Origin of the sequence: Limosilactobacillus antri DSM 16041 (genome assembly GCF_000160835.1) — a bacterium.
In the GTDB taxonomy this organism is placed as follows: domain Bacteria; phylum Bacillota; class Bacilli; order Lactobacillales; family Lactobacillaceae; genus Limosilactobacillus; species Limosilactobacillus antri.
On the sequence record NZ_GG700732.1, the window covers coordinates 678,734 to 735,856 of the forward strand.

The window sequence follows — 57,123 nt, forward strand, 5'->3', positions numbered from 1 at the left end:
TTCGCGTTTCATTAGTTTGTGTTAGTCGTGCTTATTTCACCGCCACAATCCAGTTTTGCTGGTCGTCGCTGCTTGACAGGGCTTCCGGCTGGTCAGCCAGCTGTTCGTTGACGGCGACGATCGTCCCCGCCACCGGGCTTTCCAAGTCGGTAACGGCCTTTTCGGCTTCCAGGGAGATGAACTTCCCCCCGACCGTCAATTCCGTTCCCACAGCGGGCAGGTCGATAAAGCTGACCTGGCCCAGGTCGTCACGGCCCTGGTCGTTTAAGCCGACCCGGATGGTTCCGTCAGCCTGCTGTTTCGTCCAAAAATACGTATTCTTCGTCGCCATTGCGCAATCCTCCGTTATCTAAATTCCTTATTGCTGCTAAACATGTAGGAATGGTGGTGGTAACGCATCGACATCACCATTCCAATCCCAATCAGGTTACCAATCAATGACGACCCCCCGGCGCTGATGAAGGGCAGCGGGATCCCGGTCAGCGGCAGCAAACCGATGTTCATCCCGATGTTTTCAAAAACGTGGAAGAGGATCATCATAATGACCCCGGTGGAGATGTAGGCGTAAAATTCATTTTTGGTATCAAAGGTCACCCGGATCATCAGGTAGATCAGCAGCAGGTAAATCAGGATCAGCAGGACCCCGCCGATAAAACCGAAGTTTTCCCCAATTACCGAGAAAATCATGTCTGATTCCCGAACCGGCACGTACACCTTGGAATTGTTAAAGCCCGTCCCGGTAATTCCCCCGGAGCCGACTGCCTTAATACTCTGCCACAGCTGGTAGCCCTGGTTGGTCGTATCCTGTTCCGGATGCAACCAGGTGTCGACCCGGTCAAACTGGTAGGCCTGAAAGCCAATGTGTTCCAGGATGGTCCGGCCAACCGTACTGGTAACCATCGCTAAGACCGCCCCGCCAATTGCGGAGATTCCAATAATGGCCGGCGCCAGGATCCGCCAGGTCACCCCGGAAACCAGGATCATCCCGGCAAAAATGGCACAGAACACCAGCGCGGTCCCAAAGTCATTTTGGAAGTGGAGGGAGATCAGGATTGGCAAGAGCCACAAAAACATGGTCCCAATCAACCGCCAGTCAGACTGGACGGTGTGGACCGGGTAGCGGTTGTTATGGGTTGTAATGACCCGCCCCATCATTAGAATATAGGCCGGTTTCATGATTTCCGATGGTTGGAAGGTAAACGGCCCGATGGCAAACCAGCTCTTGGCCCCCGTGTTCACGTAGTACGACCGGCTGTAAAATACCAGGATCGCAAACATCAGGAAAATACTGAACCAATAGACGATTGGTGCCAGCTTCCAGAGCTGTTCCGAGTCAAACTGCATAATGACCACCACTAGGATCGTCCCAATGACGTACCAAACCAGCTGGGTAATTACCTGCCGGGCGACACTCGTCGGTTGCTGGTCATGCACTGCCGCGACGTAAATCGACGCCAGACCGATCAAGGCGAGCATCAGCACACAGAAAATAATTCCCCAGTCAATCCGACTCTCCTCATCATTTTGCGAATGTTGCATTACCTAACTCCTTTATGCCAGATTTTTTCACAAGAACCCTTGCGACCACTAAGCTACCGCTGGTGGAGATGGTATTGCTGCAGGACCATTTCCAGGCCCTCTTCTTGTGAGCGGACGTTGAACTCACTCTGGTCGGCGGTCAGGATGGCCTTAAACCGTTCCTTGTCGGTAACCACCTCGCCAATCAACCGGCGGCCGATAAAAATCTGCTGCACCGGTTGCTGGTGCCGTTCAATGTCCTTAACGCTTACTTCAATCTTTTTATCTTTCTTTGCCACTTTTTCACCTTTTCATTCGTGCTGCCGCTGGAACGTGAAGTGCTCCGGGACGGGGTCATAGCCGCCCCGGCAAAACGGTTGGCACCGCAACAGACGGGCAATCCCCAATAACAGCCCCTTGAGGCCAAAGCGCTGCAAGGCCTCCAGCATATACTGCGAGCAGGTGGGATAGAACCGGCAAACCCGGTAGGGCCGCCGGGCCGACACACCCCGTTGGTACCAGCGAACCAGCTTACATAGCAAACGAACCATTCACACTACTTCTTCTTGCTATCCGTCTTTTGCATCCGTTCCAGCATCTCGCCGGCACCTTTGGCAACGTTATCCAGCGGATCCTGGGAAACGACTACCGGAACCTTGAGTCGGGAGCTGAAGAGCTGGTCAAGGCCGTTTAGCAGGGAAGTCCCACCGGTGAGGACAATCCCCCGGTCAATGATGTCACTCGCCAGCTCTGGCGGGATGGTTTCCAAAACGTTTACCGTTGCCGTCACGATCTGGTCAAGGGTGTCGTGGAGCGCCTCTTCCATTTCGTTTTGGTTAACGGTAATCTGCTTCGGCATTCCGCTAGCCACGTCCCGACCGCGAACGTCCATTTCCTTTGGCTCGTCCACCTGCAGGGCCGTCCCGATTTCCATCTTGATGTTTTCCGCGGTGTGTTCGCCGATTACCAGGCCGTGCTTGTCCTTAATGTAGGCAGCAATGTCACTGTTCATCTTGTCACCAGCCAGGCGAATGGATTGACTAGCAACGATGTCACCCAGAGAAAGGATCGCGATGTCGCTGGTCCCCCCACCCATATCGATTACCATGCTGCCGCGGGGCTTGAAGATGTCCAAGCCGGCGCCGATGGCCGCCACTTTGGGTTCGTATTCCAGGTAGACCTTGCCACCGCCAGATTGCTCGGCCGCCTGAATAATCGCCTTCCGTTCAATTTCGGTAATATTGGTTGGCGCACAGATCATGATGTTTGGCTTGGACATAAAGCCCTTGACGCTTAACTTGCCAATGAAGTAGGAAAGCATCTCCTGGGTCACGTCAAAGTCCGAAATCACCCCATTCTTCAGCGGACGGATTGCCCGAATGTTGCTTGGGGTCCGGCCGACCATCCGGTAAGCTTCCGAACCGACCGCCAGCACCTTGTTGGTCTGGGTATCGATTGCGACCACCGATGGTTCGTTCAAGACAATGCCCTTGCCCTGCACATAAATCAGAACGTTGGCCGTCCCCAAATCAATTCCAATATCTTTAGCCATTCAACTTATCTCCTTTGTGCTTTTACTTGATGTTACTTCCCGGCGGCATCCACCAGGTAATGAGATTGACAATATCGTTGGTATTATACCACAAATTTACTCCCGCTCACTGCCCTTGTTTTGCTGACGCGGCTGTTCCGGCTTGATCTTAAACTTCTCTTTAATATCAAGGCGGTCGATCTGCGCACCTAATTGGCGGAGCTTTTGGTAAAAGTCATGGTAGCCGCGGTCAAGGCAGGCGGGGTTGCGGACCTGGGTAATGCCCGTAGCCGCTAAGCCGGCGAGGACCAATGCCGCCCCGGCACGCAGGTCCGTGGCGGTCACCTCGGCCCCGCTAAAGTGGGTCGGTCCATCAAGGACGGCCACCGGACCGGCCACCTGGAAGTCGGCGTTCATCCGCCGCAGTTCTTCAAGATGGTTAAAGCGCTGCTCAAAGACGTGCTCCTCCATCGTGCTGGTGCCGTTAGCGAGCAGCTGGAGGACCGTCATCTGCGGCTGCAGATCGGTTGGGAAGCCGGGGTAGGGCATCGCCTTGACGTTGGCTGGGATCAGGACGGCAGTCCCTAAAACCCGGATGCCGTCGTCCTGCCTGATCACCGTTACCCCCATTTCCTCAAGTTTGGCAATCAGGGAGGCATTGTACTCGGCCACCGCGTTTTGAACGATAACGTCGCCGTTAGTCACCGCCGCGGCCAGCATCCAGGTCCCTGCTTCAATCCGGTCAGGGGCGACCGTGTATTCCGCGCCGTGGAGGTAGTAGACCCCCTGGATTCGGATGACCTTGCTCCCCGCACCGTGCACCCGGCCGCCCATCTTGTTGAGCAGGTTGGCGAGTTCCACGACTTCGGGCTCGCAGGCCGCGTTTTCAATGGTGGTGATTCCCTCGGCCATCGTCGCCGCCATCATCAGGTTTTCCGTTGCCCCGACGCTGGGAAAGTCCAGCGTAATCCGGGCACCCACCAGGTGGTCACACCGCGCTTCGATAAAACCGGCGTCCTGTTTAATGCTGGCCCCCAGTTTGCGCAGGCCCGCCAGGTGGAGGTCAATCGGCCGGGCACCGATCGAACAGCCCCCCGGCAGTGCAATCCGTACTTGTCCGGTCCGGGCCAGCAACGGACCCATCACCAGCAGCGACGCCCGCATCTGGTTGACGTATTCAAAGGGAGCTTCCGCAGACAGGGGGAAGCTGCCATTGATAACCAGCTGTCGCTGCTGTTCCCCATAGGCGGTTTTGAGGTTCAAAAAGCGGAGCAAGCGGTTCATCACCTGGACATCCGTTACCGGGGGAACGTTGTTCAGGGTCACAGTCCCTTGAACCGCTAAGATGGCCGCTGCCTGGAGGGGCAGCACCGCATTTTTCGAGCCCTCAACGGCAACCTTCCCCTGCAACGGCCGACCGCCCTTAATAATTATCTTTTCCATTCTTTCCTCCGTCCCCTCAGCGAACCAAGTAAGTCAAGTTGCCAATCGCCGTTAAAATCCCTAGAAAGAAGTTGGCACATAGGTAGCCAACCGCGGTTGACAATAGCACAATTGCTAACGGCAGCGTCCGTGGCGGCCGCTTAAAAAGGCGTTCGACGTGAAAACCTTGGATTGCCGTAAACGCCAGCCAGATAAAAACAAATTGCACAATAATTTCCAATAAAGCGTGGACACCCGTCATCTGCACTTGATCGCCCTCTTTTGTATAAACTAAGTTGTATGATAGCATACGGACGGTTAAAAAGGGCCGTTCCCGGCAAAGTTTAACTTTTTATTAAAAGTGCGATGACTCGCCCGGCTGCCTGCGTGGTGGCCGATCCACGCCGGTTATTGTTCAAAGGACACAAAAAAAGCGGTTGCCAAGCGTCAACTCAGCAGCTGCTTTTTTATCGGCGGGGACTGGGCCGCCCCCACCATGACTAATCAAGATAGCCAATTATTCTTTGCTGTACTTAGATGCGTTCAAACGGTTAATCGCCCGTTTAAGGTGAGCTTCCGCCCGCGCCAGGCCGTCATTATCATGATGGCTCTTCGCTTCCTTAATCGCCGCTTCTGACCGTTCCTTCGCATTTTGGGCTCGTTCGATATCAATTCGTTCGGGCATTTCCGCACTATCCGCGGCAATCAGCGCCTCGTGACCATCAAACTGGATGATCCCCCCGTTGACCGCTGCGACTTCGTCTTCGCCTTCATCATGCTTAATCCGAACAACACTGATTTCCAGAGAAGCAAGCAATGGCACGTGGTTCGCCATGATCCCCATTTGACCACCAGAAGTGTTCAGAATGATCATCGTCGCCTCATCGTTGTTGTAGACGGTGCCATCAGGAGTAATAATCGTGACCTTAAATTTACTATCAGCCATCCCTTATCCCTCCTTATTTCTTTGCGTTGTCTGTGTCAGCGTCTGCCTTTAATTTCTTTGCTTTTTCGACAGCATCATCGATCGTGCCGACCAGCCGGAATGCTTCTTCCGGCAGGTCATCGTACTTACCATCAAGAATGGCCTTGAAGCCCTTAACGGTATCCTTTAACGGCACGTACTTCCCTGGCGTCCCCGTGAACTGTTCAGCAACACTGAAACTCTGGGACAGGAAGTTTTGAATCCGCCGGGCCCGGGCAACGATCGTCTTTTCTTCATCGGACAATTCATCCATCCCCAGGATTGAGATGATGTCTTGCAGTTCGTGGTACCGCTGAAGAACGTGTTGAACTTGGGTAGCTACTTCGTAGTGTTCCTTACCAACGATTTCTGGAGTCAGCGCCGTTGAGGTTGATTCCAGCGGATCCACGGCGGGGTAAATCCCGATTTGGGTCAGCCGCCGTTCCAGGTTGGTCGTAGCGTCCAAGTGGGCGAAAGTCGTTGCAGGAGCTGGGTCGGTGTAGTCATCGGCAGGCACGTAAACGGCCTGAATTGACGTAATCGACCCCTTCTTGGTCGAAGTAATCCGTTCCTGCAACTGACCCATTTCAGTCGCCAGCGTTGGCTGGTAACCAACGGCAGAAGGAATCCGGCCCAGCAGGGCGGAAACTTCTGAACCGGCTTGGGTAAACCGGAAAATGTTATCGATGAACAAGAGCACGTCCTGGCCCTTGACGTCACGGAAGTATTCCGCAATTGTCAGCCCAGTCAGGGCAACCCGCATCCGGGCACCAGGCGGTTCGTTCATCTGACCGTAAACCATGGCAGTCTTTTCCAGAACCCCAGAGGCCTTCATTTCGTAGTACATATCGTTACCTTCACGGGTCCGTTCACCAACCCCAGTGAAGACAGAAATACCATTGTGACCTTGGGCAATATTGTGAATCAATTCCTGGATCAAAACGGTCTTACCAACACCGGCACCACCGAACAGACCAATCTTACCACCACGAACATACGGAGCCAGCAGGTCAATCACCTTGATCCCGGTTTCCAGAATTTCCGTGTTGTTGTTTAATTCGTCGTATTTTGGTGCGTCACGGTGGATTGGCATCCGCTTTGCATCAGGGCCAAATTCCGGTCCGTTGTCAACTGGTTCACCTAAGACGTTGAATACTCGTCCCAGAGTATCATCACCAACCGGTACGCTAATTGAAGCACCGGTGTTTTCGACTTCCATTCCCCGTTGCAGACCATCGGTTCCGTCCATGGCAATCGTCCGAACGACACCGTCACCCAATTCCAGAGCAACTTCGGTCGTTAAGGTCTTGTCATCACTTTCCTTGATCTTCAACGCGTCATTAATTTCAGGAAGCTTTTCGTCTAAGGGGAACTCAACATCGACAACTGGTCCGATAACTTGTACAACTTTACCAGAACTCATGTTGTTTCCTCCTACGTTAGAAATATTATTCTTGGGCAGTCATCCCACCGGTAATTTCAGTAATTTCGGTGGTGATGGCCGCTTGCCGTGCACGGTTATACTGCAATTCCAGCGTTGAGATAATGTCATCGGCATTATCCGTCGCGGAACGCATCGCATTTGCACTTGAGGAGTGCTCGGACGTCTTGGCATCCAGCAGTGCCCCATAAATCAAGCTCTCTGCATACTGGGCAACCAGCGCAGAAACAATTACCGTATCTGACGGCTCAAACTCATATTCAGCTGAGACGTGAGCAGAAGTAACGTCACTGTTATCCAGTGCGGCCTGCTTGTCTGGCATCTTGCCATCCACATCCAGCAGGGAGTCTTCGGTAATCGGCAAAACCTTGTGCGTAATGACCTTGGATGAAATCCGGTTGACGTAATGGCTGAATACCAGGTACATCTCGTCAAATACTTGGTCATTGTACATTTGCACTGCGGTCCGGACAATTGGCAGGGCCTTGCGGAAGGTCGGTACATCGGTCACCCCGGTGTACTGATAAACAATGTTCATCCCGCGCTTTTTGAAAAATTCCGTCCCGGTTTTACCAATCGTCAGAAAAACGGTGTTGTCCTTGTTCAGCTTGTGCTCATCCATCAGCGCCAGGGTTTGCTTGATAATGTTACTGTTGTAACTCCCAACCAGGCCCCGGTCTGAGGTAACCACAAAGATTCCAGTCTTCTTTACTGGACGCTTTTTAAATAGTGCAGCGTAAACATCGTCCTGCGAGGCGGCAGATGTGGCACTGTGAGATTTAACCAGATCAGCCAACATCTGCTTAACCTTTTCCGCGTAGACTTCGTAGGTTTGAGTATGGTGTTGAATTTGATTCAGTTTAGCAGTTGAAACCATCTGCATGGCAGAGGTAATCTGCCGGGTACTCCGTGTCGACTCAATTTTATGTTTAACTGCAGCAAGTGAAGCTGGCACTAAATCTCACCGTCCTTTCGACTAGTATTAATCAACATTACTTTGCCGCGGCCTTTTTCTGGTCGTCACTGGTCTGGAAAGACTTCGTGAAATCAGCCACTGCGTTCATCAGGGCATCGCCTTCAGGCAACTTCCCGGTCTTTTGAATACTGTCGTAAAGGTCTTGGTGATTGGCGTGCATGTAAGCAGCTAATTCGCTTTCGTAACGCTGAACGTCATCCAACGGCACCTTATCAATAAAGCCGCGGGAGAGGGCAAACAGGGTTACGACCTGCTGGCTAACCGTTTGCGGTTCGTGCAGGCCCTGCTTTAAGACTTCCATCGTCCGTTGACCACGGGCTAACTTAGCCTGGGTCGCTTCATCCAGGTCAGAACCGAACTGGGCAAAGGAGGCTAATTCGTTGTAGGACGCAATATCCAAACGCAGGGTCCCGGCAACCTTCTTCATCGCCTTAACTTGGGCGTCACCACCAACCCGGGAAACAGACGTCCCAGCATCAATGGCTGGCCGCTGACCGGCGTAGAATTCATCGGAATCCAAGAAGATCTGACCATCGGTGATGGAAATAACGTTCGTTGGAATGTAGGCGGAAACGTCCCCCGCTTGGGTCTGAATGATTGGCAGGGCGGTCATTGAACCACCACCGAGGTCATCAGACAAACGAGCAGCCCGTTCCAGCAGCCGTGAGTGGGTGTAGAAGATATCACCAGGGTAAGCTTCACGACCCGGTGGCCGCCGCAGAATCAGGGAAAGTTCACGGTAGGCATCGGCCTGCTTGGAAAGGTCATCGTAAATGATCAAAACATCCTTGCCGCCGAACATGAACTCTTCCCCCATCGCTGCCCCAGCATATGGCGCAATGTAAAGCATTGGCGCTGGGTTGGAGGCACTCGCGGACACCACGATCGTGTAGTCCAGGGCACCGTAGCGACGCAGGGTTTCTACGTTCGCCCGGACAGTTGATTCCTTTTGGCCGATGGCAACGTAAATACAAATTACGTCCTGGTCCTTTTGGTTAATGATCGTGTCAAGCGCGATCGCGGTCTTCCCAGTCTTCCGGTCACCAATGATCAACTCACGCTGACCCCGACCAATTGGAACCAAGGCGTCAATCACCTTAATCCCGGTTTGCAGAGGAACGCTAACACTCTTCCGCTCCATCACCCCTGGAGCCTTCCGTTCAATTGGACGCGTCTTGGTCGTCTTGATTTCACCCAGGCCATCGATTGGCCGGCCCAGGGGATCAACAACCCGTCCCAGTAATTCATCACCGACGGGTACTTCCATGATTCGACCCGTCCGTTTAACAGTGTCACCTTCACGAATGCCGCTGAAGTCACCTAAAATAACGATACCAACATCATTACTTTCGAGGTTTTGGGCCATCCCGTAAACACCGTTGCTAAATTCGAGCAACTCACCAGCCATGACGTTTTCCAAGCCATCAGCACGAGCAACACCATCACCAACGTAGGTTACCGTCCCAGTTTCTTCAACGGAAACCTGGTTTTGGTAGTTGGCAAGCTGTTTCTTGATGAGTGAACTGATTTCCTCAGTTTTAATGCTCATAAAGGTCTCACCTCTTTAACAAAAGATCTAAATTATCTAACTAGTAAACGACGAATTTGCTTAATCTTTGAGCTGAGACTACCGTCAAGCGTCTTATGATCCGCATGGACGATAACCCCACCTAAAATTGCAGGATCAACGTGCTCGTTTAAGACAACCTCGTTCGCGCCAAAGCGCTTCGCCAGGTTGTCCGCAAGCTGGTCCCGTTGTTGTTTATCGAGTTGGATCGCTGTAACAACGTCGGCATGCATCCGCTTATTGCGCTGGTCATACCGCCGCTCAAACTCATCAATAATTGCGACCAGACAATCAATGCGGCCGTAATCAAAAAGCATCTGAATCAGGTTTTGTACAGATTGGGAAGCACCCGTCTGCAAGGCACTGACCAGGGCTTTTTTGTCATCGAAGGCCATTTGAACGCCAGCTAGGGCGCTCTCCAGTCCCTCGTTGTCCTCAAAGACTTGGCGCAAAGCAATCAATTCTTGATAAGTCTGATCGATTTCGTTGTCTGCATCGACCAATTCAAACAGTGCCCGGGCATAGCGGCGGGCAACCGTCTTCTTATCAAGACTCATGTTCTACCAACCCTTCGATGTAGGAGTCGATCAATTCTTTTTGATCGTCTGCCTTTAATTCCTTTTGGATGAGTTTGGAAGCAATCTCAATAGATAAGTTTGCAACGTCATCCTTTGCACCGTTCAAGGCGTCGCGCCGTGCCTGTTCAGCATCTTGCTGCGCCTGTTGTTTGAGTGCTTGAGCATCGTTTTGTGCTGCCTCAACAATTTGTGCTCGTTGTGTTTCGGCTGACTTCTTGGCATTGTTGACAATGTCAGCAGCTTCTTGACGTGAATTTTGCAGTTCTGCTTGGCGCTTAGCGGCCATCTTTGCCGCACTCTCACGGGACCGGGCAGCATTGTCGATATCACTGGCAATCTTGTCGGCCCGCTTCTTCATCATGTCAGTAACTGGACCCCAAGCGAAGTGCTTGACCAGCAACATCAGGATAATGAAGGTGACAATGTAGAAAATCAGGTCACCAACGTATAAACTGTTTGATTCAGCTAACACATTGTTCACAAACATCTATTGACACCTCCTTGTCTAAATAAAAAATAAGTGATTGCAATAATTACTTGTTCATAACAAGGAAGCCGATAACGATCGCGATGATCGGCATGGCTTCAATCAAACCAACACCGATGAACATCGTTGCTTGTAGACGACTTTGTAATTCTGGTTGACGAGCGATACTGTCGACAGTGTGACCGATTAAGATACCATCACCAATACCACCACCGATAGCGGCACCCATAGCAGCGAGTCCTGCAGCAATTGCACCTAATGCCATTTTAAAATTCCTCCTTAGAGATTATTATTCGGAAACCTTCCGAGAAATATAAACCGTCGTTAATGTTACAAAGACATATGCCTGGATTGAACCAATGAATACCGAGAAGCCTTGCCATGCAAGCTCCAACAGCAATCCGGGGATAATTGTCAATGCACCATGTGAAAAGGCCATGTTGGCAATTAAACTCATTAATAGTTCACCGGCAAAAATGTTACCAAAGATACGGAGACCCAGCGTCAAGAAGTTAGCAAAGTCTTCAATGATGTTAACCGGCATCATCAGTAAGAATGGCTTTGTATAGCCCTTTAAATAGCCGCCTAAACCGTTGTGTGCCACCCCGGCAAAGTGGGCCAGGGCCATTACCATCAGTGAGAACGTTAACGTAACGACAGGGTCCGCCGTTGGACTTCTAAGCACTTCCGCACCGTTCCAATGGAACTGGAAGATCAGACCGAACTGGTTAGCGAAGAAGATGAAGACAAAGAGAACGAAAGCAAAGAAACTATAATGGCCCTGTTCTGATGCCGGCATCTGGCTCCGGACAATCCCGTTGGTAAAGTCGACCAGCCATTCAAACACGTTTTGTGCACCGGTCGGCTTCATCTTGATCTTTCGTGACATCCCGTAAAGAGTGAAGAACACGATTGCGTAGATAATCAGTCCAGAAACAATGTTCGTTGTATTGAACGTAAGTCCGAAAAGCTTAAAAGTTAAAGCATCACCGCCCATTCATATTCCACCTCTTTCCTTATAACAATAATTTGGCTGTAAATTGGAAAACGTCGCAAAGAAAACGAATTAGCCCAAGTTACGATAGTTAATATATCATTATTTGCCGTAAATTTCAAAAAACATTAGACAAATAGGACAAATCTGATTAACTGTTTGGCCGCGTCACGACGCGCTTTCAACGTAATTTCAACGCTTCTTGGGGTTGGTTTATCATTCATACTAATTGAATTTTAATCCAGCCCATTATCGGGACTTAACCCAACCGGGAAGGAAAAGGGAGCGAGATAGAACTCGGTTACGACCTCGTCATTCGACACGCAGCTAGTCTTTAGAGAGCACAAATAGAGGCCTAGAGTTCGGCTTTGCCGAGCTTTAGGCCTCATTTGTGTACCGCGCTATTCGATTTTCAACTTAGTAATAGTTCTTACGTCACAGCTCCTTGGTTTTCACCGCGGGGCCACCTTGCTGCGGCGCTTAGTCATGATCCACGCCGTCGTCGGTACCGTCAGCAGCACGCCGATAAAGGAAATCAGGATTTCAATCATCTCGGCCACAAAGATTTTATTATTCATAATCGTCCCGAGCGAGTAGTGCAGACCGGCGAACCAGATAAAAAGGGCTAAAAAACCGCCGAAAAAGCCGAAAAACAGAGTATTGAGGGTCGTCCCAATAATTTGCCGGCCGATCGCCATCCCGCTGCGCAGCAACTGCCGGTCGCTCGCCTCCGGGTGGGTTGTGAGGATTTCGGTCAGGCCGGCCGAAATTGCCATTGCCGCCTCGGCGATCGCCCCCAGAGTACTCAAGGTTGTCACCGTGATCAGCACCTTAAAGTAGCTGATGCCGATCAAAATCGACATCCCTTCCAAGTCATCACTGTCTTCGGTCCCGAAGCCCTGCACCATCGCCCAGTGTTCAACCAGGACAATTAGCAAGATCAAGACCGCGGTCACGATTAGCGAGGCGTAAAAAGCGGTCACCGTCGTTCGAAGGTCGTCCTCCCCCATAAAAATTGTCACCGCCAGGATAATGATTCCGGTCGTCACCGTCACGAAGAGCGGCGGCACGTGAAAGGCAATCAGGACAATGGCAAAGTAAAGGAAGCCAAAGTTTAACAGGAGGCTCAAAAATGCCGTCCACCCCTGTTTGCCACCCACTAGCACCATCAGCACTAACAGGACCAGCCCCAAAGCCGTAATCGTACTCATTTTAACGTTCGCCTCCCCAATAAGAGTGCCCCAAAGCCGCTGACCAGCGGGACAGCCAGTACAATCCCAATCCCGCTGACCAGGCTCTGCACCGTTCCCAGGCTCATGTTCATCGCAAAGGTGTAGCCCCAGGAATTTCCATTTTTAATGTAGAGCAGGCTCGAGGTAAAAGTGTCGGCCATAAAAATCAGGAAGAGTACGTTGACCAGCGGGCCCATGATCGACTTGCCGACGCTACGTCCCGATAAGAAGAGCGTGGTCCGAGAAACTGCCGGGTTGAGCTGCTTTAGTTCAAAGAGGGTCGCAATAATGTCGCTGGATTCGTCCATTACCGCCCCCAAGGAGCCCAGCAGAGTTTCCGCCAGAAAGAGCGGCCGGGGAATCTGGGTAACGTACTGCATGGATTCATAGTAAATCCCCCGCTCATGGGTCCAGTTAAAGACCAGCAGGCTGACCCCTAGGGCAGTAAAGGTCCCAATAATCGTCGCCGCCGCGGTAGCCAGCATTTTCTTCGTCGGCCCCAAAATCAGCAGGAGGCTGACGACCGTAAAAATAACCGCGAGGGACCCAAAGATCAGCATGACGTGTTCCCCGTTGTTTTTCAAATCGATTATGATTGCCAGGATAAAGAGGATGGTATTGACCAGGACGCTAAGCAGGGCCAGGGCTCCCGCACTGCCCATCATCATTAGCAAGAGCAGGCAGACCAGCCAAAACAGGAAGACGATCACGCCGTCACGTTTGTAGCCCGCCACGTTTGCACTCAGGCGGCCATGCCGGCTTTTGAGCTGGCTTAAAAAGAGCTGGTCGCCCCGGTGGTAGCGCAGGTCCATCGGCTGCGAGTCGCTGTAAGTGTTGCTTACCGTTAGCTGCTGCCCCCGTGCTGCCGTGTTGAGAAGCCGGACCGTTAGGCGCTGCTGGTGTTGATGGTCGACATTTTGAAACTGGTCACTGGTCCGGCGAACCGCGCCCGGCTGAACCCGCTCGACCCGGGCAATCGGCCGCTGGTAAAATTGCTGGTTATGGCTGGTAAAAAACAAGGCTGCCGCCCCCACTAGACTGAGGACCAGCAGCAGGACTAGCCGCCACCGCGACCAGTAGTGCTCTAACATCTTGGGCATCCCCTTCACTTCAAACTAATTGCCATTGTACCCTTTTCTGGATAATAAAAAAGCAGCCGCCCGCAAGTTTTACCTTTTCATAACGGTTGCTTTTTTCAAATTGAACGATCTACTTAGTCCCGAAGAGCCGGTCACCGGCGTCCCCTAATCCAGGAACAATGTAGCCATCAGCATTCAGGTGGTCGTCCAGCCCGGCGGCGTAAATGTCCACGTCAGGGTAGGCTTCGCGAACGGCCTTCACCCCTTCTGGCGCCGCGACCAGGCAGGCAAACTTCATGTTCTTCTCCTGGCAACCCCGCTTCTTCAGCGCTTCAATCGCCATCATGGCAGAACCACCGGTGGCCAGCATCGGGTCAACGATGAAGAGCTGCCGTTCGGTAATGTCGTTGGGCAGCTTGACAAAGTACTCGTGCGGCTTCAGCGTCTTTTCGTCCCGGTACATTCCGATAAAGCCAATCTTGGCTGCCGGAATCAGGTCCGTCATTCCGTCAACCATGCCGAGCCCGGCCCGGAGAATTGGAATAATGGCAACCTTCTTTCCGGCCAGTTCCTTCTTAGTGGTCTTGGCAATTGGCGTCTCCACCTCAACGTCCTTTAGCGGCATATCCCGCGCCACTTCGTACGCCATTAAGGTTGAAATTTCCTTCACCGTTTCCCGGAAGAATTTTGTTCCGACGTTCTTATCACGAATCATCGTCAACTTATGCTGGATCAGCGGGTGATCCATAACTTCAAATTTTCCCATGCCAAAAACACTCCTTTGAATTTCTCCACTATTTTACCAAAAAAAATGAGAAGTTGTTAGCTTCCCACAATATTTTTTCGTGCTTTGCTCATTATTTTACTTGCGCCGGATCAAAGTGAGCCCCACCGGCAGATTTATTAAGCCGGTTCATGTAGGCCCGGCCCAGGTTCTTTGCGGGAAAGGCCTCAGTGACAATCGCCTTGACGTTAGGCTGGTCATCAAAGCCCCGCAGGCCATCGAACAGACGGGCACTGGCGTCTGCTACTCCCGTCCCAAGTGAAAACTGGACCGCGTTCATCGGCAGGGTCAGCTGCTGGAGGATCTGCTCTTCGGCCATCACACCAACGTCGAAGGGCTGCTGAGCAATCCAGCGAACAACCGTTGACCAGTCGGTTCCGTCATCAACAATGTAGACCTGAGCACTCGGGGCGTAGTGCTTATACTTCATCCCCGGTGCCTTGGGCGTTTCGTTTTTGCCAACCTGGTGGTGGTTGAGGTCAATCGACCCGATTACCCCCTCGATGTCCTGCTTGGTGACGGCACCCGGCCGCAAAATTACCGGAGTTTCCGTCGACATATCCAGCACCGTCGATTCCACCCCGACCCGGGTCGGCCCGTCATCCAGGATCCCGGTAATCTTGCCGTTTAGGTCATGGTAAACGTGCTGGGCAGTCGTCGGGCTCGGTTTGCCAGAAGTATTAGCAGATGGGCCGACAATCGGCACACCCGCCTTGCCGATTAAATCAAGGGTTGGCTGGTTATCCGGAAAACGGAAGGCAACCGTCGACAGGCCGCCGGTCACCGTCTTGGAAAGGGCCCCCCGCTTGATTTTTAAAATAATCGTCAAGGAGCCCGGCCAGAACGCGGCCATTAGTTTGCGGGCCTTTTCCGGAATTTCCGCCGCGTACTGTTCAACCATTGCGACCGAATTGACGTGGACAATCAGCGGATTATCGCTTGGCCGCCCCTTCGCCAGGTAAACGTTCTTTACCGCCGGCTCATTCGTCGCGTCGGCGCCTAACCCGTAAACCGTCTCCGTGGGAAAGGCCACTAGCTCGCCCCGTCGGATTGCGGCCGCGGCTTCGTCAATTTGGTTTAGCCGATAAATCTTGGTATTCATTCTTGCTAATTTCCTCCTGTGCCAGAAAAATCCCATGCGTGTATCATCCTCATTTTGCCAGCCACGTCATGGCGGACCGCCATCCGGGCTTGTTGATCACACCGCTTTAACAGTGCCTGAATGCTTTGTTCCTGGTCATACCCCGTTTCGCCAAAGAGCTGACCGCTTGGTCTCAGGTGCCGGCCGGCCTGTTCAAAGAGGCGGTGGTAAAAGCCCAGACCGTGTTCATCAGCGAAGAGCGCAACCCGCGGTTCGTTCTCCAAGACTGCCTGATCCATCAGCGCCGTAGCGGCCGGATCAATGTAGGGCGGGTTGGTTACAATCACATCGTAGCGCTGGTCCGCCAGGTTGGCAAACAGGTCGCTCTCTACTAGCGGCAACGCCAGCTGGTGCCGCTGGGCATTTTCCCGGGCCACTGCCAGGGCGGCCGGAGAAATATCGCTCAGCGTTACCGACCAGCAGGGCCGTTCTAAGGCCAGCGTAATCCCAATTACCCCACTGCCGGTCCCCAAGTCCAGCACGCGCAGCTCACGGTCCGCTGGCAGAGCGGCGAGCACCCATTCAACCAGCTCGGCCGTCTCGGCCTCTGGTACCAAGACCGCAGGGGTCACCTTAAACTGGCGGCCGTAAAAGCTCGTTTGCCCAACAATGTACTGGGCGGGAACGTGGTTGAGCAGCTGGGCGACCGCCCGTTGAAACCAGGTAATTTCGTCTGCCGGCATCTGCTCCCGGTTATGGAGGAGTAAATGGGTTGTATCCCAGTCGTGGCGCTGTTCTAACAAAAACTGCGGCGCGCTGGGGTCGACATCGCTTGCTACAAGCTGTCCAGCCGCCCAGCGCTGGGCCGCAAAGTAGGTCCAGGCCTGGCGGCTACTCATTGCGCAGCTGCTCCAGCTTTTCGGTCTGGTCCGCCACAATTAGGGCCTCGATGATCTCATCAAGTTCTCCGGACATGATCTTGTCCAGCTTGTTTAAGGTCAGGCCAATCCGGTGGTCGGTGACCCGGTTTTGCGGGTAGTTGTAAGTCCGGATCCGTTCAGAACGGTCCCCCGTCCCGATGGCGTTCTTCCGCTTTTTATCGTAGGCGTTTTGTTCCTTTTGCTGGTAGTAATCATAGACCCGTGACTTCAGGATCCGCATCGCTTTGGCCCGGTTTTGCTGCTGGGACCGTTCGTCTTGCATTGCCACCACGATCCCGGTCGGCAGGTGGGTCATCCGAACCGCCGATGAGGTCTTGTTGACGTGCTGACCACCGGCACCACTAGACCGGTAGACGTCAACCCGGATGTCCTTGGGGTCGATGTCAACGTCGACGTCCTCGGCTTCTGGCATTACCCCCACGGTTGCGGTGGAAGTGTGGACCCGGCCCGCGGATTCAGTTACCGGTACCCGCTGAACCCGGTGGGCACCGTTTTCAAACTTGAGCTTGGAGTAGACGTTAGTTCCCGTAATCATCAGGGCAATTTCCTTGAAGCCACCGACTTCGGTTTCGCTCTTGTCGACCACTTCAACCTTCCAACCCTGCTTTTCCGCGTAGTGAAGGTACATATTATAGAGGTCGGCTGCGAAGAGGCTGGCTTCATCCCCACCGGCGGCGCCGCGGATTTCCATAATGATGTTCTTGTCGTCATTGGGGTCCTTGGGGATCAACAGGACTTCCAGTTCCTTTTCCAACTGTTCCTGACGCTCCTTGGACTCCGCCAGTTCATCCTTGGTCATCGCCGCCAGGTCGGGATCGTCGGTTTCCCGCAGCATTTCCTCGTCATCCTTGATGGTTTGGGTGACCTGCTTGTACTCGTTGTACTTTTCAACCGTTTCCCGCAAGCTCCCCTCTTCCTTCGATAGCTTCATAAAGCGCTGGGAATCCGCGATTACCTCCGGGTCGCTGATCAGTTCGTTCAATTCGTCGTACCGGTCAGCAACCGCCTGAAGTTTGTCGAAGATTTCTGAAATTTCCATTAATTAGTCCTCCTCTTTCTTTGCTAGTTGTGGGTGAAAGTAATGCTTGCGGCAGACCGGGTAGTACGACTCGTTGCCGCCAATCTGGACCTGCTCCCCCTCGTAAACCGGCTGGCCATCGTGAATCCGCAGGTTCATCGTCGCCTTGTGCGGACAGAACCAGCAGATGGTCTTCATTTCCTCAATCTTATCGGCGTAAATCAGCAGGTACTTGGCCCCCTCAAAGAGCTCGTTGCGGAAATCATTCTTGAGGCCAAACGCCATTACGGGAATGTCCAGCTCGTCGACAATCTTGATTAGCTGCAAAATATGTTCTTTTTTCAAGAACTGTGCTTCGTCGATCAGCACGCAGTAGACCTGGTGGTCGATATTCTTAACGTAATCATAAATATTCGTATCGTCCATCACCGGCTGGACCCGCCGTTTAAGGCCGATCCGGCTCGCGATTACCCCTTGCCCAGAGCGGTTATCAACCCCGCTGGTCATCAAAACGACCGGCTTGCCCTGTTCCTCATAGTTATGGGCAACCTTGAGGATGTCAATGGACTTCCCCGAATTCATTGCACCGTATTTAAAAAATAGCTGTGCCACGTCTGCTTGCTCCTTTTTTGCATAGTAATTTCATTATATCTGAAAGAGCGGGGCTTTTAAATACTTCCCCTATCCCGGGCCCCATTCTAACCTAATCACTTTTATTTTTCGAACAATAAGGTTAGAATAAATAATCATTATTTCCTTTGGGGGTAGGAAGGAGCTAATCTAATGTCTATTCGTAGTACGATTGCGGAACGGGTTGGCCGGTCCAGCTACTGGTTTTTGCACCACTTCCGCAACGGGGGCAGCTCGCTGCCCGGTCAACTGACCTTACTGATTGATCCCCATATTTTACGCAGCTTCAGCGAACGATACGACCTGGTGATCGTCACCGGGACAAACGGCAAAACACTCACCACGGCCCTGAGCACCCGGGTCTTGCGGACCAAGTATGAACAGGTGCTGACTAATTCGACCGGTTCCAACATGGAGCAGGGCATCGTGACCACCTTTATCACGGCGCCCCGGCCCCACCAAAAGGGGCTCGCCGTCTTAGAAGTGGACGAAGCCAACGTGATTAAGGTGACCCAGTTTATCAAGCCGGCCGCCTTTGTCTTCACCAACATCTTCCGCGACCAAATGGATCGTTACGGGGAAATCTATACCACTTACGATAAAATCCTGGCGGGCGTTCGTCGCGCTCCGCAAGCGACCGTGATTGCCAACGGCGATGAACAAATTTTCCACAGTCAGGATTTGCCGAACCCGGTTGTCTACTATGGCTTCGCCCATGAACACCGGGAGGCCTTTGACGCCCCGGCCAATACTGACGGGCTGCTCTGTCCAAAGTGCCAGCACATCCTCCGCTACCACCTGCGAACCTATGCCGGTCTGGGCGATTACTTCTGCCCCCACTGTGGTTTTCACCGGCCGAAGCTGACCTACGCAGTGACAAAGCTGGATGAGTTGACCCCCACCAAATCAACCTTTGAAATTGATGGGCACGAATACACCATCAACGTCGGCGGCCTTTACAACATTTATAACGCCCTGGCGGCCTATGCCGTCGGCCGCCAATTTGGCGTCAGTCCGGAACAGATCCGGACGGCCTTTGAAAGTGACGAGCGGGTCTTCGGCCGGCAAGAAGTGATCAACGTCGCCGGTAAGGAGGTCACCCTGATTTTGGTTAAAAATCCGGTCGGGCTTAATCAGGTCCTGAACATGATTGCTACCGACCAAGAGCCGTTTAGCCTCGGCTTCCTGCTCAACGCTAATTATGCGGATGGGATTGACACCAGTTGGATCTGGGACGGCAACTTTGAGCAGTTTGCCCAAGCAGACGTCCGCCAGTACCTCGTCGGCGGCGAACGCTACCGGGACATCCGGACCCGCCTGGAGATGGCCGGGGTGGATAAACTCTGGGAAGAACCGAACCTGGGCCAAGTAATCCAAAAGATCAAGGAACTGCCGACCAAGCGGGTCTACCTCCTGGCAACCTATACGGCGGTGCTCCAGCTACGCAAACTGTTAGCCGAGCAAAAGTACATCAAAGGAGGAATGGACTAATGGCAAAGTACCACTTGCGTCTCGCCCACCTTTACGGCAACTTGCTAAACACATACAGCGACGTGGGCAACATCATTGCTTTACGCTACTATGCCCAGCAGATGGATGCCGACATCGCCGTCGAGGTCATCAGTATCGACGATGATTTCGCCCCCGACCGCTTTGACATCGCCCTGTTCGGCGGCGGGCAGGACTATGAGCAGTTCGTAGTTGCCAAGGACCTTCCCCAAAAACGGGCGGCAATCAAGAAGTTCATCGATGATAACAAGCCCCTCCTGGCCATTTGCGGTGGCTACCAATTGCTGGGCCACTACTACATCGGTGCTAACGGCGAAAAGATCCAGGGCTTGGGCCTGCTGGACCACTATACCCTGAGCCAGGACCACCACCGCTTCATCGGCAACATTACCATTAAAAATGAGGAAAATGGCCAGGAATACCACGGCTTTGAAAACCACAACGGCCGAACCTTTCTTGGCAAGGGGGAACGACCGTTGGGGACCGTGGTATCCGGCAATGGCAATAACGGCGAGGACGGTACGGAAGGGGCAATTTACAAGGAAGTCTACTGTTCATACTTCCACGGACCGATTCTGACCCGGAACGGCGAGATCGCCAAGCACCTCCTGCTGACGGCCCTGCACAATAAGTATCCAGAAGCAGACTTGACAGCCGCTGAATCTTTGCAAATCAAACCTACATTTTAAACTATTAAACGGCTCCGAGAGCAATTCTCAGGGCCGTTTTTATTAGCCATTCATATGGTCCATGATCAACTGGTAAACCTTCTGCGCGTCTTCCGGGGTCTTACTGATTAGGATCAGCGTATCATTCCCCGCCAGCGTCCCAATCACCTCCGGCACGTCCAGCTCATCAAACATCCCCGCGAGGATTGTCGCATAGCTGGAGTTCAGTTCCGTCTTAACCACGTTGATAAATTGAACCGTTTCAATCGTCCGGACGTTATTACGAATACCTAGGTACAGGCGGTCGTAGTTATGTGCCGGGTCCTTTTGCAGCTGGACGTAGTAGGTATGACCATTGGCATCGCTGGATTTGACGATGTTGAGGGTGTGAATATCACGTGAAATCGTCGCCTGGGTGGTTTCAATCCCGGCATCGGTGAGCAGCTGCAGCAGCTCATCCTGGGTTTCAATTTTTCTTTCATTAACTAACTGGGCAATAAAGCGCCGGCGCTCTTTGCGGTCCATCTCGGCTCCCCCTCCTTGGCTCTAGCAAATTTTATTCACATTCGAGATAATTTATTAAATATCATAAACGCTTTGCAAATGCTTGTCAACGGCCAAGCTCTCCTTAAATAGCGGGCTAGCTGGTCCCTAGCCAGTAGTGAATAAAAATTAAGCCAATTGCATTTCTGCTAAGTAGGTGGCAAAGAGCTGGTCGCGCCGGTCCAGGTAGGCCTGATTGCGGGCGGTCGGGTGTACCCGATTGGTTAGAACAATCATTCCCTGGTCAGTCTGCCGGTCCAGAATCAGCCAAGTTCCCGTAAAGCCGGTGTGGCTAATCAGCAGGTGGTGATCAGCCGCGTGAGAATGAAGGAGTTTCCAGCCGAAGGAACGGCTGTGTGGCCCAGGAATCAGCGTTTGGTCACGGAAGAAGCTGGCCACCGTTTCGGGGGTCAACAGCCCGGCCAGGTTGCTTTCAATCAGGGCACGGCTGAATTGCTCCAGATCCGTCATGGTTGCGAACAGGCCGGCGCAGCCACAATGCTTACCTAAAATAAAGGCTTTCGGGTCATGGACGCTACCACGGATCAGTCCCCGGCCAGCCTGAATTTCGGTGGGAACACACCGGCTAGCCAGCGGCTGAAAGGTTGCCCCCGTCAGCTTCAGCGGACGGAGGACCCGTTCCGTAATCACCGTTTGGACCGCCTGGTGGCAAACCGCCTCAATAATCCAGCCAAGGTATAGAAAGTTAACGTCAGCGTAGCGAATCTGCCGGTTAAAAGAACTGTCTACCCGCTGCTGGCTGAGAAAGGCCTGCTTCAACTCCTGCGGCCCCAACTGGTCGCGGTGCGGGATATAGCCGCTGATCCCGGAAGTATGGGTCAGGAGGTGGCGAATGGTTGGCCGCTGGTCGCTAAACTGGGGCAAGTATTTTTGCACCGGGTCATCCAGGGCTAACTGGCCAGTTTGGACCAGCATCATAATGACCGGCACCGTCCCGACCACCTTAGTGAGGGAGGCCAAGTCATACTGCATGGCTGGCGTCAATACTTCTGGCATGGGCCGCGTTTGGGCGAACCCCCTGGTCTCACGAATTCTTTCTTGTCCCCGAAAAATTAGGTAGTTGATTCCTGGAACAATTCCGTCATCAGCCAGTGCGTTTAACTGGGCAACCGTTTTGGTAAAACGTTTCATCAATTATTCCCTTCTAAAAATAGGAAGCTGGGAGAAAACGGTTTTTTCTCGCTAGCCTTTTGCTAGTTCTTAACTATTACAAAGATAACGTGGAAAATAACCACAAGGCTAGTGTCTAACTACGAACGCTAGCCGGCCCGTACCGTGCCAACTATCGTCCTAGGTTAGCCATACGCCTTGTCGAGGAGGTTATTTCCCACTCTCTATCTTCTTTTTACTAAATATTATTACCAAGGAACTGACTGTTGTAAAGGTCAGCGTAGAAACCATTCTTCGCCATCAATTGATCGTGGTTCCCGGTTTCGATGATATGGCCGTGGCTGACGACCACAATCTGCTCAGCATTGCGAATGGTCGATAGGCGGTGGGCCACCACAAAGCTGGTCCGGTTCTTCTGCAAATCATTCATTGCCGTCTGGATCAGCGCTTCCGTCCGGGTGTCGACCGAACTGGTGGCCTCATCTAAAATCAAAATCTCCGGGTTGGCAAGGAAGGCCCGGGCAATCGTCAGGAGTTGCCGCTGGCCCTGCGAAATGTTGGATGCTGACTCGTTCAGTACGGTTTGGTAGCCATCCGGGAGTTCCCGGATAAAGCTGTCGGCATAGGCCATTTTGGCAGCCTGGTACACTTCTTCGTCACTGGCATCTTCACGCCCGTACTTGATGTTCTCAAAGATGGTACCAGTAAACAGCCAGGTATCTTGGAGGACCATCCCAATGTGCTTGCGCAGGTCGTCCCTGGTCATGGACCGGGTGTCCTGGCCATCGAGGTAGATATGGCCCCCTTGGACCTCGTAGAAGCGTTCCAACAGGTTGATGATCGTCGTCTTACCGGCACCGGTGGGACCGACGATCGCCACCATGTGGTTGGGCTGGGCCCGCAAGTTAAAGTCCTCAATCAGCGGCTCGTCGTTGTAGGAGAAACGGACGTCCCGAAACTCAATCTTGGGAACCGGCTCTTCGTTCAGTGGCTGGTTGGCAATCAGCTGGTTATCCATCTCCTCGGCATCGAGGACCGCAAAAATCCGTTCCGCCGACGCCACGGTCTGCTGGATGGTGCTGCTGAGGTTGGCAACCTGGGTAATCGGCTGGGAAAACTGGTTGGTGTACTGCAGGAAGGCCTGCACGTTCCCCAGTGTGACCTGCCCACGGATGACGGCCAGTGCCCCACCGACGGCCACTAACAGGTAGCCAAGGTTGCGGATGAAGTTCATCAGGGGAAAGATCAGGATGGAAAAGAACTGCGCCCGCCAAGCCGCCCGGTAGTAGTCATGGTTCTTCTGGGCAAACTGTACTTCTTCGTCTTGTTCCTTGTTAAAGGTCCGCACGATTGTGTGCCCGGCATAGGTTTCTTCAACCTGGCCATTGATCTTCCCTAGGGCTGCCTGCTGGCGGCTAAAGAGCCGCTGGGCGGTCGGGGCAACAAATGCAACGACCACCAGGCTCAGGGGAATCATTACCAGGGCCACAAGGGTCAGCTGCCAGCTGATTGACAGCATCAAAGCCAGGACCCCGACAAAGGTAATGCTGCTGGTCAGGATCTGGATCAGACTCTGCTGAAGGGTGCCGGCAATGTTGTCCATATCATTGACCATCCGGCTCATGATGTCACCGTTGCTATGGGTATCGTAGAATTTTACCGGTACCCGGCTGAGCTTTTGCTTGAGGTCCTGGCGCAAGGTGTAGACGACCCGCTGGGAAATCCGGGTCATGACCACCTGCTGGGCAAAGCTGAAGAGGCCGGAAAAGACATAGAGGAGGATTACGATGATCCCAATTTGCAAAATCCGGTGGAAGTCAATCGGCAAGCTGGTTAGGTGCTGGCCCGCCCGCATCTCGCGGTAGCCCTTCATGACCCCGTTGTAAATTACGGTCGTGGCCTCACCCAAAATCTTCGGTGCAATAATCGACAGGATGACGGACGTAATGGCAAGGATGATTGAAAAAATCACCCCCGCCCTCCACGGGCGCAGGTAGGCAATCAGGCGCCGGGTCGTTGGCCAGAAGTGCTTGGCCTTGCTAATCTTTTTGGGTCTGCGCTGCACGTTCTTCATCCCCTTTCTGAATTTGCGATTCAACGATCTGCTGATAGGTCTTGTTTTCCGCCCGCAATTCATCGTGGGTTCCCTGGCCGACGACCTCTCCTTCATCCAATACCAGGATCAGGTCAGCGTCGGCAACGGTCGAAACCCGCTGGGCGACGATTACCGTTACCGCTTGTTGAATCTGCGGGTCGTTGCGCAGGGCTAACCGGAGCTGGGCATCCGTCTTGAAGTCCAGGGCCGAGAAGGAGTCATCAAAGATGTAAATCGACGCCGGTTTAATCAGTGTCCGGGCGATGGCAAGCCGCTGGCGCTGCCCACCGGAAAAGTTGCTCCCGTCCTGCTCAACCGGTGCATCTAAGCCCCCCGCCGCTTTGACAAAGTCCGCGGCCTGGGCGATTTCCAAAGCGTGCCACATCTGGTCATCAGTGGCTTTTTCGTTGCCGAACTGCAAGTTGGAACGGATCGTGCCGGAGAAAAGGACCGCCTTTTGCTGGGTGATGGAGATGGCGGCGTGGAGGTCATGCTGGCTCAACCGTTTAATCGGCTGACCGTCAACCTTAATCTCGCCGCTTTCGATGTCAAACAGGCGGGGGATCAGGTTAACCAGGGTTGACTTCCCGGAACCAGTCCCACCAATAATCGCCAGGGTTTGGCCCGCTTTCACCCGGAAGTTGAGGTCGTGCAGGGCTAATTTTTCTGCTCCATCGTACCGGAAGTCAACGTGGTCAAAGCTCAGGCTCGCCGGCTGGCCAGCGGGAATCTGCACCTGCTGGTCGGCTGGAGCGTCGGCAACCGAAATCGGTTCTTCCAAAACGGCGTTGACCCGGGCGGCCGAGGCCGAGGCCCGGGGAACAAAGACGAAGATCATTGAGAGCATCATGAAGCTAATCATGATTTGGGTCGCGTAGGTCAGAAAGGCAATCAGGTTACCAACCTGCATGGTCATTCCCGCAATCAGGTGGCTACCGAGTAGGATGATGCCGACGTTGGTCAAACTGAGAATTAGGGTCATGACTGGGAAGAGGAAGGAGACCAGCGTGAAGGCCTTGATCCCGGTCTGGGTAGAGTCCTCGTTGGCTGCTTGAAAGCGGGCCTGCTCCCGGTGCTCTTCCCGGAAGGCCCGGATAACCCGGACGCCGGTCAAGCCCTCTCGAAAGACCAGGTTAATCCGGTCGGTCTTCTTTTGGATGCTCTTAAACAGCGGCACTGCTAGGTACATTACTACTAGCACGACAACTGCCAAGATCGGCAGGCTAATGAGGAAGACCCGGGTCAACCGTGGTTCTCGGACATAGGCCAGGACACAGGCCGCCACCAGCATGATTGGCGACTGGAGCATCATTCGGAGGACCTGGACCATGACGTTTTGGATTTGAACAATATCGTTAGTGGAACGAGTTATCAGTGAGGAATCACCAAATTGGTTAATTTCCTTACTGGAGAAGCGTAAAATTCGGTGGAAGATTTGCTGGCGAAGCTTCTCCCCCACCTGCATTGCCTGGGTAGCGGCAAAATAGACGTTTCCCGCCGCGGCTAATAGGCCGATTGCCGCCACTACCAGCATATAAATGCCGTCTTTCCAAATGTAAGCAAAGTTTCGCTGCATGATCCCTTTGTCCACCAGTTCGGAGGTTACCGTTGGCAGGTAGAGGTCGCAAGCGACTTGAATCAGGAGGAAGAGGACCGCTAAAGTGGTGGCCCAGCCAACGAGGTTCTTTTTGGCAATTTTAATCAAACTTTTGCACCCGCTTTCCGTTGCTTGGGTATTAGTTGGCCGTAGTGAGCGGCCAATTCATCATGAACTTTTTGCAGCACCTGCAAGAAGGTTGCCCGCTCCGCCGCCGAAACGTTTTGTAGCAGCTGTTGTTCAAATTTTTGCCGGGCCCGTAAGTTCTTTGCGTGCAGCTGGCGGCCCCGTGCGGTTAACTTTACGCGGACAATCCGGCGGTCCTGTTGGTCACGCCAACGTTCGACGAGCTGGTCCTTTTCGAGCCGTTCTAAGACTTCGCTAATCGAGCCGGGTTGCACGCGCGCCAGGTTGGCGAGTTCTCGTTGTGAGACGCCCTCGTTATTGGCAAGCAGGAATAGCAAGCGGCCCTGTCCGCGAAAGGTGGCCTGCTTGGCGAGCTGGGTTTGCGCGACCTGATGAATTTCACCAATTACACAGTAGAGCTGCTTGAAGAGTTGGTCATCAGTTATTTCCACGTCGATCCTCCTTATTAGTTCGGTACATAATCATTTGGTACTTAACGATTATGTAGTTTACTCTCCTTGGTGAAAAAAGCAAGAAGTTTAAAATAAAGTAACTAAAGTGTTACATAATTGTTGCAAAAGTATTACAATAGATGTGTAAAGAAATTATTAATTAACTATCAACTGACGTTCTAAACACTCAAATTTAGAGAATTGGGGGTTGTAATTATGATTACAATGAAGAAAAAAATCGTTAGCGGTTCTTTAGTTGCCTTGGTTGCGTTAGGGTTAGCTGGTTGTGCTAATAATAGTGCCGCCCCAAGTTCAAAGGTCAACCACCCCCAAACGGCTAAGGTTGCACAATCTTCAAGTAAGAAAGCCAGCTCCAGCGATGCCCAGGCTGCTAGCCAGAAGGCAGCCGTTTCAGCATCCAGCGTGAGCGCTAATACGCACACCAGTTATGCAGCCCAGCCCAACAGCAATGTCGACCAACAGGGTGCCGTAGTTAACCAATTCGTCAAGGCCAGCGGCGTAAATGGCCAGGGCATGCGCTACACGGTTAGCCAGCAGCCAAACAGCAAGGGCAATTACCAAGTGGAAGTCCGGGACAGCAACGGTGACCCGAACATTGCCCACCTGGACGGGATTTACCAATTCAATCCAGAAACTAATCAGGTTCAGACGATGAACCCGGTTAGCGGTCAGTACGAAAACAAGTAATTATTAATGGATGTACAAAGGGGCTGTGACATAAGTCCCTAATAATAAGCGGAGTTAGATGAAATTTTCGGATTTCATTTAACTCCGTTTTCCTTTAAAATATGTGTTAGTAAAAGAAAAAGACACCGACCAGCCCGTCGATGTCTTCAAAATACCCTCGAAAGGATATATAAAACAAAGGAAGAACCGCTCAGAATTTCAAATGAAATTCCGAACGGTTCTCTTAGTTTAAAGGACTTATGTCACAGCCCCTTTGCATACAATTCTTCTACCAACACCCGCACATTAAATAAACTGTACACCACCGTCAATCTGTACGGCCTGGCCAGTCATGTAATCCGACTTGGTAAATGTAATCCCACATGTCGGTGCCGACGATCCCTGGGCAGTAAGCATTAACGGTGATGTTGTACTTAGCCAATTCCTTAGCGGCGACTTGGGTTAACCCCCGGATAGCAAACTTAGTGGAAGAGTATGCTCCCAGTAATTCATAGCCGATGTGACCGGCAATACTTGAAGCGTTAATAATCTTCCGGATTTTATCACCGTCATCCTGCTTCTTAAATTGCGCGGCAGCAGCCTGCATTCCGAATAACACACTGTCCACGTTGGCCGCATAGATCTTGTGGAAATCTTCTGCCGATTCGTCAATCAAGTTACCAATTTAAGCAATCCCGGCATTGTTAATATAAGTGTCCAAGTGGCCGAAATTATCAACCGCCGTCTTAATCAGCATTTCGTGCGTTTCCTTCTTCGAAACATCACCTGCAGCGGCAACCACTTGATAGCCCTTATCAGCTAATTCCTTAGCAGTCTTTTCCACCTGTTCCTGGTGGAAATCGTTAATCACCATTGCGTAATCATCTTCGCCCAATTGTTCCGCAATATCTTTACCGATACCACGACAGCTACCAGTTAATAACAGCAACCTTTTGATTGTTAGCTATAACAAACACTCTCTTTCTCAATAGAGTATGTTCATAATTGCACAAATTCACGTAATTACAAGCAAACGGTTTATCCAGATACGAGAAGACTTCCCAGCCTCACTAAAAAAGACCACCCACCTCCGTGAGCAGCCTCGACAAAATTTAATTAATCCCCTTTTTCTTCTGCATGTAGTAATAAATTGGTACACCGATCAGCGTAATTACGATTCCGATAGCGGTGGTAACGAACTGCTGAATCAGGGTACTAATTAGTATAAAGGTCCCACCGACCAAAGCAATCAGGGGAATGATTGGATACAGCGGCACCTTGTACGGCCGGTGAAGGTCAGGACGGGTCTTCCGCATCTTCATCACGCCCACAAAGACCATGCAGTAGAAGAACCAAATAACAAAAATCAGCATGTTGGTAATGGCATCAAACTGGCCAGACAGCATCATCAGGCAGGCGATAACGTACTGAACAATGCCAGAAGCCCAAGGAACCCCTGCACGGTTCAGCTGTGCGAAGAACCTGCTAAAAGGCAACGAACCCTTCTTGCCCATCGCGTACGGCACCCGCATTCCAGTCATCGTATAACCGTTCATACCACCATATACGGATACTAAGATCCCGGCAGTGACGATCTTTCCGCCAATGCCACCAAAAATCTTATCAGCCGCTTCCATCGACACGTTTAAGTTCCCAGCAATCTGGTGAAGCGGAACAACAAAGTAGAAGACGGCATTGACCAGCAGGTAGGCAATAATGACAATCGTCAAACCAACCGCAATCGCCCGCGGTAGGTCCCTTTGCGGGTTCTTCATTTCACCAGCTAGTGTCCCCACGTGGATCCAGCCATCATATGCAAACATAGTGGCGAGCAAGGCGGTTCCCAGTGCACCCCAGAACTCGCGATGAGCCCCGGCCTGAATTGGGAACAGGCGGAAGTCCACGTTTCCTGGTTGCAGGAAACCAAAAATTACGATTACTCCCAGTGCCGCCAATTTAATAATCAGGGTAATCGAACTAACTACCCCACCGCACTTGGCACTGATAAAATTAAGCAGCGCAACTGACAGCGACGTAATCATCCCGACCGGAACGATCCACGAGTCCGTTAAATGAAAGAGACCTGTGAATTGTGTCCCAAAGGCAATCGCAAACGCTGCCACGTTGGCCGGCATATAGACAATTCCGTAGGCCCAGCCTGAAATGAATCCCCAGAATTTGCCAAACGGCTCTTCTATATACCGAACAATTCCACCGGTTTCTGGAAATATTGCCGCAACTTCCGCGGCCGTCAAACCGGCACATAAGTTAATAATTCCACCGAGCAGCCACGCAAATAGCGCCAAACTGATTGACATCGTCGCCGTCGTTACAGCGGAGGCTTTGAAGAACACCCCGGTCCCGATAATCGTTCCGGCAACCGTTGATAAAGCCGCCCCAAACCCAAGTGATTTTTTCATGTTACTCTCTGCCATTGTTACACCTCTTATGCACAAATAAATACCAAAATTACATTAAATTTAATTATACCATTTTCAATATTCAACATTTTTTATTCTAAAAGATAAATACTATCAGGGATAGTCATCAATAGGAACAACATTTCATCTACACATATTTAATATTGTTTCATTCAGTAGTAATTATAGCAAATCAAGAAGACAATTAAAAGTGGTGCTGATAAGTTCTATAATTTAATACTTGCGTCTTAATTAGTGTGGGCTATCACTCACTAACCATGCTATATGTTCACGGCTGTGGACTGGCCGATTTTCTTGAGTCTATCACAGTCTACTATGCTTAGATAAGCTAGCAGAATCAAGGTTGCAGAAAGTTATAAACACACTTTTCACACAGGTTTACAATCTGAAAAAGGAAGGCAGTATCTCAAGGCTCTCAATTTCATCATCGCGACTTTTAGTAGCATTTATATTTTCTCACATCTTTTAAGTTTCAGTAGGATATTTATTATTAACAAGTGCACTTGGTCAAGCGCCATATGCCCCTCAATGATTTCTACAATTTTGTACCTAGATAGCCACTTCGTATAGGCTAAATTGTCTAATTTATTAATTCACATCTTTTTCCTTACTCAATTTTGGCTTGAACAACTACACTTTAAGACAAAAGAGGCCTTTATATATAATTCTTATCACCCACATGGCAGGTGATTTTTACTTTCGTATACTCAACTAAATTTAAAAAGGCGCAAAAGAAAAAAGATTGATGTACAAAACAACGCACATCAATCTTTCAGATTACCGTTATATCAGTATTTTTATTGATATATAAATCACCCGCACGGGGATCGAACCCGTAACTCCGCCTTGAGAGGGCGACGTCTTAACCAATTTGACCAGCGGGCAATAACGTACAAAAAGTATTATACGTTATCCAACCATTTAATGTCAATTACTTTTCCAATTAATTCATGGCACTTATCAATCCTCGCTAATTTAGCGCCGAACTGCTTGCACAAATAATAAGCATTGCGCCTTAAAGCTATTCTTCACAACCGCAATCCGCCTTCTCTCGCACACCGCTCCCCACTCCTGACTGATCGATTATTCATAGGAAAGCTCTAACATATAAAGATGGCGCTGGGGCAAGTGGGCAGTCGTTACCCAGGCATCACGATAACTCCTAGCGCCGCCATCCGTCATCCGGAAATAGTAGTCCAGCAGGTCACCGTTTTTTGCCACAAAGTCGTTTGACAAGCGATTAACCATCAGCCGCATATCCGGAAAGTAAAACCCACTATCCGCTATTTTCAGTTCATCCGTAAAGAAAAGCAGGACGGTATTAGTATAGCGGGTTTGAACCTCTTCAATCAGCTCCGGATGGTTTTTGAGCTTGGTCAGAACATAATAAATTGAATCAGAATTACTTGCCATTTTCCTCTCCTCATATCAAATCAGCCTACAGCAGAGCGACAGAAGCCAGCTAATGCCACCACAGCTTCACCAGCGCCTGCGTGCCGTCATCCCCCAGGCCATCTCGCTCTACCAGCAGCTCATACAACCGCTTCGCCTCAGCAGTTGCCGGCAAGTGCAAGCTCTCCCGTTCCGCCTCGTCCAACGCAATTCTAAGGTCCTTCAGGAAGTGTTTAGCGAAGAAGCCCGGCGTATAATCGTCCCGTAAAATCCGCGGAGCATAGTTGCTAAGGCTCCAATTAGCTCCCGCGCCACTGCCCACCGTCTGGACAACTTCTTCCAAATCTAACCCAGCCCGTTTGGCATACACCAGCATTTCACTCATCCCGGTCATCGTTCCGGCAATCATAATCTGGTTAGCCATTTTAGCATGCTGGCCACTACCGGCCGGGCCAAAATAATGCTGTGAACTGCTAAACTGTTTCAATACTGGCATAATCTTGTCCACCACGGCTTGCCGGCCGCCCAGCATCACCGTTAGCGTCCCCTTCCGTGCACCCACGTCGCCGCCAGATACGGGAGCGTCAACCACCTGGGCTGCCGCCTGGGCCAGCTTTTTCGCCAGGCGCGGGCTGCTGGTCGTCATATCCACCAGGACCTGATCCGCAGTCGCCACCGACAGAATACCATCTGAGCCATAGTAGACCTGCTCCACGTCAGCGGGAAAACCGACCATCGTGAAAACAATCTCGTTGCCAACAGTGGCCGCCGCCGGACTGGCCGCCCACTTAGCGCCGTTGGCGATAACTGATGCGGCGTGTTCCCTTGTCCGGTTGTACACCGTTACATCATTGCCCTGCCGCAGGAGGTTGTTAATCACGCCGGTTCCCATGACCCCCGTTCCGATAAAACCGATTTTCACTATGATCATCCCTTCATGAAGATATTTACTAACATTTTACCAGTTTCCCAGTGGACCAGGCCAGCTAACCGTTGGTACGAAAAAAGTCCTATCAAACCATCGCTGATTTAATAGGACCAATCAAGATTGGGAATACTGGGTTCGAACCAGTGATCAAGGATTCAGAGTCCTTTGCCTTACCGCTTGGCCAATTCCCAATTACGTTGCCATGCAACGATATTTACTATACTAGCAAATCCACTTTTCGTCAACCATTTTTTCAAATTAATTTTCCTGTTTTTTGAACCGCGCCTCCTGCTTGGCAATCAAAGCGCGGGTTTGCGCGATAACTGCGGGGTGGTGACGGCCATTTTGCCAAAAATCAACGTCGGCCTTGATCTGTTCCTGACTCGACTGGGCATAATCATGCCGCAGAAAATTATAATTAGCCGCCGTACTCTGTTTTTCCCAAATTGCGGCCATAATGAACTGACTCCGGGTTCGTTGCAGCCCCTGAACCACCGCATCTCCCTCGTCGTGAGCGGCCACCGCCACCACTTCCGCCGTCGCAATTGGCGGTTGTACACTATCGTCCGGCAGGTATGGCGCCACCGGGACGTTGATCAGCGCTTTAAGCATCACTTCCTGCCAATTTTCCCGGGTTGCGTAGCGATGGGCCAGGCCGGGCTCGACATCGTTTGCCAATAAATACCGCCGTTCCTCGCCCCAGCTTAACTTCACCTGCACTGTAAATACGGTTGCCATCGTCGACCCCTCCTTAAAATTTCAGTGATATTATACCGCAGCCCGGGGCAGGATGCTCAGTCATTCGCAAATTTTATTACGGACCGGCGAAAGAATGGACTATTAGCGTTAATTCTCTTAAACTAATACTATCCAAAAAGGGGGATGAAAATTATCAAACGCCGCCACTTTCTACTGAGCTTATTTTACTGCGTACTTTTTATCTGGCTGATTGCGCTTTACCAAAGCAGTCCCGTCTTCCAGCAGGGAATCGATACGGGCATTCTGCGTACCCAGCAGCAAATTAGCCGGCTCCTCGGCCACCAGCTGGCCGCCAAACCCCATTCGGCCGTTCAAACCAAACAGGCGGATGAGGTAACTGACGGCCGGTGGCCAGAAAATAGCACCACCATCTACGTTGACCTCAACAACCCCACCCTGCGCACCGCCACCACCGAAGCAATCAACCAGTGGAACCAGACCGGCGCATTCACCTTTCGCCCGGTACAAAACAAGGCCGACGCCAACATCGTGGTAACCGCGGTCGACCAGCAGCAAAACGGTGCGGCCGGCCTGACCAATACCAAAACGGATTCGGCCACCGGCTACCTATTACACGCGGACGTCCAATTAAACGCCGGCTACCTGCTCAACGCTAACTACGGCTACTCTCCCCAACGAATCGTCAATACGGCCGAACACGAACTCGGCCACGCAATCGGGCTCCAACACACCAGCACTGCCTCTGTAATGCAGCCAGCTGGATCCTTCTACCCAATCCAGCCCGGCGACGTTGCAGCCGTTAAGCAGCTCTACCAAAAGCGGCCCCACCCCGCTGGCCAGCAAGCGTCCCCGCGTGGAAGCCAACAGCAATAGCTCCCGCCCAGCTGCAAGGCTAGCTCCACCTTTACTGGTGCCACCCCTCTTCCATTCTACGAGCCTGCCGTGTTCACGAGTATGTTAGAATAGCCAGTGGGTAAATTTATAGATAGTGAGTGAATACGCATGAACAATAAAAAAGCATTAGGAATTGCCATGGTGATTACCGCCTGCACCTTTTGGGGAATTTCGGGGCTGTTTGCCAAGGGGCTCTTTAACGCCAGCTCGTCGATCACTTCCCTCTGGGTGACCCAGAGCCGGATGACTGCCGCCGGAATCCTTTTGGTCCTCTTCAGCCTGGTCAAGGGCGACCATCCCTTCCGGATTTTTAAAAGCCCCCACGATACCTGGGTAATCTTTTCTTACGGGATTTTTGGCCTGGTGCCGGTCCAATTCGCCTACTTCATGGTCGTCCAGTACGGGAACGCCTCCATCGCGACCATCTTGCAGTTTGTCGGTCCCTTCTTCATCATTGCCTACCAAGCAGCGTTTCGTCACATTCCGCCGCGGCGAATTGAAATCATTTGCGCAATCATTGCCTTCATCGGGGTCTTCACGATTGCCACCCACGGGCGGTTCAACAAGCTGGCCGTTACCCCAGCCATCTTGATTTGGGGCCTGATTTCAGCAATCGGGGTCGCCACTAACACCCTGATCCCGCAGAAAATGCTCCGCGAAGGACGGGTCCCATCCCTGGTGATTACCGCTTGGGGACTGCTCTTCTCCGGGATCGTCCTGCTGGCCCTCCATCCGGCGCAGCCGCACGTTCCGAACATACCGGTTGTGTGGTTCTGCTGGCTTGGGGTCCTGGTTATCGGTACCCTGATTCCCTTCCAGCTCGCCAACAATGCCCTGAAATACATCGATGCGACAACCTTCAGCCTGATGGACGCCTTTGAACCGCTCTCCGCGACGATTGGGTCCGTCCTGATCTTCCACCTTAACATGACCGGCGCTGACATCATTGGCTCAATCTTGGTTATCGTCGCCGTCCTGGCATTAAATATCCGGATTCCCAATCATGTCCCGGGAAATAAAAATTAAGCATACGGGTTGCCAATGATCATGCAACCCCTTTAACAAGTAAAAAGCGAACAGCGCAATACACAATGAGCTCCAGCTCGGCAAAACCGGGCTGGAGCTCTATTTGTGCTTTCTAAAGACTAGCTGCGCGTCGACGGGGGTGTGAAAACGAAGTTATAAATGACTTCTGTCCCTTTCGCCCTCGTTTTAGTTCCGAATATTCCAAAGATATCACGTGGCCCCAAATGGGCTAAACGCTACCCCACTTCTGCATTTCCTCAATCACCGGCCGGAGCTGGCGGCCCCGCGGTGTCAGTGAGTAACTGGTCCGTACCGGGACGGTGGCCGTAACCTCCTTTGCAACAATTCCCGCCTTGACCAGGTCGTTTAGCTGCAGGGCCAGCATTCGCCGGGAGCAGCCGGGTAGCCGTTTTTCCAGTTCGTTAAACCGGCACTGTCCGTGTTCTAGCAGGGTCATAATGATGGGCCCTTTCCACTTGCCCGCAATTTGCTGCAGGGTCTGATCGATCGGGCAGTTCTCGATTGCCTTCGCCATTTGCAAGCCCCCCTCTAGGTTTAATTTTAGCATAAGTGTCTTAGTGAAAAATAATTCACGTCTTGCTGATTATTGATTTTAGTTTACTATTAGTAAGTAATAATTAACAGGAGGAAGTTCAGTCATGAAATCAAACTTTAACCAACTCGCTGCTCAGCGGCGGTCCATCTACGCCCTCGGAAAGAATGTCACCGCGACACCCGAGGAAATCTATCAACTGGTAACAACGGCAGTTCGTAATTCGCCAAGCGCCTTCAACAGCCAACCAGTCCGGGCCGTGGTCTTATTTAACCAGGCCAGCAACCAGGTTTGGGAAATCGTTGCGGAAGCATTGGCAAAAGTCGTCACTGACCCAGCCGCCTTTGAACAAACAAAGCAAAAAATCGCCAGCTTCCGGGCTGGTATCGGTACCGTTTTGTTCTTAACGGACACTGCCAGCGTGCACAAGCTGGAGGAGCAGTTTCCTGCCTATGCAGATAACTTTGCTGACTGGGCGGAGCAGGCAATTGGCGGCAGCCAGCAGGCGGTATGGACGGCCCTGGCCGAACAAGGGATTGGCGCTAGCTTACAACACTATAACCCGCTGATTGATGATGCCATCCACCAGGCCTTTGACTTGCCAGCGGACTGGCAGCTTAGGGCAGAAATGCCGTTCGGTTCGATCGAAGGCCCGGCTGGTGATAAAGAGTACCTGGAGGAAAAACAAGTCTTCAAACTGATCAAATAACAACCAAAAACGTCTTAAGCCAAACACCCGCAGGTGACCTAATAGTCGCTTGCGGGTGTTTGGCTTATTCGTGATTGCTCCATCTACTGCCGTCTTTCGCGGGTCTTAGTGTCATTCAGGAGGAAGTCGCCCATGTACTGCTGCCGGTACTGGGTCGGCGTTTGGCCCAGCTGTTTTTTGAAGCAGCGCAGAAAATACTTTTCGTCATTAAAGCAGGCCTGGTCCGCAATCAGCTTGAGGGGCAGGTTTGACTTCAGGAGGAGTTCACACGCGATGTCCAGCTTTTTCTGCAGGATCAGCCGGGAAGCCGTCATCCCGGTCTCCTTTTTAATCAAGCGGCTCACGTAACGATAATTCATCCCAAAATGTTCTGCCAGTCCCCGCACCGTCAATTCAGCGGTTAAATGGCTCCCGAGCCAGTCGATGATCTCTGTCGCCTTGGGATTAACCCGCGTCAAATGGTGGAGTCCGGTAACAAAATCGTTGGTGATCTCAAGCATCAGCTCGGTAATCGCATACGATGGTAACGCCTCCGTATAGTAGTTCCCGCGAATCAATAAAAGGGTCTGCAAACACAGCGTATTGATCCGGTTAAATTCCCGAATCTGATAATACTGTGGCAAAATCACGTTATTGGCCAGCCGGCCCAAATCGTGGCGGTCACGAATTGCCGTTGTTACCTGCTGGTCAGTAACCCGCTCTTCTCCATCCTTGGGCAAAAACTGAATCCAGTAAATAGTAACCGGACCGGTACCACCCACCAGTTCCAGTTTGGTATGGGGCGCCACTAGCAGGCAAGTTCCCCGCCTGAGCAGCTGCCCTTGCCGCTCCCAGCTCACCCGACACTGCCCACCGGCACAAACCAGCAATTCATAGGCGTCCCCCAGTTCAAATCGTTTAGGCGTCTCCTCCCTATCGAGGACGAGTTGACCCGAAGCATAGTGGTGGAATGGCCGGTCACTATTAAAGAGGTATACGTCATAGTTACTTTTGTCCACTTGCATGGATATTCGCCCCCACATTTAGTTACTTTCAAGCACTATTACCCGCTCAAATTGCCACTTATGTCCAAAGTACCATTCATTTTGCACCTTTTCGTCCATTAAAGCGGTTACATTCAATTTCAGAAAAAGGTTTAATTATTCTTGTAAGTTGATTTAGGCAATCAACTCTTCAGCAATTATTATAGCAGATTGAGCGAAAGGAAGCTTTTCTATGGCAGTAATGAAAAAAATGGCGAACGGCCTGTACTGGGAGCACGCGGCTGAACAGGTTCTCATCCAACCGTGGGGCAAAGACAGTCTGCGTTTTCGGGTAACCAAGAACAGCAAGTTTACATCTCACCAGGACTGGGCGTTAGCCTATTCTAAAGAACACACTGGCAACTGCAACCAAATTAAGATCGACGAGGCGGCGAACAGCTGCGCCATCAGCAACGGTCACATCACCGCTAGTATTAACCAATTTGGCTGGCTGACCATCACCAACCGGGACGGCAAGGTCCTCCTTAAGGAGCGCTGGCAGGTTAAGCCCGGTGGCAAGAAGACCAGTCCCCTGGGCATCCCCGGTCGGGAACTCAAACCGATCATTGGTGGGGACTACCAGGCAACCATGCGGTTTGAAGCCGTCGACGGCGAAAAAATTTACGGGATGGGCCAGCGGCAGGAAAAGCAGCTCAACTACAAGGGCTGCATCCTCGAATTGGCCCAGCGCAATACCCAGGCCACCGTTCCCTTCGTCCTCTCTAACCGGGGTTACGGCTTCTTATGGAACAATCCGGCGATCGGTCAGGTAACCTTCGCCAATAACGAAACCAAGTGGGAGGCCAAGGACACCGACCAGCTTGACTTCTGGGTCACCGCTGCCGACTCCCCGGCACAGATCGTCGAAAACTACACGGCCGCCACGGGGAAGGTCCCGATGATGCCCAAATTTGCCAGCGGCTTTTGGCAATGCAAACTCCGCTACAAGACCCAGGATGAGTTGCTGAAGGTAGCCCACGAATACAAGGACAAGGGGCTGCCGATCAACGTCATCGTCATTGACTTCTTCCACTGGCCAAACCAGGGGGAGTGGAAATTCGATCCCAAGTACTGGCCGGATCCGAAGGGGATGGTCGACGAGCTGAATAAGATGGGAATCAAACTGATGGTTTCCATCTGGCCAACGGTCGACGTTAACAGTAAAAACTATGACGAGATGAATGACAAGGGCTACCTCGTCCGGTCCGAGCGGATGTACCAGGATTCTTACCACTTCATGGGCAACGAAACCTTCTTCGACGCCACCAATCCGGGTGCCCGCAAGTACGTCTGGGATAAGGCCAAGCAAAACTACTACGATAACGGTGTCCGGATGTTCTGGCTCGACGAAGCGGAACCGGAATATGGCTTCATGTACGACTTCGACCACTTCCGCTACTACCAGGGACCAGCACTCAAGCTCAGCAACGTCTACCCGCTTGATTATGCCAAGGCCTTTTATGAGGGTCAGCAGGCCGCCGGGCAAAAAGACATCGTTAACCTCGTCCGCTGTGTCTGGGCCGGCAGCCAAAAGTACGGGGTCGTCCTCTGGTCTGGCGACGTCCACTCGACCTTTGAGTCGCTGCAAAAGCAGGTGGTCGCTGGGCTAAACGCGGGCTTATCTGGCATTTCCTGGTGGACTACCGATATCGGTGGTTTTACCGGTGGCAACGTCCATGACCCTCACTTCCACGAGCTGCTCACCCGCTGGTTCCAGTTTGGGACCTTCTGCCCGGTCATGCGCTTGCATGGTTTCCGGGAGCCCGCCGAGCAGACGATTGAACACGCCGACCGGATGTTTAACCAGCCATTTGGCAGCGGTGCTTTCAACGAAATCTATAAGTACCCGCGGCCGACTTACCGGATTCTCCGGAAGTACCTCTTCATGCGGGAAGCCATTCGGCCTTACGTAATGGACCAGATGAAGAAGGCCCATGAGGACGGCACACCAGTCATGCGGCCGCTCTTCTACGATTTCGCTAAGGACGACCAGACCTGGGATATTTCCGACGAGTACCTGTTTGGCCCCGACGTCCTGGTTTCACCAATCCTCCATGCCGGCCAAACCAAACGAGACGTTTACCTGCCGGCCGGCGAGGACTGGATCGATGTGCAAACGAAGGAAAGCTACCACGGCGGCCAAACCGTCACCGTCGACTGCCCGATCGACACGATTCCGCTCTTTACCCGTGCCAGTCACCCGTTGAACAGCCTCTTGAACTTTACGGTTCCCACCGCTAAGGACTAGGGGGTGCTAACGATGAGTAATAAAAAGACAAAACAGGTCAACCTTGACGCCGGCCTGCCTGACCTCTCCAAGTGGGTGATTTTCTCCATTACCTTTGGCTTTCTCGGGATCAACATGGGCTTTTCGCTCCAAAGCTCGCAAATGAGCCGGATTTTCCAGTCCATCGGGGCCAACCCGAACAGCCTGGGCTTCTTCTTTATCTTTCCCGGACTGATGGGGATGATCGTCCAGCCCTTGATTGGCAAATACTCTGACCGCACCTGGAACCGCTTCGGACGGCGGATGCCCTACCTCCTATTTGGGGCACCAATTGCGGCCCTAGTGCTCTTAATGCTACCGTTCTCTGGTTCACTCGGCTTCGGCTACGGCTCGATGGCCGCAATGGTCTTTGCTGCCTTTGCCGTCTGCTTCATGGACCTGTTCAACAACATCTGTATGCAGCCCTTCCGGATGATTGTCGGTGACATGGTCAACAACAAGCAGAAGAACTTCGCCTGGTCCCTCCAGCAAATCTTCTTCAACGGTGGGGGCATCCTGGCCTCCCTGCTGCCCTTTATCTTCACCGCTTGTGGAATGCACAACACGGCCAAGCGGGGGGTGGTCCCAGATACCGTTATCTACGCTTACGTAGTCGCCGCGGCCGTTTTGCTGATTACCAGTATGTGGACCGTCTTTAACGTTAAGGAATACGACCCGCAAACCTACGCCAAGTACCACGGGATCAACCCCCAGGACAACCAGAAGTCAGTCAGCCTCTGGCACCTTGTCAAGGTCGCACCCCGCGCCTTCTGGGAATTATGCCTAGTACAATTCTTCAGCTGGGTCGGCATCATGTACGTTTGGACTTATTCGACTGGGACACTTGCTAAGAACGTCTGGCACACCACTAACCCCACCAGTGCTGGCTTTCAAGCGGCCGGGAACTGGTACGGAGTCCTAACCGCTATCCTCAGTATCGCTGGGATCTGTTGGGGCTTCCTCTACTCCCACGCCAAGACGACCACCCGAAAAAAGTGGTACGCCACCGGTCTCGTGCTCGGCGGCAGCGGGTTAATCATGGTTTCCCTCGTCCACGATAAGTGGCTGACCGTCCTGGCCTTCATCCTCTTTGGAATCTGCTACTTCACGATTCACACCCTGCCCTTTACCCTGTTGACGTCTTCGCTCAATGGTGAGAACGAAGGGGCCTACATCGGGCTCTTCAATATCGGCATCTGCCTGCCGCAAATTGTGGCCTCCCTGCTCAGCTTTATCATCTTTCCACTAGTTGGCCACAGCCAGCCGATGATGATGCTAATTGCCGGCATTTCGCTTTTCTGCGCCGCCATCGCAGTTCGGGGAATTCACGAGGGGGTTGCCGTTAAAGAGTAAAGTTGATATAAGAAAACGCTGGTGGTGAGTGAAAACTCTCCACCAACGTTTTTTTGCGTTTGCTATTTTACTTTAAGGCCCGCAGAAAGGCGTCACGCACTTCTTCCTGGATTCCCGTCGCGGCTAATGACCGCAATGGCATATTCGCGGAAATCGCAACCCAATCCTTATCCGCCATCATCGGCTGCAAAACCTCATACAAGCCGGATGACTTCAAGGCTGCTTGTACCTTAGGATCCTGGTCGTTCCAGATGTCGCCGATGTAAGTATCACCAGTAATTTCTCCCACGGGGTTGACGCCAATGGTCAGGGTAAAGGTGGTCCGCAGCCGGATGTCTCGTGATGAGCTGCCGACCATGATCTCGTACTCGCCATTGTCGGCTTCCCATTGCTCTTGAGCGACGTTATAGTAACTAAAGGCCCGGCGCGGCAAAGTCAGCGTAACCGTCTTGCTTTCACCCGGCGCCAGTGCTAGCTTCGTGAAGTCCCGTAGCTCCTTGACTGGCATTTCAACCCGGCTGACGTGGTTGGCAACATAAACCTGGGCGACTTCCTTGCCGGCTACTTGGCCGCTATTGGTAACCGTAAACCGCACCTTCACATCATTGTCCTCTTCGCTCACCGTTAAGTCACTGTAAGTAAAGTCCGTATAGCTTAGTCCGTGCCCAAACGGGAAGCGAACCGGCATTTCGTGCAGGTCGTAGTAACGGTAGCCGACAAAGATTCCTTCATGGTAGTCCTCTTCATCATGATCCCTGGCAAAGGTGCCATAGGTCGGGTTATCCTGCAGGCGTAGGGGGAAACTTTCGGAGAGCTTTCCTGACGGGTTGACCTTCCCCGTCAGGATATCCCAGGTGGCCTCCCCGACTGCTTCGCCGGCCAGGTAGGTCTCGACAATCGCTGGTACCCCGTCGGCCCACGGCATCTCGACCACCGACCCGTTCTGCAGCACGACGGTGACGTGCGGGTTAACCTTCAGCACTTCCCGAAGCAGCGCGTTCTGGTTAGCTGGTAGGGCGATGGAATCCTTGTCGAAGCCCTCCGTCTCCATCCTTTCGGGGAAGCCGGCAAAGAAGACTACCTGGTCACTCTGCTTAGCCAGTTGAACGGCTTCCTTAGTCAGCTCCTCGTTTGGCGCCGTCTCCGTTAGTGAATAGCCAACCGCATACTTGGCATTGGTCGGGGCAGCCGCTAACGGCGTTACCAAATGGTGGGCGTTGACGTGGGAACTCCCGCCGCCCTCAAAACGGGGCTTAGCAGCCAGTTCCCCAATCACCGCCAGCGACCCACCAGTATGCAGTGGCAGCTCCTGATTATCATTCTTGAGGAGGACAATGCTATCGTCAGCCACTTGCCGGGCAAACTCGTGCTGTTCTTCCTTATCATATGATTCGGTACGGGAAACGTCCTTGCCCCACTTTTCGACCATCTGGAGAACCCGCAGTGCCGACCGGTTCAAAGTGGACTCTTGAAGCCGCCCCTCCTTGACCGCTTGCACGATTTCGTCAACCGAGGCTTGATCCTTGCCCGGCATCTCCAGGTCCAGGCCGGCCTTGATTGCCGCCACGTGGTCTGCAACAGCTCCCCAGTCCGACATCACGAGTCCTTGGAAGCCCCACTCGTTCCGGAGAATTTCCGTCAGGAGCCGCTGGTTTTGTGAGTTCAAGGTCCCGTTTAACCGGTTATAGGAACACATCAAGGTTGCTGGCTGGGCCTCCTTGACGATTCGTTCAAACTGGGCCAGGTAGATTTCCCGCAACGCCCGTTCATCAATGTTAGACGAGGAGGTAAAGCGCTGGTTTTCCCGGTTATTCGCCGCAAAGTGCTTGACGCTGACGCCGACGCCCTCCTCTTGAACGCCCTTGACGTAGGCCGTCCCCATTCGGCCCGCCAGCAGCGGGTCTTCGGAGAAGTATTCAAAGTTCCGCCCCGCTAACGGGCTCCGTTTGATGTTGACCCCGGGGCCCAGCAGGACGCCGAGTTTCTCCGCACTGGCGGCAACCCCCAGGTGATGACCCAGCTTAAAGAGCAGCTGGTCATCGAAGGAACTCGCCGTCAGAGCTGACGACGGGAAACAAACCGCGTCAACGGAGTTATTAACATCCGTTGGTGCCACGTCAATGTCCTGTTTCCGCAAACCGGACGGCCCGTCCGACATCATCATCCGGTCAACTCCGGGCACCTTGGCGGTAAACCAGAAGTCCTTACCGGAAACCAAGGCGGCGCGTTCCTCTAACGTCAGGCCCTGGACAAACTGCAAATCAATTTTTACCATTCCTGTCACTGATCCTTTCTGTTTCCCCTACCTAAATATCTTGCGGAGCTAACCACTTTTTGTCAACTACCCGCTGGAGGGCCCAGCAGTCCCACCCGTACCAGGCCGGTTCGTTGATGGTGTCGATATTCAGCTTATAGGTCCAGTAGATGTAGCCAATCCCCTGGTTCCAGGCGTCCACCTGGGTCTTCCAAAGGGTTTGGTAGGCGTGGCGTAATTCTTCCTTGCTCAAGTGCGTGGCCCCGCCGAATTCCTGCTGGGTCGGGTTAATCCCGCCATTCGTGTCGACCCCAGCGGTATAGGAATTAAACAATGACCACTCACCGGTCACGACCGGAACGTACTGGTTGACGGCCGCAATCTTCTTGCCGAAGTCGGTCATTGTTTTTTCGTAAGCCGCCAGTGAGAGGTCGTGGTTTTTCATCTCGGCCATCATCAGGTACTGGTGGGTATCCAGGACAACGTTAGCAAAATCACTTTGCTTGAAAAAGTCTTCCCACTTGTCAATGTCAAAGCCGTCGTGGAACATAATCACCTTGTCAGCCGGCAGGAGTGGCCGCAATAAGTCATAGCAGTCCCGGTAGTACTGGTACAGGAAGTCAAAGCTAATTGGCGCACTGCCAGCTGCCTTTGCCGGGTCCCGCGGCGGAAAGCGCCGTTGCATATCACTAAACATCGCCGCCGTTGCAGGCTCATTGAGGACTTCAATCCCGTATAAGCCCGGCCGCTTGCCATAGCGTTCCGCGAGCCGCTTGACGACGCTTTTTTCAAACTCAACCTCGGCCGGCTCACTCGCCCACTTGCAGACCCCGGAGATTCCACCGTTATCAAAACCGTTTTGGCTGTCCGGCGCGGTATGCAAATCCAGCAGGATTTTAATGCCGTACGCCTCCGCCCAGTTAAAGGCGCGGTCGACTTCGGCAATTGCCCCAATAAACGGCGCCCGGTCGCCAAAGACAAAGTACGGAACTGGCAGGCGGACCAGGTTAAAGCCAAGGCTGGCGATCCGTAAAAAGTCTTCTTCGGTAATAAAGTTTGCCCGGTGCTGGCTGATCCGTGCTTGGTAAACAGCGGCCGGAAGATCTTGGGCCAGGTAATACTCGTCATCGGCTGCCGTTCCATCAAACAGGTGCGGTGACATCCACTTTTCCAGGACGAGCCACCCGCCTAAGTTAACTCCTTTAATCTTTTCGTTCATTTTCTGTTCACCCCGATTACTTAGTGCAACGAATCATCTGGATAAATACACAGGCAATAATGGCAAAGGCAATCGCTACTGGGAAGACCAGTTGGTAACCAGCTGCCGCCACCAGCGCACTGGTAACGATTGGTCCCGCTGTCTGGCCCAAAGTCGTCGCCATGTTGATAATCCCCAGGTCTTTTCCTGCTTCCTTCTTTGATGGCAGGACGTCCACGTTGAGCGCCTGGTCAACGGCCCCGTAAACAGCATAGCCCAGTCCGGCAAATCCAGCGAACAGCATCATCGAACTTGGCGACTTCATGACCCATGGCAAGAAGTAACCGAGGGCCAACAGGAAGGACGCAACAATTACCGGCACTTTCCGCCGGCCAATCTTATCGGAGATGGCACCGGAAGCCAATGAACCAACCAGGCCCACGATCATTGTAATCACTGACATCACCGAAATTGTTGCCGCGGCGGCTTTCTTTCCTTGGCCAATGTACATTTCCAAAATATAGAGCTGGTAGTTCAAAATCATGTAGTAGCTAAAGATCAACAGGGTCCGGCCAACGAAGGCTAGCCAGAAGTCCCGGGCACCCTTCATCGGCGGCCGGAACGAGAGCATGAATTCCTTCAAACCGCCCTTGACCGGGGCCATGTCCTTAGATGACTGTTCACTCGGCCAAACGATTACCGTAGCAAGGCCGGCAATTCCCATCAGGACTCCCGCAGAAATAAAGCCGGGGATCTGAATAGTGATAAAGTAGGCACCAACCAGCGTACCGATGGATGTCCCCACGGTCGTTCCCGCGGAGTAAAAGGCCGACATCGTTGCCCGCAGGTCATCCGGAACCCGGTCAGACAGGGTTGCAATCACCGGGGCAATGATGGCGTTCAGGCCGAACATACAGATACAGTACATCAGGCCCATCAGCCAGACGTTATCAAAGACCCCCGTCAAGAACAGGGTCACACCACCGACAATTCCCCCGCCAACAATCCAGGGTGTCCGGCGGCCGTAACGGGACCGGGTCCGGTCGGACAGGTTCCCGAACAGCAGGTTCGACACCAGCGACGCGATCGCAGTGACCGCGTTGATAATTCCGAAGATGGTCGTCGCCTGGGCCCCGCCGACCACGTCCTTCAGGTGTTGAGGCAATAGGACTGCCGAAACAATCCCCAAACCACTCATCCACAGCAACGAACAAACAAAGAATGATAGTGAGAAACGCACCCGGTCGGCCTTTGTGATCGCCGCGGCGACTTTCTTTTCTGCATTTTGCATAACTTTCCTCCTGATTAAGCGCTTACAAACATTTTCAAAAAAATTTATTGTCGTTCTTCAATGATTTTTACGGCCCAGGGGGCAAGGGATACCTGCTCTCCCACTGTTACTCGACGGTCCTGAAGCAATTCCGTTCCCGCAACTGGCACGGTAACTGACTGCTGGACATCTGAATAGTTAAAGATAAAGTCGACCTGCTGATCGGCTTGGTTGGTCCCCGACTTGACGATTATCGGGAAGCGAGCCCCGAAGTTCGGTTGGATCCCCACCCGCTGGCAGACGTGTTCGACGAGTTTTTCAATAATGGCTTGGTTGCCCCAGCAGCCGAGGTACCAGGTCATCCCCTGGCCATACCGGTTTTCCGTGATAGCGGCATATTCCTTCCAGTGGTTGTCATAGCCTGCTAAGACCTTCGCCCCGTCGGGAACCAGCAGCTCCGCCCATTCTTCAATCGCCGGGTCGACGTCCTGAAAGATTTCCGAGCGGTCTTCCAGCCGTTCGCCATTCGGATCCACAAACATTTCGTAGTGGGCCCCGACGGCCTCACTGATAATCCCCGGTTGCTGGCAGGTACGGACCTTGACGTGCTCATCCGTCACCCCATCCTTGAAGGTGTAGAGAACGTGACCGCCTTGGCGAACGTAGTTGTTCAGCTTTTTCAAAAACTGGTCGTTAGCCACGTAAAGCATCGGTACAACAACCAGGTCATAACGGTCGAGGTCAATCGTGGCCGGGTTGAGGATGTCGGTCCGGATATTCTGCCGGTAAAAGGCGTCGTACAATCGCCGGAAAACGTCGTTGTACTTATCCTTGCCGATTCCAAACTCCATCCAGTCGCTGCTCGTCGCCGTTAGGCTCTCGTTGTCGACCACGAAGGCCACCCGGGAGTTGATCTTGAGGTTCACTAGCTTAGGTGACAGGCGCTGGAAGTCCCGACCGACCCTTTTGGCCTCGTCATAAACCGGGTTCGGTGCAAAGTCGTGGCTGAGCAGCCCCTTCCAGTAGGTCTCAAAGGAGTTGTGAATCGAGTGCCAGTGCCAGTATTCAACCATGTTAGCCCCGCTCGCCACGTGACTAAAGGCGAGTTGGTAGAGTTGACCCGGGTAGGGTGTCCAGGTCTTAAAAGCCTGAGCCTGGGTTTCCAGCACCAAGTAGTTTTGCATTTTAATGCCCCGCGCCTCATCACCGGCAAAGGACAGTTCCGCCCCAGTCAGTTGCCGCTGGGACGGGTGGTAGACGTCAATGCCCACCACGTCCAAGCACTGGGCTGCCGTGAAGTGGTTGACGTCCGGCTGGATGCCGTAAGAGTAGCCCCGCCATTCAAAGTCGAAGTTATGGGTGATAAATTGGTCCTCATGCTTGTACTCATTGACGATCCGGGCCTGCCAAACGAGGTAGTTTGTGACCAGTTGCCGTTGGTACTTGGCAAATTCGCCGGCCAGGCTGCCATTAATGGTGCCGTTAACGGAGGGAAAGTCTTCCCAGGCGTTGATCCGGTTTGACCAGTAGTCAAGCCCAAAGTCGTGGTTAAAGCGGTCCAGGTCACCGTCATACAGGTCCTTGATGTATTCGACGAAGCCCCGCTGGACGTTTTCGCTGGAAGTGCCGTAATGCTTGGTCTCGTTGTCGATCTGGTAGCCAATCACGTTGTCGTACTTGCTCGTAATTGCCAGCATGTGGCGAATAATTCGTTCGGCATAATAGCGGTAAATCGGGCTGATAATGTCCATGATCTGGCGGGCGCCGTAAGGTTTGCGCTGACCGTTATTTTCCACCAGCACTTCCGGGTACTTCTTCGCCAGCCAGGTGGGGAAGGCGTAGGTCGGCGTGCCAACAATCACCTTCATCCCCGCCGCCCGCATTTTGTCCAAAACATAGGTAAGCTTGGAAAAGTCAAAGTGACCATCCTGGGGTTCGTAGGTGCTCCAGGTACTCTCCCCGATCCGGACGACATTGATCCCGGCTTCCTGCATCATGGCAATATCCTTATCAATCCGGTCAGCGGGCAGGTATTCAAAGTAGTAAGCCACCCCGTATAATAGCTGTTTCATCTCCTGATTCCTTTCTGTCAGCATTAGTTTTGAAATTGATTTCAGTTGCTATGCTTCTATTATCGTGATAATGTAAGTGCATTCACAGCGTCTAATTTTGGCAAAATTGTCCCTTTTTGAGGTACTGAACTATGGAACCCTACCATTCAAAAACTCTGAAAAACGCCCTACGCCTCCCCGCCCTCAGCTGGCGGCTAACCTTCTTTGGCGGCCACTCCCAGCAGGTAAAGGCGGGTTGGCACATTGAAACCGAGCGCCACCTGGCTTTTGAACTGATTCAGATTCTTGCCGGGTCCGAACGGGTCCACCTGGCCCAGGACGCCTTTGTCCTAACTACCGGGAATATCCTAATCATTCCCCCGAACCTTGACCATGACATCACCTGTCTTCAAGATATGTCCTACTTCAATTTTCACTTTGGCCTCGACGACCAGGAACTCAGCACCCGGCTGATTGAGCGCGGGCTGATTTACTATCCCCGCTCAACCCAGCAAAATAAGGAGCTGGTGCCTAGTTTGACGGAACTCTGGCGGCTGATCCGCCCCGATATGCAGTACGACTTTGACACGAAGCTCAAGGTGCAAAGGTTTTTCAGCGACTTTTTAATCAGCCTCAACTGGCAAACCACGATTCGGGAGCAGGCAACCAGTCTGACCAAACTCAAATACGCCGGAATGATTGCCAGCGGTCTCCAGCAACAGCTGAAAAAGCAAATCTTTGACTTCAACCACCACGGCATCGACCCCCGACTGAACGCCGCTTTAACCGTTAAAAAGGTGATTTCAGACGCGCAGATCAGCCTCAGTTATGGTTCGGAGGTTTTCAAAGACGTTTACGGCGTCTCACCCCGTGCCTACCTTTCCGAACTAAAGCTCGTGGAAGCTAAACACCTCCTGCTGATTCCTGATTACAGCATTCTGGCAATCAGTACCGCGCTCGGCTACAACGAGCAGTCGCACTTTGCCCGGCAGTTTAAGCGCTGGACGGGGATGACGCCCAACCAGTACCGCAATCGCTAATCCCGATTGTGAACGCTGTAATAGGCGAATTTCCCAACAGACTGGTGCTGGTAAGCGTCGACCGCGCCGATAAAGTTAAACAGCCCCGTAAAGCCGCCAATTTCGCCGGGCTCGCCGTTGACCCCCTCATCGGAGAGGTAGGCTAAATCGTAGCGACCGCCTAACTGCTGCCAGGCGCCGGCGGAGGCAAAGCGGTAATAGACCTGCGCCTGACCGTTATCGTAGTGGATCCGCAATTCCGCCTGGTCATTAGGAACGACCACTTCATCCCAGTAGTAGTCCTTCCGGGTTCCCTGCTTGGCTTGGAGCACCCGCAGGACCGTCACCCGTTCATCATCGGACTGGCAAAGGCGGACATAGAACCAGTTATTGGCGTCATAGTAGAGGCCGACGCCCGCTGTTTCCGAGTAATGGTCAGGGTGAAAGGTCACCTTCGTCTGCAAGTCATAGTGCAATGAGGTTGCCCGGGTGGCCATAATCGACGGCGCCACCTGGGAAAACAGGGAATTCCGGCCGCTAATCAGCAGGTGCCCGTCCTGAACTGCAACCCAGTCACGGCTTTGCCCGTGGTAGGGGGTCATGAAGCGATGGTCATAGTGGTCGGCAGCAAAGTGGTCATCGATATCGGAAGCCTGCTGATCCTGCTTGACCGTTCCCGGAACGTCCACTTCCGCTTTCGCGAGGTTGCTGCCATCGACCATTTCCAACCAGCCCGCCTGGTTCCACCGCATCTCCTGGAGGGAGGTTTCCCGCCCGAGCGGGTTTAACTTCTGACCAGGAAGCGGCCGGGACATCAAGTGGGCGATGTACCAGCGGCCAGCGGGAGTTTCCACCAGGGACCCGTGACCGGATTTTTGAATCCGTGAATGCGGGTTATACATCTCAAAGTGCCCCGCGTCAGGATCCCCGAGCGAGAAGAGGTGGTGGGGCGCCGAAGTAATGATTGGTTCCCCGGTCGGGTTCGGTTCGTAGGGGCCAAAGATCTCCTTTGCCCGGCCGATCTCCACCCCGTGGGCATAGCCAGTTCCCCCCGAGGCCAGTAACAGGTAGTAATAGCCGTCATGCTTATACAGCTGCGGCGCTTCGACACAGCCGCGGGTTGTAAAGCCGGTGGTCACCCGGTGCCACTCGCCAACCTGACCGCCCGGCAGATCAACTTCCGCAATCACGATGTGGCCCGGAGCCTGGTAACCTTCCCGGGTTTCCCATTCCAAAACGGCAACGTAGTGCTTGCCATCCTCGTCATGGAAGAGTGACGGGTCAAAACCAATTGAAGTGAGATACGTTGGCTTAGTCCACGGTCCGGTAATCTGATCGGCGGACATGATATAGCTTTCGGCGTTAAACTCGCGCCCCGCCATATTTTGCAGGTGGCAGAAGGCCAGCCAGTATTTTCCGGTCTGCTTGTCGTATGACAGGTGCGGGGCCCAGATTCCCGCCGGGGTGTTGGTTCCCTGGAGGTCAATCTCGCCGGCGGACAAGGCGTAGGTCAAAAGTTTCCAGTTCGCGAGGTCGCGCGAATGAAAAATTTGAATCGCTGGCTGCCAGTGAAAGGTCGAAGTTGCAATGTAATAATCTTCACCCACCCGTAAAATTGACGGGTCCGGGGCCATCCCGGGAATAATTGGATTTTGAATCTTACTCATAATCCCTTTCCTTTCTTTTGCAGAATAAATCCTGGTATAATTGCTTTGTAAGTTAGTAAGTTAAACAAATTAATTGTCATGATAATAGCTTGAATGCGCTTTCTGGTCAATCGAATTTGCTTGATTGGTCAGGATGATAATATTTACAGGTAAGAAATGTAAGGTCGGTGAATTAAAATGGATGAATTGCATCATGAAAACGTCGTCGTCAATACCAACATTGGCATTCGCTTTTGGCGGTCCCAGGTTAACACGAGCGGCTACGTGCCCTTCCACTGGCACAGCAGTATTGAAATCGTCTGCGTGCTTGCCGGTCGACTTGACTTTACGATTAACGGCCAGCAACTGGCGGTGACTGCCGACCAGTTCATCGTCATCCCTTCCGGCGTGGTCCATGACGTAGCAAACTTGCCGAACACTGCTTATGTATTGCAGGTTCCTCTCAAAGTGCTCAAGCCCTATGTCGCCCACCCCGAACAGGTTATCTTTGCTAATAACCAGCTAGCAAGTCCTGCCTATGCACAAGCACTTGACCTGATTAAGAAGTTTGCCAAACTGCAGCTCCACCATCCGCCTGCCTTTCGTTTTGATAGTGAAATCACCTTTGCCGCCCTGCTCAAAATCCTCTTTACCCGGCTCAATGATCCTGACCGGCAGGTACCGAATACGAATAACGTCAAGCAGCTGATTATATTTATTAACAACCACAGCACTGCGCCACTGACGGTTGCCGCCCTCGCCCGCCGGTTCGGCTACAACCCTAGCTACCTCTCCCGGCGTTTCAAAGAGCAGGTTGGGATTTCGCTAATTCATTACATCTACGTGGTGAAACTCAACCACCTGTACAATGACCTCATCAACACGGACACTGACATCAAACAGCTATTCCAAAAGAACGGCCTGACCAATCCCCGGACCGCACGCAAATTCTTCCGGGAGATGTTTGGCAAGCTGCCAAATGACGTCCGGCGGGAAAAGAAAAGCAAGAAATCAGCCCACTGACCGATTCCTTGCTATAATAGGGGTTAAAGGATGTGATTCAATTGTCGATGAATTATAAACACGTTTTACTTGCGGGCGTGAGCGCGGGCGTAATTTCCGGCCTGGTCAAGCTCGGTTGGGAAAATGTCCTGCCGCCACAAACCCCCGAACGCAACAAGGTTAACCCACCCCAAAAGCTCTTGCAGCAGCTCGGTGTCCCCGCAGCCCTCACCCAAGCAACCTACCGTTATTCTGGTCAGGACCTGCCCTGGGTCAGCTACCTGGTTCACTTCGGCTTCTCCATTAGTTTCGCAACCGTTTACGCCGCCCTGCTGGACCAGAAGGTGCGGAGCTTGACCCTCGGACAGGGAATCCCGTTTGGCCTCGCCGTCTGGATTGCCTTCCACCTGGTAATTATGCCCGCCATGAAGACCGTTCCGAGCGTTCACGACCAGCCATGGGAAGAACACCTCTCCGAAGCCCTTGGCCACGTCGTTTGGATGTGGACCAACCATGAAATCGCCGATGAGGTCCTCCGGCAATTAAAGCAGAAATAATTAAAAACGCTAATAGGCCGTCAAAGCTCGTATTAACCGAGCCTAGACGGCCTGCTTATTTTATCCTAATCCCAGCTATTCCGCAGGGCCATCAACTGGTGGCTGAGGTCCTTCGTCTGGTCATATACCTGGTGGTAAACCTTGTACAGGTCATCATACTTAGCAACCTGGTCCGCCTGCGGCTGGTAGCTCTTGCCAAAGTGGACAAATTTCTTGGCGCAATCCTGCAGGGAATCGTACCAGCCCAGGCCAACTGCTGCCAGCATAGCAGCACCTAAGCCGGGCCCCTGTTCGTTGGTCAGGGCTACGACCTTCTTGTTGAAGATGTTCGCCTGAAGCTGGAGCCAGAAGTCACTCTTGGCGCCCCCACCGATGGCGACCACGGTGTCAAAGTCCTGGCCGTGCTGGTCGTAAATATTGAGAATGTCCCGGAAACTGAAGGTAATGCCCTCAATTACAGCCCGGACGAAGTCATACTTATTCTGCATACTGTCGACCCCGATGAAGCTCCCCCGGATATCGGCATCGGCGTACGGCGTCCGTTCGCCGACCACGTACGGGGTAAAGAGCAATCCGTTGGCCCCCAGTGGTCGTTGGGAAGCCCGGTTGACCATTTCCGTGAAGTCCTCATCCGCCGCGAAGGTGTGCTTAAGCCAGTTCAGCGAGTGACCGGCCGCCAGGGTAACCCCCATCGAGTAGTAGGTGTCTGGAATCGCGTGGCATTCATATTGGAGGGCCCCGTGGTAGTTGACGTTAGCGTCCGGTTCGTACTTGAGAACCACCCCAGAGGTCCCGATACTGGACATCACCATGTTGGGCTGGAGGATGCCGGCGCCAACCGCCCCACAGGCGTTGTCACCGCCACCGCCGAAGACCTTGGTTGAAGTTTTCAGGCCGGAGAACATTGAATAGTTATCCGTGACCGTCCCGGCCTCATCAATTGACCGGATCAACGGTGGGCACATCGACATTGGAATACCAAAGGCGTCACAGATTTCCTTGCTCCAGGTCCCCTTCTTAATGTCGTAGAGAACCGTCCCCGTGGCATCAGAATAGTCAATGGCCTGTTTGCCTGTCATCACGAAGCGAACATAGTCTTTCGGCAGCAGGAAGCTCTTGGCCTTGGCCCAGATGTCGGGCTGGTTTTCCTTGACCCAGAGCAATTTGGGCAGGGTAAAACCTTCCAGGGCCCGGTTCCCAGTGATGTCGATAAACTTGTCGCCGAGTTTTTCCCGGATTTCTTCACACTGCTTGGTCGTCCGGGTATCGTTCCAGAGCATTGCCGGACGCAGGACCTGGCCGTTTTCGTCAAGCAGAACCAGTCCGTGCATCTGACCGGAGAAGGAAATTCCCTTGATTTCTTCTGCCTTGAGGCCGTCCCGTAAGATCAGGCGGTCAATGGCGATTGTGGTTCCGTAAAGCCAGTCGCGGGGATCCTGCTCACTGTACCCCGGGTGGGGCTGGTGGAGGTCATAACCGTAGCTCTGCTGGGCGGCGATCTGACCTTCCCGGTCCATGGCGGAAACCTTGACGGCACTGGTTCCGAGGTCGACGCCGATTACGTATTCATTCATTTCTATCCATTCCTTTCTGCCAAAAGGGCCGGGGCAAAGTTGATTGCCTCGGCCCTTATATTAGCTGACACTACTCATGCTGTTAATATTTTTTAGTGAACATTTCTTGGATTGATAGTTAGTAATTGTTATTACATGGATTTTCGCGGTTTTGGGGTGAATTACTTAGCAAGAGTTTCAATCATGTAGTGGTTGATCGTGTCCTTGATTTCTTCCAGGTGGTCAGACTGGGTTGCGGCCCGCAGTTGTGCTTGTGGAGTATCAATAACCTTGGCTTCAAGGCTCTTGAAGTCTTCCTTGCCGTCTTCGATGTCCTTGCCCAGACCTTCGTCCCAGCTAGCGTAACGGGTCTTGAGAACGTCATCGATGAAGCCGTCTTCCTTCATGGCAGCGGCAACCCGCAGACCTGCGGCAAAGCTGTCCATGCCGACAATGTGACCGTAGAAGAGGTCTTCTGGCTTGAAGGACGTCCGCCGTGGCTTAGCATCGAAGTTCAGGCCACCACGAGGGCCGATGCTGCCGTTTTCGATAACTTCCCACATAGCTGCGGTCGTTTCGTACAGGTTGGATGGATATTCATCGATGTCCCAACCAATCAGCTTGTCACCCTGGTTGGCATCCAGAGAGCCAAGCAGGCCAGCTTCACGGGCAACCCGGATTTCGTGCTGGTAAGTGTGGCCAGCCAGGTTAGCGTGGTTACCTTCAAGGTTGAGCTTGAAGTCCTTGTCCAGACCATATTCACGCATGAAGTTGATAGTTGTTGCGGCATCAAAGTCGTATTGGTGCGTGGTTGGTTCCTTCGGCTTTGGTTCCAGCAGCATTTGGGCATCGAAACCAATCTCGTTGGCGTAGTCCTTAGCCATGTGGAAGAACTTAGCGATGTGTGATTGTTCACGCTTCATTTCGGTGTTCCAAAGTGATTCGTAACCTTCACGGCCGCCCCAGAAGACGTAGTTCTCTGAGCCAACCCGCTTACCAATTTCCAGACTGTGCTTCAATTGGGCACAAGCGTAAGCGTAGATTTCGGCGGAAGGAGCAGTACCAGCACCGGACAGGAACCGTGGGTTAGTGAACAGGTTGGAAGTGTTCCACAGAACCTTCATGCCAGTGTCCTTTTGGTATTCCACAATCTTGTCAACAACCTTGTCCAGGTTCTTGTTGGTTTCACGCAGAGTGTCACCTTCTGGAGCCAAGTCCCGGTCGTGGAAGCAAAGGAAGTCAACGCCTAACTTCTTGTAAAATTCAAATGCGTAGTCTACCTTGGCAAGTGCTTGGTCCATCGGGTCACTGTACTTGTCATATGGACGAGTAGCAGTTCCGTCACCGAATGGGTCAACCAGCCGTTGGTCAAAGGTGTGCCAGTAAGCAACTGAGAACCGTAGCCAATCCTTCATTTTCTTGCCTAAGATAACTTCGTCTGGGTTGTAGTATTGATAGAATAAACCAGACTTCAGGCTCTTGTGTGGGCCTTCATATTTAATGTCACCAATGTTTTCCCATAAATCAGCCATAATTAATAGCCTCCTGAAATAATTTAGTTTGTATAAACAACTAACTTACAAGTCTTAATATACTACCCGATTTTCGTTTTGTAAACCCTTTCGCGGGAATTATTTTTTTTACGGTGAGCAATGAAAAATTGTTTATTTAGAGCAATCCAGCTAAGCCGACGATATTTTGTCGCAAAGTACAGGCACTTGATTTAGTAGTACGGCAATGCTTCAACTAAAAAAGCGATGGAACAGTTTGTTGACTGCCATCGCCTTTTTAAATTTCCGCGACTAGAGCGCGAACTCACTCATCCCATTGTCCATCTGTTCAGTCTTAACCTGCCCATTTTCGTGAGCCGTAATGGTCAAATCACCGCTCAGGCCGGTCGTCTTGACCGTGAAGTGGTTACCCTGCCGAATTACGACAACTTCGGCAGCATCATTGCCGTGCTTATCAACCACTTGCACCTTGGTCGTCCCCTCGTGCATATCAAAGAGCTGGATATTAACGTCCTTGGTGTAGTCATAATCAGCGTGCTCAGGATGGTCGCGCGTAACCAAAATTGTGTTGTCACGGACCAGCACTGGCAGGTAGAGCTCATCATAATGTTTAGTCAGCCACTGGCCACCCGCAGGCACTTCATAGTGTTCGTCAGCTTGGACAATGCTTGTCCACTTGCCGGCTGGCAGGTAGAAGTGGACGTTACCTTCCGGATTAAAGACCGGCGCCACCAAGATCTGGCTTCCCAACATGTACTGGTTGGCAATCGTGTGCGTATTATAGTCCTGGTTAAACTCGAACCACATTGGCCGCATCAGTGGGTTCCCGTAGTGGGCACTGTGGGCTGCCTGAGTATACAGGTATGGCATCAGTGAAAGCTTCAGATTAACGTACTTCCGGCTGTTTTCAACCGCTTCATCGTCAAAGTTCCACGGAACCCGGTAAACGTCACTGCCGTGGTAACGGCTATGCGAGGACAGCAGGCCAAACTGGGTCCACCGCTTGTACAGGTCGGCAGTTGGCGTGTCCGGCCCGTCTTCAAACCCGCCAATGTCGTGACTCCAGAAGCCGAAGCCTGAGCTCAGGAATGACAGCCCGCCGTGAAGGGTGTCAGACATGGACTTGAAGGTGGACAGGCAGTCACCGCCCCAGTGAACCGGGAACTTCTGTGAGCCGACCGTTGCGGACCGGGCAAAGACAACCGCTTTGTCGTGGCCCTTAACTTCAGCAATCGCATCAAACGTAGCCTTGTTGTACTGGTAAGTGTAGTAGTTGTGTTCACGCTTCGGGTCAGAGCCGTCGAAGTAAACAGCGTCTTCCATTGGGATCCGCTCACCAAAGTCGGTCTTGAAGCAGTCCACGCCCATTGCGAGCAGCTTCTTCAGCTTCCCCTGGTACCACTTAACGGCATCCGGGTTGGTAAAGTCAATGAAGCCGTTCCCTGCTTGCCAGAGGTCCCATTGCCAAACGTTCCCGTCAGTCCGCTTGACCAGGTAGCCGTGTTCCTTCCCTTCCTTGAACATCTGGCTCTTCTGGGCAATATATGGGTTAATCCATACACAGACCTTAATTCCCTTGTTGTGGATTTCCTGAATTAACTTTTCCGGGTCCGGGAATTCGTCATTGTTCCAGGTCAAGTTGCTCCACTCGAAGTCGCGTTGCCAGAAGCAGTCGAAGTGGAAGACGTCCAACGGAATATGGCGTTCTTCCATCCCGTTGATAAACTTCATCACGGTCTGCTCACTGTAATCGGTCAGGAAGGAAGTGGTCAGCCACAAGCCGAAGGACCATGACGGCGGCAGCTGGACCTTCCCCGTTAATTCGGTGTATTTGTGCAAAATTTCCTGTGGGGTCGGCCCGTAGATGACGAAGTATTCGAGTGACTGGCCTTCAATGCTAAACTGAACCCGGTCGACGTTTTCCGAGGCAATCTCAAAGTCCACCGGCTCCGGCTGGTTGACAAAGACACCGTAGCCATCGTCAGTGATGTAGAATGGGACGTTCTTGTAGGCCTGGTCAGAGCCAGTCCCACCATCCTTGTTAATCGTCCGGACTTCCTGACCGTTCTTTACAAAGTTGCCGAAGCGTTCACCCAAGCCGTAAACGTGGGTATCAACGCCGAGGGACAATTGTTCCCGCATGTAGTGCTTGCCGTTCTCCCGGTTGGTAATTTCACCCTGGGCGCGGTGACGGGAGGCCGTAATTTCCTTGCCACCGGCATTGAAGGTCATCGCAAATTCCTGGCGCAGCGGGACATTAACCTGCAGATGCCCACTCTGCAATGAGGCCGCCTGGTCGTCAACGTGGATGTCAACATCCGGGTGCTGGTCGGTCAACTCAAAGGACGGTTCCTTCTGGTTCTGGTCAAAGTGGGTTAGTTTGACCCCGATTACATCCTCGGCGGGTGAGCTGAGCTTAATCGTGGTCATCCCGATGTTCAGTTCATCCCCCCGACCATTAATGCGTTTGTAGGGAGCAAATACGTTCAGTTCCTTGCCCTCCTGTTCCGCTGTAAAGGCCTCCTCGGGGTGGTTGATTTGGTATTCCTTCTTGTCTAACCAATAACCGTTTGTAAACTTCATGGTAAACTTCCTTTCCTAATCTTTGTCCGCTGGCTGCTGGCTAATTTCAGCGTTCATCCGTTCAATCTTTTCGTCCGTCAGCCGGTAAAAGGCAAAGACAATCATGGCCAGAATCGTAACAATA

Annotated in this window: 53 protein-coding genes, 2 tRNA genes and 1 pseudogene (1 of these 56 running past the window's edge); 11 read left to right on the plus strand and 45 right to left on the minus strand. The window is 52.5% G+C overall.

Annotation, left to right across the window (positions count from 1 at the left end; translation table 11 throughout):
* Positions 1-31 precede the first annotated feature (31 nt).
* The 22 genes from HMPREF0494_RS03280 to HMPREF0494_RS03385 form a co-directional block, all read right to left on the minus strand.
* The gene (locus HMPREF0494_RS03280; RefSeq protein WP_007123510.1) at positions 32-331 is read right to left on the minus strand and encodes a glycine cleavage system H family protein; all 300 of its coding nucleotides are present in this window, start codon (positions 329-331) and stop codon (positions 32-34) included.
* Positions 332-345: 14 nt separating this feature from the next.
* Positions 346-1,539, minus strand: coding sequence for an FtsW/RodA/SpoVE family cell cycle protein (locus HMPREF0494_RS03285; RefSeq protein ID WP_007123511.1), 1,194 nt, complete (start codon positions 1,537-1,539; stop codon positions 346-348).
* 53 nt (positions 1,540-1,592) lie between these two features.
* On the minus strand, positions 1,593-1,817 hold the full coding sequence (locus tag HMPREF0494_RS03290) for a DUF2969 domain-containing protein (protein WP_007123512.1): 225 nt from the start codon (positions 1,815-1,817) through the stop codon (positions 1,593-1,595).
* A gap of 12 nt (positions 1,818-1,829) precedes the next feature.
* Positions 1,830-2,069: a membrane protein insertion efficiency factor YidD gene (gene yidD / locus HMPREF0494_RS03295; RefSeq protein WP_040458720.1), complete on the minus strand. Its 240-nt coding sequence runs from the start codon at positions 2,067-2,069 to the stop codon at positions 1,830-1,832.
* Between the two features lie 5 nt (positions 2,070-2,074).
* Positions 2,075-3,070 carry a rod shape-determining protein gene (gene mreB, locus HMPREF0494_RS03300; RefSeq protein WP_007123514.1) on the minus strand — a complete coding sequence of 332 codons (996 nt, stop codon included), beginning with the start codon at positions 3,068-3,070 and terminating at the stop codon, positions 2,075-2,077.
* Between the two features lie 96 nt (positions 3,071-3,166).
* Positions 3,167-4,492 carry a UDP-N-acetylglucosamine 1-carboxyvinyltransferase gene (murA, locus tag HMPREF0494_RS03305; protein ID WP_007123515.1) on the minus strand — a complete coding sequence of 442 codons (1,326 nt, stop codon included), beginning with the start codon at positions 4,490-4,492 and terminating at the stop codon, positions 3,167-3,169.
* A 16-nt stretch (positions 4,493-4,508) separates the two neighbouring features.
* A complete protein-coding gene (locus HMPREF0494_RS03310) occupies positions 4,509-4,781 on the minus strand; it encodes a DUF1146 family protein (protein ID WP_007123516.1) in 273 nt (90 codons plus the stop codon).
* 207 nt (positions 4,782-4,988) lie between these two features.
* The gene (locus tag HMPREF0494_RS03315; protein ID WP_007123517.1) at positions 4,989-5,417 is read right to left on the minus strand and encodes a F0F1 ATP synthase subunit epsilon; all 429 of its coding nucleotides are present in this window, start codon (positions 5,415-5,417) and stop codon (positions 4,989-4,991) included.
* Between the two features lie 13 nt (positions 5,418-5,430).
* Complete coding sequence (gene atpD / locus HMPREF0494_RS03320) at positions 5,431-6,858, minus strand: F0F1 ATP synthase subunit beta (protein ID WP_007123518.1); 1,428 nt, start codon at positions 6,856-6,858, stop codon at positions 5,431-5,433.
* Positions 6,859-6,883: 25 nt separating this feature from the next.
* On the minus strand, positions 6,884-7,831 hold the full coding sequence (locus HMPREF0494_RS03325) for a F0F1 ATP synthase subunit gamma (protein WP_040458722.1): 948 nt from the start codon (positions 7,829-7,831) through the stop codon (positions 6,884-6,886).
* Positions 7,832-7,868: 37 nt separating this feature from the next.
* Positions 7,869-9,401 carry a F0F1 ATP synthase subunit alpha gene (gene atpA / locus HMPREF0494_RS03330; RefSeq protein WP_007123520.1) on the minus strand — a complete coding sequence of 511 codons (1,533 nt, stop codon included), beginning with the start codon at positions 9,399-9,401 and terminating at the stop codon, positions 7,869-7,871.
* A 32-nt stretch (positions 9,402-9,433) separates the two neighbouring features.
* Positions 9,434-9,976 (minus strand): ATP synthase F1 subunit delta, encoded by a 543-nt coding sequence (gene atpH, locus HMPREF0494_RS03335; protein ID WP_007123521.1) that lies wholly within the window; start codon positions 9,974-9,976, stop codon positions 9,434-9,436.
* Entirely contained in the window at positions 9,966-10,484 is a 519-nt protein-coding gene (atpF, locus tag HMPREF0494_RS03340) for a F0F1 ATP synthase subunit B (RefSeq protein ID WP_007123522.1), read from the minus strand. The genes atpH and atpF overlap by 11 nt, the downstream gene beginning before the upstream one ends.
* 46 nt (positions 10,485-10,530) lie before the next feature.
* Positions 10,531-10,749, minus strand: a complete 219-nt coding sequence (gene atpE, locus HMPREF0494_RS03345; protein WP_003666561.1) for a F0F1 ATP synthase subunit C — start codon at positions 10,747-10,749, stop codon at positions 10,531-10,533.
* Positions 10,750-10,773: 24 nt separating this feature from the next.
* Positions 10,774-11,481 (minus strand): F0F1 ATP synthase subunit A, encoded by a 708-nt coding sequence (atpB, locus tag HMPREF0494_RS03350; protein WP_003712848.1) that lies wholly within the window; start codon positions 11,479-11,481, stop codon positions 10,774-10,776.
* A 449-nt stretch (positions 11,482-11,930) separates the two neighbouring features.
* A complete protein-coding gene (locus HMPREF0494_RS03355; protein WP_007123523.1) occupies positions 11,931-12,689 on the minus strand; it encodes a YibE/F family protein in 759 nt (252 codons plus the stop codon).
* Positions 12,686-13,801, minus strand: coding sequence for a YibE/F family protein (locus tag HMPREF0494_RS03360; protein ID WP_040458723.1), 1,116 nt, complete (start codon positions 13,799-13,801; stop codon positions 12,686-12,688). Before HMPREF0494_RS03360 ends, HMPREF0494_RS03355 begins: the two co-directional genes overlap by 4 nt.
* A gap of 118 nt (positions 13,802-13,919) precedes the next feature.
* Complete coding sequence (gene upp / locus HMPREF0494_RS03365) at positions 13,920-14,555, minus strand: uracil phosphoribosyltransferase (RefSeq protein ID WP_003712850.1); 636 nt, start codon at positions 14,553-14,555, stop codon at positions 13,920-13,922.
* Between the two features lie 91 nt (positions 14,556-14,646).
* A complete protein-coding gene (locus tag HMPREF0494_RS03370; protein WP_007123525.1) occupies positions 14,647-15,675 on the minus strand; it encodes an L-threonylcarbamoyladenylate synthase in 1,029 nt (342 codons plus the stop codon).
* 5 nt (positions 15,676-15,680) lie between these two features.
* Complete coding sequence (prmC, locus tag HMPREF0494_RS03375) at positions 15,681-16,553, minus strand: peptide chain release factor N(5)-glutamine methyltransferase (RefSeq protein WP_007123526.1); 873 nt, start codon at positions 16,551-16,553, stop codon at positions 15,681-15,683.
* Positions 16,546-17,634, minus strand: a complete 1,089-nt coding sequence (gene prfA, locus HMPREF0494_RS03380; RefSeq protein ID WP_007123527.1) for a peptide chain release factor 1 — start codon at positions 17,632-17,634, stop codon at positions 16,546-16,548. Before prfA ends, prmC begins: the two co-directional genes overlap by 8 nt.
* A 3-nt stretch (positions 17,635-17,637) precedes the next feature.
* Positions 17,638-18,225, minus strand: coding sequence for a thymidine kinase (locus tag HMPREF0494_RS03385; RefSeq protein ID WP_007123528.1), 588 nt, complete (start codon positions 18,223-18,225; stop codon positions 17,638-17,640).
* A 171-nt stretch (positions 18,226-18,396) separates the two neighbouring features.
* Here HMPREF0494_RS03385 and HMPREF0494_RS03390 point away from each other — a divergent pair, with 171 nt between their 5' ends.
* Both HMPREF0494_RS03390 and HMPREF0494_RS03395 read left to right on the plus strand, forming a co-directional pair.
* Complete coding sequence (locus HMPREF0494_RS03390; protein WP_007123529.1) at positions 18,397-19,734, plus strand: Mur ligase family protein; 1,338 nt, start codon at positions 18,397-18,399, stop codon at positions 19,732-19,734.
* Positions 19,734-20,441: a type 1 glutamine amidotransferase gene (locus tag HMPREF0494_RS03395; RefSeq protein ID WP_007123530.1), complete on the plus strand. Its 708-nt coding sequence runs from the start codon at positions 19,734-19,736 to the stop codon at positions 20,439-20,441. The genes HMPREF0494_RS03390 and HMPREF0494_RS03395 overlap by 1 nt, the downstream gene beginning before the upstream one ends.
* A 42-nt stretch (positions 20,442-20,483) precedes the next feature.
* On the opposite strand, the gene HMPREF0494_RS03400 is transcribed toward HMPREF0494_RS03395, so the two are convergent.
* The 5 genes from HMPREF0494_RS03400 to HMPREF0494_RS03420 all read right to left on the minus strand — a co-directional run bounded on the left by HMPREF0494_RS03400 (position 20,484) and on the right by HMPREF0494_RS03420 (position 26,364).
* Complete coding sequence (locus HMPREF0494_RS03400) at positions 20,484-20,945, minus strand: arginine repressor (RefSeq protein ID WP_007123531.1); 462 nt, start codon at positions 20,943-20,945, stop codon at positions 20,484-20,486.
* 147 nt (positions 20,946-21,092) lie between these two features.
* Positions 21,093-22,115 (minus strand): serine hydrolase domain-containing protein, encoded by a 1,023-nt coding sequence (locus tag HMPREF0494_RS03405; RefSeq protein ID WP_007123532.1) that lies wholly within the window; start codon positions 22,113-22,115, stop codon positions 21,093-21,095.
* A gap of 217 nt (positions 22,116-22,332) precedes the next feature.
* Entirely contained in the window at positions 22,333-24,168 is a 1,836-nt protein-coding gene (locus HMPREF0494_RS03410) for an ABC transporter ATP-binding protein (RefSeq protein WP_007123533.1), read from the minus strand.
* A complete protein-coding gene (locus tag HMPREF0494_RS03415; RefSeq protein ID WP_007123534.1) occupies positions 24,134-25,894 on the minus strand; it encodes an ABC transporter ATP-binding protein in 1,761 nt (586 codons plus the stop codon). Before HMPREF0494_RS03415 ends, HMPREF0494_RS03410 begins: the two co-directional genes overlap by 35 nt.
* The gene (locus HMPREF0494_RS03420) at positions 25,891-26,364 is read right to left on the minus strand and encodes a MarR family winged helix-turn-helix transcriptional regulator (RefSeq protein WP_007123535.1); all 474 of its coding nucleotides are present in this window, start codon (positions 26,362-26,364) and stop codon (positions 25,891-25,893) included. The genes HMPREF0494_RS03415 and HMPREF0494_RS03420 overlap by 4 nt, the downstream gene beginning before the upstream one ends.
* A 216-nt stretch (positions 26,365-26,580) precedes the next feature.
* Between HMPREF0494_RS03420 and HMPREF0494_RS03425 the strand changes: the two genes are divergently transcribed.
* Positions 26,581-27,072, plus strand: coding sequence for a hypothetical protein (locus HMPREF0494_RS03425; RefSeq protein ID WP_007123536.1), 492 nt, complete (start codon positions 26,581-26,583; stop codon positions 27,070-27,072).
* Positions 27,073-27,357: 285 nt separating this feature from the next.
* Here the strand turns inward: HMPREF0494_RS03425 and HMPREF0494_RS10930 are convergent.
* From HMPREF0494_RS10930 to HMPREF0494_RS03460, 7 genes and pseudogenes are all read right to left on the minus strand, one after another.
* Positions 27,358-28,009 (minus strand): annotated as a pseudogene (locus HMPREF0494_RS10930) (SDR family NAD(P)-dependent oxidoreductase).
* A 154-nt stretch (positions 28,010-28,163) separates the two neighbouring features.
* Positions 28,164-29,486 carry an APC family permease gene (locus HMPREF0494_RS03435; protein ID WP_007123539.1) on the minus strand — a complete coding sequence of 441 codons (1,323 nt, stop codon included), beginning with the start codon at positions 29,484-29,486 and terminating at the stop codon, positions 28,164-28,166.
* An 818-nt stretch (positions 29,487-30,304) separates the two neighbouring features.
* A tRNA-Glu gene (locus HMPREF0494_RS03440) sits at positions 30,305-30,377 on the minus strand.
* 198 nt (positions 30,378-30,575) lie between these two features.
* Positions 30,576-30,905, minus strand: a complete 330-nt coding sequence (locus HMPREF0494_RS03445) for a hypothetical protein (protein ID WP_007123540.1) — start codon at positions 30,903-30,905, stop codon at positions 30,576-30,578.
* A 49-nt stretch (positions 30,906-30,954) separates the two neighbouring features.
* Positions 30,955-31,815, minus strand: coding sequence for an NAD(P)-dependent oxidoreductase (locus tag HMPREF0494_RS03450; protein WP_007123541.1), 861 nt, complete (start codon positions 31,813-31,815; stop codon positions 30,955-30,957).
* A 117-nt stretch (positions 31,816-31,932) separates the two neighbouring features.
* Positions 31,933-32,003: transfer RNA gene (locus HMPREF0494_RS03455), tRNA-Gln, on the minus strand.
* 67 nt (positions 32,004-32,070) lie between these two features.
* Positions 32,071-32,550: a DUF7679 family protein gene (locus tag HMPREF0494_RS03460; protein WP_007123542.1), complete on the minus strand. Its 480-nt coding sequence runs from the start codon at positions 32,548-32,550 to the stop codon at positions 32,071-32,073.
* A gap of 144 nt (positions 32,551-32,694) precedes the next feature.
* Here HMPREF0494_RS03460 and HMPREF0494_RS03465 point away from each other — a divergent pair, with 144 nt between their 5' ends.
* Positions 32,695-33,405 (plus strand): matrixin family metalloprotease, encoded by a 711-nt coding sequence (locus tag HMPREF0494_RS03465; protein ID WP_007123543.1) that lies wholly within the window; start codon positions 32,695-32,697, stop codon positions 33,403-33,405.
* A 129-nt stretch (positions 33,406-33,534) separates the two neighbouring features.
* Entirely contained in the window at positions 33,535-34,452 is a 918-nt protein-coding gene (locus tag HMPREF0494_RS03470) for a DMT family transporter (RefSeq protein ID WP_007123544.1), read from the plus strand.
* Positions 34,453-34,681: 229 nt separating this feature from the next.
* On the opposite strand, the gene HMPREF0494_RS03475 is transcribed toward HMPREF0494_RS03470, so the two are convergent.
* On the minus strand, positions 34,682-34,987 hold the full coding sequence (locus HMPREF0494_RS03475; protein ID WP_040458725.1) for a winged helix-turn-helix transcriptional regulator: 306 nt from the start codon (positions 34,985-34,987) through the stop codon (positions 34,682-34,684).
* A gap of 124 nt (positions 34,988-35,111) precedes the next feature.
* On the opposite strand from HMPREF0494_RS03475, the gene HMPREF0494_RS03480 reads away from it, so the two are divergent.
* On the plus strand, positions 35,112-35,714 hold the full coding sequence (locus tag HMPREF0494_RS03480; RefSeq protein WP_007123546.1) for a nitroreductase family protein: 603 nt from the start codon (positions 35,112-35,114) through the stop codon (positions 35,712-35,714).
* Between the two features lie 83 nt (positions 35,715-35,797).
* Here the strand turns inward: HMPREF0494_RS03480 and HMPREF0494_RS11585 are convergent, their stop codons facing one another.
* Positions 35,798-36,718 carry a helix-turn-helix domain-containing protein gene (locus HMPREF0494_RS11585; protein ID WP_007123547.1) on the minus strand — a complete coding sequence of 307 codons (921 nt, stop codon included), beginning with the start codon at positions 36,716-36,718 and terminating at the stop codon, positions 35,798-35,800.
* Positions 36,719-36,929: 211 nt separating this feature from the next.
* On the opposite strand from HMPREF0494_RS11585, the gene HMPREF0494_RS03490 reads away from it, so the two are divergent.
* Together HMPREF0494_RS03490 and HMPREF0494_RS03495 are read left to right on the plus strand one after the other, a co-directional pair.
* Positions 36,930-38,984 carry a glycoside hydrolase family 31 protein gene (locus HMPREF0494_RS03490; RefSeq protein ID WP_007123548.1) on the plus strand — a complete coding sequence of 685 codons (2,055 nt, stop codon included), beginning with the start codon at positions 36,930-36,932 and terminating at the stop codon, positions 38,982-38,984.
* A 12-nt stretch (positions 38,985-38,996) separates the two neighbouring features.
* On the plus strand, positions 38,997-40,355 hold the full coding sequence (locus HMPREF0494_RS03495) for an SLC45 family MFS transporter (protein WP_007123549.1): 1,359 nt from the start codon (positions 38,997-38,999) through the stop codon (positions 40,353-40,355).
* Between the two features lie 67 nt (positions 40,356-40,422).
* On the opposite strand, the gene HMPREF0494_RS03500 is transcribed toward HMPREF0494_RS03495, so the two are convergent.
* From HMPREF0494_RS03500 to HMPREF0494_RS03515, 4 genes are read right to left on the minus strand one after another with little or no spacing between them, the layout of a single operon-like run.
* Positions 40,423-42,630: a glycoside hydrolase family 3 C-terminal domain-containing protein gene (locus HMPREF0494_RS03500; protein WP_007123550.1), complete on the minus strand. Its 2,208-nt coding sequence runs from the start codon at positions 42,628-42,630 to the stop codon at positions 40,423-40,425.
* A 31-nt stretch (positions 42,631-42,661) separates the two neighbouring features.
* Positions 42,662-43,828: a glycoside hydrolase family 5 protein gene (locus tag HMPREF0494_RS03505; RefSeq protein WP_007123551.1), complete on the minus strand. Its 1,167-nt coding sequence runs from the start codon at positions 43,826-43,828 to the stop codon at positions 42,662-42,664.
* A 16-nt stretch (positions 43,829-43,844) separates the two neighbouring features.
* Positions 43,845-45,098, minus strand: a complete 1,254-nt coding sequence (locus HMPREF0494_RS03510) for an MFS transporter (RefSeq protein WP_007123552.1) — start codon at positions 45,096-45,098, stop codon at positions 43,845-43,847.
* Positions 45,099-45,142: 44 nt separating this feature from the next.
* A complete protein-coding gene (locus HMPREF0494_RS03515; protein WP_040458726.1) occupies positions 45,143-47,149 on the minus strand; it encodes a beta-galactosidase in 2,007 nt (668 codons plus the stop codon).
* A 131-nt stretch (positions 47,150-47,280) separates the two neighbouring features.
* Here HMPREF0494_RS03515 and HMPREF0494_RS03520 point away from each other — a divergent pair, with 131 nt between their 5' ends.
* Positions 47,281-48,168, plus strand: a complete 888-nt coding sequence (locus HMPREF0494_RS03520; RefSeq protein WP_007123554.1) for a helix-turn-helix domain-containing protein — start codon at positions 47,281-47,283, stop codon at positions 48,166-48,168.
* Here the strand turns inward: HMPREF0494_RS03520 and HMPREF0494_RS03525 are convergent.
* Positions 48,165-49,814, minus strand: a complete 1,650-nt coding sequence (locus HMPREF0494_RS03525; protein WP_007123555.1) for a glycoside hydrolase family 43 protein — start codon at positions 49,812-49,814, stop codon at positions 48,165-48,167. The genes HMPREF0494_RS03520 and HMPREF0494_RS03525 overlap by 4 nt on opposite strands.
* A 177-nt stretch (positions 49,815-49,991) precedes the next feature.
* Between HMPREF0494_RS03525 and HMPREF0494_RS03530 the strand changes: the two genes are divergently transcribed.
* The gene (locus HMPREF0494_RS03530; RefSeq protein WP_007123556.1) at positions 49,992-50,816 is read left to right on the plus strand and encodes an AraC family transcriptional regulator; all 825 of its coding nucleotides are present in this window, start codon (positions 49,992-49,994) and stop codon (positions 50,814-50,816) included.
* A gap of 47 nt (positions 50,817-50,863) precedes the next feature.
* Positions 50,864-51,352, plus strand: a complete 489-nt coding sequence (locus tag HMPREF0494_RS03535; RefSeq protein ID WP_007123557.1) for a DUF1440 domain-containing protein — start codon at positions 50,864-50,866, stop codon at positions 51,350-51,352.
* Between the two features lie 65 nt (positions 51,353-51,417).
* Here HMPREF0494_RS03535 and xylB read toward each other — a convergent pair whose 3' ends face one another.
* The 4 genes from xylB to HMPREF0494_RS03555 form a co-directional block, all read right to left on the minus strand.
* Positions 51,418-52,926 (minus strand): xylulokinase, encoded by a 1,509-nt coding sequence (gene xylB, locus HMPREF0494_RS03540; RefSeq protein ID WP_007123558.1) that lies wholly within the window; start codon positions 52,924-52,926, stop codon positions 51,418-51,420.
* A gap of 161 nt (positions 52,927-53,087) precedes the next feature.
* Positions 53,088-54,437 carry a xylose isomerase gene (gene xylA / locus HMPREF0494_RS03545; RefSeq protein ID WP_007123559.1) on the minus strand — a complete coding sequence of 450 codons (1,350 nt, stop codon included), beginning with the start codon at positions 54,435-54,437 and terminating at the stop codon, positions 53,088-53,090.
* 270 nt (positions 54,438-54,707) lie between these two features.
* Positions 54,708-56,999 carry an alpha-xylosidase gene (yicI, locus tag HMPREF0494_RS03550; RefSeq protein WP_007123560.1) on the minus strand — a complete coding sequence of 764 codons (2,292 nt, stop codon included), beginning with the start codon at positions 56,997-56,999 and terminating at the stop codon, positions 54,708-54,710.
* Between the two features lie 15 nt (positions 57,000-57,014).
* A protein-coding gene (locus HMPREF0494_RS03555; RefSeq protein ID WP_007123561.1) for a glycoside-pentoside-hexuronide (GPH):cation symporter crosses the window boundary here: on the minus strand, positions 57,015-57,123 show its final stretch. Its footprint extends 1,289 nt past the window's final position; 109 of the gene's 1,398 nt are visible here — the last part of the coding sequence; its start codon lies off the right edge, out of view — the gene reads right to left on this strand; its stop codon occupies positions 57,015-57,017.

Excerpts from the sequence above, each read along its gene's own strand:
- HMPREF0494_RS03280 (WP_007123510.1), bottom strand. The coding sequence starts at position 331 with ATGGCGACGAAGAATACGTATTTTTGGACGAAACAGCAGGCTGACGGA.
- HMPREF0494_RS03285 (WP_007123511.1), bottom strand. The coding sequence starts at position 1,539 with ATGCAACATTCGCAAAATGATGAGGAGAGTCGGATTGACTGGGGAATT.
- yidD (WP_040458720.1), bottom strand. The coding sequence starts at position 2,069 with ATGGTTCGTTTGCTATGTAAGCTGGTTCGCTGGTACCAACGGGGTGTG.
- mreB (WP_007123514.1), bottom strand. The coding sequence starts at position 3,070 with ATGGCTAAAGATATTGGAATTGATTTGGGGACGGCCAACGTTCTGATT.
- murA (WP_007123515.1), bottom strand. The coding sequence starts at position 4,492 with ATGGAAAAGATAATTATTAAGGGCGGTCGGCCGTTGCAGGGGAAGGTT.
- HMPREF0494_RS03310 (WP_007123516.1), bottom strand. The coding sequence starts at position 4,781 with ATGCTATCATACAACTTAGTTTATACAAAAGAGGGCGATCAAGTGCAG.
- HMPREF0494_RS03315 (WP_007123517.1), bottom strand. The coding sequence starts at position 5,417 with ATGGCTGATAGTAAATTTAAGGTCACGATTATTACTCCTGATGGCACC.
- atpD (WP_007123518.1), bottom strand. The coding sequence starts at position 6,858 with ATGAGTTCTGGTAAAGTTGTACAAGTTATCGGACCAGTTGTCGATGTT.
- atpA (WP_007123520.1), bottom strand. The coding sequence starts at position 9,401 with ATGAGCATTAAAACTGAGGAAATCAGTTCACTCATCAAGAAACAGCTT.
- atpH (WP_007123521.1), bottom strand. The coding sequence starts at position 9,976 with ATGAGTCTTGATAAGAAGACGGTTGCCCGCCGCTATGCCCGGGCACTG.
- atpF (WP_007123522.1), bottom strand. The coding sequence starts at position 10,484 with ATGTTTGTGAACAATGTGTTAGCTGAATCAAACAGTTTATACGTTGGT.
- atpE (WP_003666561.1), bottom strand. The coding sequence starts at position 10,749 with ATGGCATTAGGTGCAATTGCTGCAGGACTCGCTGCTATGGGTGCCGCT.
- atpB (WP_003712848.1), bottom strand. The coding sequence starts at position 11,481 with ATGGGCGGTGATGCTTTAACTTTTAAGCTTTTCGGACTTACGTTCAAT.
- HMPREF0494_RS03355 (WP_007123523.1), bottom strand. The coding sequence starts at position 12,689 with ATGAGTACGATTACGGCTTTGGGGCTGGTCCTGTTAGTGCTGATGGTG.
- HMPREF0494_RS03360 (WP_040458723.1), bottom strand. The coding sequence starts at position 13,801 with ATGTTAGAGCACTACTGGTCGCGGTGGCGGCTAGTCCTGCTGCTGGTC.
- upp (WP_003712850.1), bottom strand. The coding sequence starts at position 14,555 with ATGGGAAAATTTGAAGTTATGGATCACCCGCTGATCCAGCATAAGTTG.
- HMPREF0494_RS03370 (WP_007123525.1), bottom strand. The coding sequence starts at position 15,675 with ATGAATACCAAGATTTATCGGCTAAACCAAATTGACGAAGCCGCGGCC.
- prmC (WP_007123526.1), bottom strand. The coding sequence starts at position 16,553 with ATGAGTAGCCGCCAGGCCTGGACCTACTTTGCGGCCCAGCGCTGGGCG.
- prfA (WP_007123527.1), bottom strand. The coding sequence starts at position 17,634 with ATGGAAATTTCAGAAATCTTCGACAAACTTCAGGCGGTTGCTGACCGG.
- HMPREF0494_RS03390 (WP_007123529.1), top strand. The coding sequence starts at position 18,397 with ATGTCTATTCGTAGTACGATTGCGGAACGGGTTGGCCGGTCCAGCTAC.
- HMPREF0494_RS03395 (WP_007123530.1), top strand. The coding sequence starts at position 19,734 with ATGGCAAAGTACCACTTGCGTCTCGCCCACCTTTACGGCAACTTGCTA.
- HMPREF0494_RS03400 (WP_007123531.1), bottom strand. The coding sequence starts at position 20,945 with ATGGACCGCAAAGAGCGCCGGCGCTTTATTGCCCAGTTAGTTAATGAA.
- HMPREF0494_RS03405 (WP_007123532.1), bottom strand. The coding sequence starts at position 22,115 with ATGAAACGTTTTACCAAAACGGTTGCCCAGTTAAACGCACTGGCTGAT.
- HMPREF0494_RS03410 (WP_007123533.1), bottom strand. The coding sequence starts at position 24,168 with ATGAAGAACGTGCAGCGCAGACCCAAAAAGATTAGCAAGGCCAAGCAC.
- HMPREF0494_RS03425 (WP_007123536.1), top strand. The coding sequence starts at position 26,581 with ATGATTACAATGAAGAAAAAAATCGTTAGCGGTTCTTTAGTTGCCTTG.
- HMPREF0494_RS03435 (WP_007123539.1), bottom strand. The coding sequence starts at position 29,486 with ATGGCAGAGAGTAACATGAAAAAATCACTTGGGTTTGGGGCGGCTTTA.
- HMPREF0494_RS03445 (WP_007123540.1), bottom strand. The coding sequence starts at position 30,905 with ATGGCAAGTAATTCTGATTCAATTTATTATGTTCTGACCAAGCTCAAA.
- HMPREF0494_RS03450 (WP_007123541.1), bottom strand. The coding sequence starts at position 31,815 with ATGATCATAGTGAAAATCGGTTTTATCGGAACGGGGGTCATGGGAACC.
- HMPREF0494_RS03460 (WP_007123542.1), bottom strand. The coding sequence starts at position 32,550 with ATGGCAACCGTATTTACAGTGCAGGTGAAGTTAAGCTGGGGCGAGGAA.
- HMPREF0494_RS03465 (WP_007123543.1), top strand. The coding sequence starts at position 32,695 with ATGAAAATTATCAAACGCCGCCACTTTCTACTGAGCTTATTTTACTGC.
- HMPREF0494_RS03470 (WP_007123544.1), top strand. The coding sequence starts at position 33,535 with ATGAACAATAAAAAAGCATTAGGAATTGCCATGGTGATTACCGCCTGC.
- HMPREF0494_RS03475 (WP_040458725.1), bottom strand. The coding sequence starts at position 34,987 with ATGGCGAAGGCAATCGAGAACTGCCCGATCGATCAGACCCTGCAGCAA.
- HMPREF0494_RS03480 (WP_007123546.1), top strand. The coding sequence starts at position 35,112 with ATGAAATCAAACTTTAACCAACTCGCTGCTCAGCGGCGGTCCATCTAC.
- HMPREF0494_RS11585 (WP_007123547.1), bottom strand. The coding sequence starts at position 36,718 with ATGCAAGTGGACAAAAGTAACTATGACGTATACCTCTTTAATAGTGAC.
- HMPREF0494_RS03490 (WP_007123548.1), top strand. The coding sequence starts at position 36,930 with ATGGCAGTAATGAAAAAAATGGCGAACGGCCTGTACTGGGAGCACGCG.
- HMPREF0494_RS03495 (WP_007123549.1), top strand. The coding sequence starts at position 38,997 with ATGAGTAATAAAAAGACAAAACAGGTCAACCTTGACGCCGGCCTGCCT.
- HMPREF0494_RS03500 (WP_007123550.1), bottom strand. The coding sequence starts at position 42,630 with ATGGTAAAAATTGATTTGCAGTTTGTCCAGGGCCTGACGTTAGAGGAA.
- HMPREF0494_RS03505 (WP_007123551.1), bottom strand. The coding sequence starts at position 43,828 with ATGAACGAAAAGATTAAAGGAGTTAACTTAGGCGGGTGGCTCGTCCTG.
- HMPREF0494_RS03510 (WP_007123552.1), bottom strand. The coding sequence starts at position 45,098 with ATGCAAAATGCAGAAAAGAAAGTCGCCGCGGCGATCACAAAGGCCGAC.
- HMPREF0494_RS03515 (WP_040458726.1), bottom strand. The coding sequence starts at position 47,149 with ATGAAACAGCTATTATACGGGGTGGCTTACTACTTTGAATACCTGCCC.
- HMPREF0494_RS03520 (WP_007123554.1), top strand. The coding sequence starts at position 47,281 with ATGGAACCCTACCATTCAAAAACTCTGAAAAACGCCCTACGCCTCCCC.
- HMPREF0494_RS03525 (WP_007123555.1), bottom strand. The coding sequence starts at position 49,814 with ATGAGTAAGATTCAAAATCCAATTATTCCCGGGATGGCCCCGGACCCG.
- HMPREF0494_RS03530 (WP_007123556.1), top strand. The coding sequence starts at position 49,992 with ATGGATGAATTGCATCATGAAAACGTCGTCGTCAATACCAACATTGGC.
- HMPREF0494_RS03535 (WP_007123557.1), top strand. The coding sequence starts at position 50,864 with ATGAATTATAAACACGTTTTACTTGCGGGCGTGAGCGCGGGCGTAATT.
- xylB (WP_007123558.1), bottom strand. The coding sequence starts at position 52,926 with ATGAATGAATACGTAATCGGCGTCGACCTCGGAACCAGTGCCGTCAAG.
- xylA (WP_007123559.1), bottom strand. The coding sequence starts at position 54,437 with ATGGCTGATTTATGGGAAAACATTGGTGACATTAAATATGAAGGCCCA.
- yicI (WP_007123560.1), bottom strand. The coding sequence starts at position 56,999 with ATGAAGTTTACAAACGGTTATTGGTTAGACAAGAAGGAATACCAAATC.